The 48,000-nt window shown below is 48.0% G+C and carries 40 protein-coding genes and 2 pseudogenes (1 of these 42 running past the window's edge); 34 read left to right on the top strand and 8 right to left on the bottom strand.

The window, feature by feature from the left end:
- The 3 genes from J7E85_RS28575 to J7E85_RS28580 form a co-directional block, all read left to right on the top strand.
- A protein-coding gene (locus J7E85_RS28575) for a hypothetical protein (RefSeq protein ID WP_251036109.1) crosses the window boundary here: on the top strand, positions 1 to 2,002 show its 3' portion. The gene continues 194 nt to the left of window position 1, outside the view; the window shows 2,002 of its 2,196 coding nt (coding positions 195-2,196); the start codon falls outside the window, past its left edge; the stop codon is at positions 2,000 to 2,002.
- Positions 1,966 to 2,727, top strand: a complete 762-nt coding sequence (locus tag J7E85_RS34350) for a hypothetical protein (RefSeq protein ID WP_251036110.1) — start codon at positions 1,966 to 1,968, stop codon at positions 2,725 to 2,727. The genes J7E85_RS28575 and J7E85_RS34350 overlap by 37 nt, the downstream gene beginning before the upstream one ends.
- 318 nt (positions 2,728 to 3,045) lie before the next feature.
- The gene (locus J7E85_RS28580; RefSeq protein ID WP_215163296.1) at positions 3,046 to 4,263 is read left to right on the top strand and encodes a TraB/GumN family protein; all 1,218 of its coding nucleotides are present in this window, start codon (positions 3,046 to 3,048) and stop codon (positions 4,261 to 4,263) included.
- Between the two features lie 287 nt (positions 4,264 to 4,550).
- On the opposite strand, the gene J7E85_RS28585 is transcribed toward J7E85_RS28580, so the two are convergent.
- Positions 4,551 to 5,438: an O-methyltransferase gene (locus J7E85_RS28585; protein WP_251036111.1), complete on the bottom strand. Its 888-nt coding sequence runs from the start codon at positions 5,436 to 5,438 to the stop codon at positions 4,551 to 4,553.
- Between the two features lie 200 nt (positions 5,439 to 5,638).
- Positions 5,639 to 6,100, bottom strand: a complete 462-nt coding sequence (locus J7E85_RS28590) for a CarD family transcriptional regulator (protein WP_215163297.1) — start codon at positions 6,098 to 6,100, stop codon at positions 5,639 to 5,641.
- A gap of 477 nt (positions 6,101 to 6,577) precedes the next feature.
- Between J7E85_RS28590 and J7E85_RS28595 the strand changes: the two genes are divergently transcribed.
- The 17 genes and pseudogenes from J7E85_RS28595 to cydC all read left to right on the top strand — a co-directional run bounded on the left by J7E85_RS28595 (position 6,578) and on the right by cydC (position 24,721).
- Complete coding sequence (locus tag J7E85_RS28595; RefSeq protein WP_215163298.1) at positions 6,578 to 6,823, top strand: hypothetical protein; 246 nt, start codon at positions 6,578 to 6,580, stop codon at positions 6,821 to 6,823.
- A 90-nt stretch (positions 6,824 to 6,913) separates the two neighbouring features.
- Entirely contained in the window at positions 6,914 to 9,451 is a 2,538-nt protein-coding gene (uvrA, locus tag J7E85_RS28600) for an excinuclease ABC subunit UvrA (protein WP_215163299.1), read from the top strand.
- Between the two features lie 5 nt (positions 9,452 to 9,456).
- Positions 9,457 to 9,774, top strand: a complete 318-nt coding sequence (locus J7E85_RS28605; protein ID WP_215163300.1) for a hypothetical protein — start codon at positions 9,457 to 9,459, stop codon at positions 9,772 to 9,774.
- Between the two features lie 490 nt (positions 9,775 to 10,264).
- The gene (gene recA / locus J7E85_RS28610) at positions 10,265 to 11,311 is read left to right on the top strand and encodes a recombinase RecA (RefSeq protein ID WP_251036117.1); all 1,047 of its coding nucleotides are present in this window, start codon (positions 10,265 to 10,267) and stop codon (positions 11,309 to 11,311) included.
- Positions 11,312 to 11,471: 160 nt separating this feature from the next.
- A complete protein-coding gene (locus J7E85_RS28615) occupies positions 11,472 to 12,386 on the top strand; it encodes a sigma-70 family RNA polymerase sigma factor (protein ID WP_215163302.1) in 915 nt (304 codons plus the stop codon).
- Between the two features lie 31 nt (positions 12,387 to 12,417).
- Positions 12,418 to 12,915 (top strand): CarD family transcriptional regulator, encoded by a 498-nt coding sequence (locus tag J7E85_RS28620; RefSeq protein ID WP_215163303.1) that lies wholly within the window; start codon positions 12,418 to 12,420, stop codon positions 12,913 to 12,915.
- An 83-nt stretch (positions 12,916 to 12,998) separates the two neighbouring features.
- Positions 12,999 to 13,238, top strand: coding sequence for a hypothetical protein (locus J7E85_RS28625; RefSeq protein ID WP_215163304.1), 240 nt, complete (start codon positions 12,999 to 13,001; stop codon positions 13,236 to 13,238).
- A 106-nt stretch (positions 13,239 to 13,344) separates the two neighbouring features.
- Positions 13,345 to 13,541, top strand: a pseudogene (locus tag J7E85_RS28630) (TraB/GumN family protein); the annotation flags it as partial.
- A 76-nt stretch (positions 13,542 to 13,617) separates the two neighbouring features.
- On the top strand, positions 13,618 to 13,908 hold the full coding sequence (locus J7E85_RS28635) for a hypothetical protein (RefSeq protein ID WP_215163305.1): 291 nt from the start codon (positions 13,618 to 13,620) through the stop codon (positions 13,906 to 13,908).
- A 205-nt stretch (positions 13,909 to 14,113) separates the two neighbouring features.
- The gene (locus J7E85_RS28640; RefSeq protein ID WP_076326042.1) at positions 14,114 to 14,971 is read left to right on the top strand and encodes a carbohydrate ABC transporter permease; all 858 of its coding nucleotides are present in this window, start codon (positions 14,114 to 14,116) and stop codon (positions 14,969 to 14,971) included.
- On the top strand, positions 14,968 to 15,852 hold the full coding sequence (locus tag J7E85_RS28645; protein WP_098741848.1) for a carbohydrate ABC transporter permease: 885 nt from the start codon (positions 14,968 to 14,970) through the stop codon (positions 15,850 to 15,852). Before J7E85_RS28640 ends, J7E85_RS28645 begins: the two co-directional genes overlap by 4 nt.
- Positions 15,853 to 15,906: 54 nt before the next feature.
- Positions 15,907 to 17,292 (top strand): ABC transporter substrate-binding protein, encoded by a 1,386-nt coding sequence (locus J7E85_RS28650; RefSeq protein WP_215163306.1) that lies wholly within the window; start codon positions 15,907 to 15,909, stop codon positions 17,290 to 17,292.
- Between the two features lie 132 nt (positions 17,293 to 17,424).
- Positions 17,425 to 18,420 carry a LacI family DNA-binding transcriptional regulator gene (locus tag J7E85_RS28655; RefSeq protein WP_215163307.1) on the top strand — a complete coding sequence of 332 codons (996 nt, stop codon included), beginning with the start codon at positions 17,425 to 17,427 and terminating at the stop codon, positions 18,418 to 18,420.
- 312 nt (positions 18,421 to 18,732) lie between these two features.
- On the top strand, positions 18,733 to 20,097 hold the full coding sequence (locus J7E85_RS28660) for a cytochrome ubiquinol oxidase subunit I (RefSeq protein WP_215163308.1): 1,365 nt from the start codon (positions 18,733 to 18,735) through the stop codon (positions 20,095 to 20,097).
- Entirely contained in the window at positions 20,094 to 21,110 is a 1,017-nt protein-coding gene (locus J7E85_RS28665) for a cytochrome d ubiquinol oxidase subunit II (RefSeq protein WP_215163309.1), read from the top strand. Before J7E85_RS28660 ends, J7E85_RS28665 begins: the two co-directional genes overlap by 4 nt.
- A gap of 69 nt (positions 21,111 to 21,179) precedes the next feature.
- On the top strand, positions 21,180 to 23,000 hold the full coding sequence (gene cydD / locus J7E85_RS28670; RefSeq protein ID WP_215163310.1) for a thiol reductant ABC exporter subunit CydD: 1,821 nt from the start codon (positions 21,180 to 21,182) through the stop codon (positions 22,998 to 23,000).
- On the top strand, positions 22,997 to 24,721 hold the full coding sequence (gene cydC / locus J7E85_RS28675; protein WP_215163311.1) for a thiol reductant ABC exporter subunit CydC: 1,725 nt from the start codon (positions 22,997 to 22,999) through the stop codon (positions 24,719 to 24,721). Before cydD ends, cydC begins: the two co-directional genes overlap by 4 nt.
- 117 nt (positions 24,722 to 24,838) lie before the next feature.
- On the opposite strand, the gene J7E85_RS28680 is transcribed toward cydC, so the two are convergent.
- A complete protein-coding gene (locus J7E85_RS28680; protein WP_215163312.1) occupies positions 24,839 to 25,606 on the bottom strand; it encodes a sulfite exporter TauE/SafE family protein in 768 nt (255 codons plus the stop codon).
- Complete coding sequence (locus J7E85_RS28685; protein WP_215163313.1) at positions 25,606 to 27,081, bottom strand: carboxylesterase/lipase family protein; 1,476 nt, start codon at positions 27,079 to 27,081, stop codon at positions 25,606 to 25,608. The genes J7E85_RS28680 and J7E85_RS28685 overlap by 1 nt, the downstream gene beginning before the upstream one ends.
- A gap of 125 nt (positions 27,082 to 27,206) precedes the next feature.
- On the opposite strand from J7E85_RS28685, the gene J7E85_RS28690 reads away from it, so the two are divergent.
- From J7E85_RS28690 to J7E85_RS28705, 4 genes are all read left to right on the top strand, one after another.
- Positions 27,207 to 28,115: a LysR family transcriptional regulator gene (locus tag J7E85_RS28690; RefSeq protein WP_215163314.1), complete on the top strand. Its 909-nt coding sequence runs from the start codon at positions 27,207 to 27,209 to the stop codon at positions 28,113 to 28,115.
- Between the two features lie 62 nt (positions 28,116 to 28,177).
- On the top strand, positions 28,178 to 29,056 hold the full coding sequence (locus J7E85_RS28695; RefSeq protein WP_215163315.1) for an AraC family transcriptional regulator: 879 nt from the start codon (positions 28,178 to 28,180) through the stop codon (positions 29,054 to 29,056).
- Between the two features lie 78 nt (positions 29,057 to 29,134).
- Entirely contained in the window at positions 29,135 to 29,881 is a 747-nt protein-coding gene (locus tag J7E85_RS28700; RefSeq protein ID WP_215163316.1) for a phytanoyl-CoA dioxygenase family protein, read from the top strand.
- Positions 29,882 to 29,909: 28 nt separating this feature from the next.
- Complete coding sequence (locus tag J7E85_RS28705; RefSeq protein WP_215163317.1) at positions 29,910 to 30,710, top strand: sugar phosphate isomerase/epimerase family protein; 801 nt, start codon at positions 29,910 to 29,912, stop codon at positions 30,708 to 30,710.
- 144 nt (positions 30,711 to 30,854) lie between these two features.
- Here J7E85_RS28705 and J7E85_RS28710 read toward each other — a convergent pair whose 3' ends face one another.
- The 3 genes from J7E85_RS28710 to J7E85_RS28720 are packed head-to-tail and all read right to left on the bottom strand — an operon-like array spanning position 30,855 to position 33,597.
- Positions 30,855 to 31,385: a chromate transporter gene (locus J7E85_RS28710; protein WP_215163319.1), complete on the bottom strand. Its 531-nt coding sequence runs from the start codon at positions 31,383 to 31,385 to the stop codon at positions 30,855 to 30,857.
- 26 nt (positions 31,386 to 31,411) lie between these two features.
- Positions 31,412 to 32,059 carry a chromate transporter gene (locus J7E85_RS28715; RefSeq protein ID WP_215163320.1) on the bottom strand — a complete coding sequence of 216 codons (648 nt, stop codon included), beginning with the start codon at positions 32,057 to 32,059 and terminating at the stop codon, positions 31,412 to 31,414.
- Positions 32,059 to 33,597 (bottom strand): sulfatase family protein, encoded by a 1,539-nt coding sequence (locus tag J7E85_RS28720; RefSeq protein WP_215163321.1) that lies wholly within the window; start codon positions 33,595 to 33,597, stop codon positions 32,059 to 32,061. Before J7E85_RS28720 ends, J7E85_RS28715 begins: the two co-directional genes overlap by 1 nt.
- Positions 33,598 to 33,720: 123 nt before the next feature.
- Here J7E85_RS28720 and J7E85_RS28725 point away from each other — a divergent pair, with 123 nt between their 5' ends.
- The 10 genes from J7E85_RS28725 to J7E85_RS28770 all read left to right on the top strand — a co-directional run bounded on the left by J7E85_RS28725 (position 33,721) and on the right by J7E85_RS28770 (position 47,518).
- The gene (locus tag J7E85_RS28725; protein ID WP_215163322.1) at positions 33,721 to 34,572 is read left to right on the top strand and encodes an AraC family transcriptional regulator; all 852 of its coding nucleotides are present in this window, start codon (positions 33,721 to 33,723) and stop codon (positions 34,570 to 34,572) included.
- 78 nt (positions 34,573 to 34,650) lie between these two features.
- Positions 34,651 to 36,450, top strand: coding sequence for a sensor histidine kinase (locus tag J7E85_RS28730; RefSeq protein WP_215163324.1), 1,800 nt, complete (start codon positions 34,651 to 34,653; stop codon positions 36,448 to 36,450).
- Between the two features lie 4 nt (positions 36,451 to 36,454).
- Positions 36,455 to 38,098, top strand: coding sequence for a response regulator transcription factor (locus J7E85_RS28735; protein WP_215163326.1), 1,644 nt, complete (start codon positions 36,455 to 36,457; stop codon positions 38,096 to 38,098).
- Positions 38,099 to 38,294: 196 nt separating this feature from the next.
- A complete protein-coding gene (locus J7E85_RS28740; protein ID WP_215163328.1) occupies positions 38,295 to 39,866 on the top strand; it encodes an extracellular solute-binding protein in 1,572 nt (523 codons plus the stop codon).
- Positions 39,867 to 39,899: 33 nt separating this feature from the next.
- Positions 39,900 to 40,862, top strand: a complete 963-nt coding sequence (locus J7E85_RS28745) for an ABC transporter permease (protein WP_098741872.1) — start codon at positions 39,900 to 39,902, stop codon at positions 40,860 to 40,862.
- 15 nt (positions 40,863 to 40,877) lie between these two features.
- Positions 40,878 to 41,771, top strand: coding sequence for a carbohydrate ABC transporter permease (locus J7E85_RS28750; RefSeq protein WP_215163330.1), 894 nt, complete (start codon positions 40,878 to 40,880; stop codon positions 41,769 to 41,771).
- Positions 41,772 to 41,824: 53 nt separating this feature from the next.
- Positions 41,825 to 43,840 (top strand): alpha-L-arabinofuranosidase C-terminal domain-containing protein, encoded by a 2,016-nt coding sequence (locus J7E85_RS28755; protein ID WP_215163332.1) that lies wholly within the window; start codon positions 41,825 to 41,827, stop codon positions 43,838 to 43,840.
- A 233-nt stretch (positions 43,841 to 44,073) separates the two neighbouring features.
- A complete protein-coding gene (locus J7E85_RS28760) occupies positions 44,074 to 44,571 on the top strand; it encodes a pyridoxamine 5'-phosphate oxidase family protein (RefSeq protein ID WP_215163334.1) in 498 nt (165 codons plus the stop codon).
- 505 nt (positions 44,572 to 45,076) lie between these two features.
- Positions 45,077 to 46,375 (top strand): hemolysin family protein, encoded by a 1,299-nt coding sequence (locus J7E85_RS28765; protein ID WP_215163336.1) that lies wholly within the window; start codon positions 45,077 to 45,079, stop codon positions 46,373 to 46,375.
- Between the two features lie 75 nt (positions 46,376 to 46,450).
- Positions 46,451 to 47,518: a hemolysin family protein gene (locus tag J7E85_RS28770; protein WP_215163338.1), complete on the top strand. Its 1,068-nt coding sequence runs from the start codon at positions 46,451 to 46,453 to the stop codon at positions 47,516 to 47,518.
- Between the two features lie 199 nt (positions 47,519 to 47,717).
- On the opposite strand, the pseudogene J7E85_RS28775 reads toward J7E85_RS28770, so the two are convergent.
- A pseudogene (locus J7E85_RS28775) lies at positions 47,718 to 48,000 on the bottom strand (transposase); the annotation flags it as partial.

Here is a 48,000-nt window from a genome sequence, read left to right on the forward strand (position 1 = left end):
GGGGATGGATATGATGACTGCGCCTGACGGCAATATTCTGGTGTACACGCTTCATTACAGTAACCGTAGTAACAATAGAATAGATCTGATCGACTATTTCTCCAAGGTTTCCACGCCGAGTGGCGCCATCGTAAAAGGAAAAGCAGTTACGAGTGATGCTGGTAAAAGAACGCTGCATGCAAATAGCAGTCAATCCGTGACGTACTATGTGAATATTGGAAAATCGTCACAGATAAACGGAATTAAGGTTTCCATGTTCGGATGGGATTTTAGCAGCCCCACTTATGATAAAAGACTGGGTGGTTTCACGATTCCTGCCCATTATTCATCTGTAGTTCCTGTAGGCAAGAGCAAGCAGATTAAGATGAATAATTATTCCGTTACGGCCAAGGCAGATACCGCGCAGAGGTATAAAATCAATGGAAAAGTATATATAAAACTGGGGATGAAACTCTCGAATGGAGGAACTACGGTACTTAGCGATCCCGGATATAAAGCATATCTAAAATCGGCCGGCGGCTCGGTATTCGAACTCTTGCCTGATTCAGCCAGCACCAGCTACAAGCTCCAGCCTCAGGAGAGCAGAATCGTCTACTATTGGACAGAGGTTCCTTCCACGATGAAGACGAATGGGATGACATTGCAGCTCGCGCTAGAAGACAAAGAGTTGAACATAAATCTTCCGGTGCAATCGTTCAAACTTCCTGCGGCAGCTTCCGATCATGCTGTTGCTAATGGCAAAAGCGCAAAGGTTATGATGAAACAGCTGCCCGTTACGGTCAAGGCTGAAAGTTTGCAACGAATGAAAGATAATGGAAAAGTGTATATGAAGGTCGGGGTTCATCTCGCAAACGGAGGAAAGAGGGTACTAAGCGATCCTGGATTTAAAGCACAACTGAAGTCAGTCGGCGGCTCGGTGATCGAGCTTGAGCCTGAGGATGATACAGGAGGAAGCTTTAAGATCCAGCCAGGGCAGAAAAGAACGATATACTATCTGGCTGAGGTGCCTTCCAATCTGAAGATGGACCATTTGATGATGCAATTCACCCAGGAAGACGAAGGTTTGAAAATGACGCTCCCGGTAAAAACCTTCAAGCTTCCTGCCGTTAGCGCTGACGTGCCTGCGGCTAATAATGCCGTCAAAAAAATATCCATTAATAACAGTACGATTGAAACGCAATTGAAGAGTGCTTCCGTATTTGCTGAGAATGATACCGGGAAATGGAGCCTTCAATTCCGCGTTAAAAATCTCGGTCAAAAATCAGTGAAGCTGCCAGCTTACGAACTTTCCATCCGAACTGCGGAGGGTTACAGCATACCGATAAATACGAAGGCGTTTGAGAATGTTACGTTGAAGCCGCTGGAGGAGAAACTTATTGATCTCGAGGCAGATGTACCCTTGCACATGAAACAGAATATGCTGCAGCTGCAATTAATGGAGCCTGCTATGGAAGGGAAGATCCGTTTCCCGACGGCCTTTTATAAAATTCCTTATGCTCAAGAAGAGAAGAGCCATCTGGGCTTGGAGAACATCATGGAGAACAGTCATGGAACATTTGGCGTAAAGCTAAGCTTGTATCAACGGCTGCCTTGGGGAGACGGCGATCAAATTGCCGCCCGGATTAGTATTCGCAACACCAAAGACTCGACCGTACAGCTGCCTGAGCTAAAAGCCAAGGTTAAGGCCGATATGCGTGATTTGAGCAGTACGGCTCAAATCGTGGTGCCAACGGATCAAACGACCTTGGCGCCTAATGAAACCGTAGAGATGTATGTGCTTGCCAAGGTGCCATATTCCTATAATTTCAATCAATTACGAATGGAGCTGCAGGAAGTATCAGAAGAGAAGGTCACGAAATTTCTGTCGCTCAATACCAAAGCGCTGAACAATGTAATGAATCAGGTCGCTGCAGGCGAATCATACCGTATTTCTACTCCAGGCAAGAAAGGGAAATCCGTGAACGCATGTCTACGGTTTACCAGGGAAGCAGCTCCAATTTGATGTATACGGAACTGGAGATGACCAGTCAGGAAACACGTTACTCCAGGCAGGCACAGTTGGTGGCGTACTACAAAACACCGGACAACGAGTATTTTGAAGCAGAAATCAATCAATCGACCGACAAGACAAGTCCGAATGGGAAAAATCTGGTTACGGTTTGGAGCAAGCTTCCGCTGAATGTGAATACTTCAGAACTTGTGCTTTATATCGGCGAAGGTGTGGCCGACGGAAAACTGACAGCTTTAGGGGAAGAATCAACAGGATCGATCAATACCATGGGATTAGCCTTAAGGCCTAGAGCTATAGATCCGGGAGCGAGTTTAGGAAATGTGGAATTGTTCCCGTACAGACTGTCCATAACGAGAGGGGAAGCTGAGCTTAGCAAAGGGAAGGATCGGCTTGATACTGTCATTCATTATAACCTCTCCAGAGATGGCGATTACGAGACAGGCGAATATGAACACAAGCTCATCATGGAGATGATTGACCCGACCGGACAATCCACAGAGAAGACGTTGACACTCGGCACCGATTTGACCATCGGCAGCAATAAATCATACGCCATTACATTGAATAACAACTTCGGCAAAAATGTAAGCGGAGGGACTGTTCGCATCAACCTGTATGATGAGTTCCAGGGGCGGAAAATGCTGCTTGGAAGTCAGTCGTATCCCATTATTTATGAAGAGACCCCAAGCGAAGGAACTGACAAGGCGAACGATTAACGAATGAGCGTCACATATACCTGTTAAAACAACCCCGAAATAAAATTCGGGGTTGTTTTTATTAAAGAGGCAGCCAATAGCATGGTTATTTTTGGACCACTAAGGAAAGTTCGTAATGTAAGAAATGCAGCATGCCGCGAACCTTCGGAGGGCGAGTTATTGCATAAAAATAGTAAAAGATATTCACGAGTTTCTTTCTAATTATGATATCATAGAAAGAGTTGTGAGTTGCTGGAGTAAGAAAGCGGAAGACAAAGGGTGTCAAATCGGTATGGCGCAAACTATCAACTCACATTGAAAATAAAGGAGATTACATAAATGAAAAATTGGAAAAGAATGCTATTATCCCTCGCGATTTCGGTTGGTTTGCTCTCTTCGGCAGTACCTGCCATGGCTGCCCCACAACAACAGCCGGCAGTAAAAGTGGATAACCAAGTTGTTCAATATTCACTTGGCACACCGATTATAGATAAGGGCACAACGCTTGTTCCGCTCAGAACAACGCTTCAGGCTCTGGACGTGAAACTGAAGGGTACAGCAGATGACACGATCCATGTCGTTGTGGATGGCAAAACCATTACCCTAAAAGGTAAACTGAAACAAATCAATGGCGTAACCTATGCGCCAATTCGAGTTGTTGGGGACGCTGCCGGTTATAAGGTTAGCTGGGATGCGAAGACTCGCGCCGTTCTGCTGGTTTCCAAGGAAACAGAAACCGCACAAGCTGGCGGCCGCGGCTTCATGTGGGAAGTGGAGAGTAACGGAAACACGGTATATCTGGTAGGCTCCATGCATATTGCAGACGATAGCTTCTACCCGTTGCGTGAGGAGTTTGAAGAAGCTTTTGCGGAAGCAGATTACTTGGGTGTAGAGATCGATATCAGCAAAGCGGCTGACGAGGCACAACAGAAGTTGATTCTGGATCTGGGATCTTACCAGGATGGAACAACGCTGAAGGATCATGTTTCAAGCGAGACGTATACCAAGCTAGGGGATATTCTGAAGAAAAACGGTCTGGAGCCTAATGCGCTGGACGCATTCAAGCCTTGGGTTGCGGAGAGTACACTCGCTAGTCTGAAGTCAGCGACGGCTGGATATGAAGCTTCAGCGGGCGTGGATCTGTATTTCATTCAAAAGGCTATTGAGAGCAAAATCCCGGTTATCGAGTTAGAATCTTACGAGTCTCAACTTGGCATGTTCAACGACTTCTCGAAAGAGCTACAAGAGGAAACTCTAAAAGCGACACTGGATAACTTCGACGTGCTGGATGACAGCGTGAACCAAATGGCTGAGATGTGGAAAACGGGCAGTGATGAACAGTTGCTTGAACTGACAAATAACTTCTCTGATAACGAGGAATACAACAAGGCAATGCTGATTGATCGCAATATCGGTATGGCTGATAAAATTGATGGATACCTGAAGAGCGATGAGAAAGAAGAATACTTTATCGTCGTAGGTGCTGCGCACTACCTTGGCGAGCATGGAATCGTGAAGTTGTTGGAGGATAAAGGATACACAGTAGAACGGAAATGAAGCTCTTATAAGGGTCTCCATATTCAACGATCTGGTATGAGGTGAGAATTTCGGCCTTACTACATTGACTTAATAAAAGCGGAAGCAACGTGAGAAATGGCTGAGATGTAAATCTCGGCCTTTTTGTTTTTACTTAAGCGATTGCTTTTTTAGAGCATTAAGGACGTTTAGTTACGTAAAAATGAATGTCCGATTGAGGGTTAAGAACTGATTATTATTATTACTGCAGTTATTGAGAATAGATTTGGTAAGGGTGGTCTATCAGCATCCTCATTTCAGATCAAATATTAAAGATAGCACAAAATCGATTGTTCTATCCAATACAAAAAGACAGTTGATGGACTGTACTTTTCGTAATTTTTCATTCTACTATACATTTCAATTCCGTCAGAAACATCGTGCCATAAATCCGTAAATACAAAATCATATTCTCCCCGAGACAAATTTACTTCTGCAAACTCAAACGCATCTGATTTTATAATTTTTATTTTATGCCTATTCTTGAATTGTGGAAGTATATATCGACTAAACAATTGAATAACATCTGCATTATTTTCAACAATTGTAATAGTGTCAACCTTACTTTTTTCTGAGACCATATAGGCAAAATATCCAAGTCCCAATCCAAATGTAAGTACTTTACCGAATGCTTTAGCAACAGGTTCTTTCATAGTTTCTATCTCATTTGGTGTTATAGTCATCCAGATTCTCTTATTCTCTAAAATTGCTGGAAATTTAAACTCCGTTTCAAAAAAACCGATTTGTGGGATTTGTCTGCCTTCTTGCGTGGTGATTATGTCATTACAAACAAATCCTTCATAGGGTTTGTATCTTTCATATTTTAGTTCACTATTCCCAATTCTAATAGCGGGTACCTTTATATTTTGAAAATAAGGATTAGTATAATACTCAATTTCATCTAGTTTATGGAATGCCTTAAGGAGATAGTTGTTAAAGAATTCTGAATCATCAGCGTTATCAACAATTTCTAGCCCTAAGGCTGCTGCGATTATTACAGTAAATGCATATTCGCTAGAAACACCATAGTTAACAATCTCATCTACTTCGTCTTTGCTGATGAAGTCAGGTGTAGTATTCAAATAATGACTCAAAAATGAAAATACCTTGATATTGTCTTTTTTTACGTTGTCCTTTATTACTTGGTTATTTTCCATGTTTTCACCGCTGACGTCACACCTTCTTTAAATTTTGAAGATCACTTTTCAATTGTCTATATCAGCTTAACCGAGTTTAACTCAGTTTCTTATCCGTTTTTTTGGAACTTTTTAAATTTTGAAGACTCGTTTCACGAATGAGTGAGTTGAAGTTGCTTTGTTTCCCCCTCAGTCGCAAGTTAATACTTCGTTTCAATTGATTACTTGCTTGGTCGATGGGGATTTTCGCAACATACATAAGTTCGTTTGTTAACCATATTACTCGCTATTTGAAGTGAACTTTTGTCATGGGCAGTAAGCTTAAGCTCATACTTAGATGCGCAAATTAGATCTCGGATTACTTCAGTCAGGTTTAAAAGTTTTCCTGACCTCAATTTCGTATCCAAGAGATTTTTTCTTTCGGATGTCAGAACCGGCAATTTACGAAACTTACTGAAAAAGTGAATATGTGAATGTTCCATTTCTTCTAAGCTAGAGAGAGCACGGACTCCAAGTTGTTTAGCTGATTCCAGAGGAACCAATACGTTCAACGCGAGTTCATTAAAGTAGAGTTTGTAATAATTCTTCGTTTGTCCCTCTAATGAGAGTGCTACTTTTTCTTCTAGTAACCCTACACCGTGCATGGGGTAGAAAAGCAATTCCCCTACCTTTAGCTCATTCATATTGACCCCTCACGTTCAATTAATATCATAAATTTATTATAGCATCCCCCTGTCAACCCCCCCATGTAGAGATGAATTTGTCAATCTGTTTTTAGAGAAAAACGTTGGTGAGCGAAGGGGATTTTAAAAAAAACTTGACTTATGTGCTAACAAAAAGTGTATGCTTACACTATAAAATTTTATGTTAATCGTAAGGTAACGATAGAGTAGATAAGGTAGTTATTCACTTATACCAAGTAAATAGATGGGTTTAATGGTGGTTATGAATTTTACGTTTCTATTGTTATGAAATTTAAAATAGAAAAAGAGTTTGAAAACTCATTCGGATCAAACTAAAGCGGAAGAGCATTATAAAGAAACTGCATATAACAACTATAAATAGAGAATAAAGGAATGATGTTAGTTTACTGTCATATTCCTTAGGCAAATATTTTTTTATATCTGAAGTTAAACAATTAAACAAAGGAGCATGTGTTAATGAATCATTACAAATTTGAAATAAGTACTAATGGATTCCTTTTAAAGGTACATTTTTGTGCAAATGAACAAAGTGGACTTAATTACACTAAAAACTACATTTCAAAATTTCAAAAAGAAGTTGCCAACTTGGAAATCAAAGTGAACATTTATAGAAGAGAACAACAAAATCACCGCTTACAGTACAATCGGAAGCCATATAAGTTCACAAAAACACTAAAAGAGAAGGCAAGAACACTTGTTTAATATTGAGCTATTGAATCTGGATTCAGGATGAGATAAGGAGAATCTTTAAGTTTTGTCTATCCTATTTTGCATTACCAAGGGAGGATTATCATGCAAAAATTTATAAATGTCAGAGGTGCAAGAGAGCATAATTTGAAAAATATTAATGTGGATGTGCCGCGTGATCAAATCGTAGTTTTCACGGGTGTAAGCGGATCAGGGAAATCAAGCCTAGCCTTCGATACTTTGTATGCTGAGGGGCAGAAGAGATACGTCGAGTCTTTGTCAGCCTATGCCCGACAATTTTTAGGACAAGCTACAACTCCTGATGTTGACTCTATTGAAGGACTTTCTCCCGCTGTTGCGATTGAACAGAAAACGACTTCAAGAAATCCGCGCTCCACAGTAGGAACGATGACAGAGATTTATGATTATCTGCGTCTTCTCTGGGCAAGAGCAGGAACACCACATTGTCCGGATTGCAAAGTGGAAATAGGACGTCAATCTGTTGATGAAATCGTCGAGCGGATTTATCAGTTGTCTCAAGGTACTAAATTTGCGGTAATTGCTCCAATCATACGTGGACAAAAAGGAGAACATAGCAACGTATTGGATGAAGCTCGAAAAAATGGTTTTGCACGTGTTCGTATAGACGGAACATTTCACAACTTGTCGGATGAAATACAAATCGATAAAGGAAAAAACCATACAATTGATATCGTTGTAGATAGACTTACTGTCAGAGAAGAGGATACTCAACGTTTGGTAGATTCACTTGAAATCGCACTCTCACTCTCTGGAGATATGGTTATGATCTATGATTATATGAGTATGCAAGAAACATGTTTCTCCCAGAGTTTCAGCTGCTCCATCTGTGGAAAATCACTCCCGGAGTTATCACCACGGTTATTCTCGTTTAATCATCAATTGGGAGCATGCCAGTCATGTCATGGGCTAGGCATTCACCTCCAGACGGGGGATTATGAACATTTATTAAATGTACAGAAAGAAACTGATGACGAGCATTCTGCTCCACCATGTCCAGCCTGTCTGGGGGACCGTTTGTCACCTCAAGCTCTCGCGGTAACAGTTGGTGGACTCAATATCACTGATTTCTGTAAATTATCTGTTAATGATGCTGTTGATATGGTGTCGAACCTGGAACTACCAGGAGCTAAAAAGACAATTGCAATTCCAATTCTCAGCGAAATCCGGGCGAGACTTTTGTTTATGAAAAAGGTGGGATTGACATATCTAACGCTTTCTCGTGTTTCTAGTACACTGTCTGGTGGTGAGAGCCAGCGGATCCGGTTAGCTTCGCAAATTGGTTCAGGATTGACTGGTGTACTTTATGTTCTGGATGAGCCATCTATTGGATTACATCAGCGTGACCATTCTCTCTTGTTAACAGCTCTAAGGGATTTGTGTGATCAGGGAAATTCACTCCTTATTGTGGAACATGACGAAGAAACAATTCGGCAGGCAGATTGGATTATAGACATTGGTCCGGGAGCAGGAAAAAACGGCGGGGAGTTAGTTGCACAAGGCACACTAGAAATGATAATGAACAAACCTGACTCTATAACCGGCCAGTATTTATCCGGCAAAAAACGAATCGAAGTACCTAAAAAAAGGCGACTTGGTAATGGAAACAAATTAGAGATAACTGGAGCAGCAGAAAATAGTTTGAAAGATATTGATGTCTATATACCTTTAGGTACACTTACCTGTGTGACAGGTGTTTCTGGCTCAGGGAAATCAAGTCTAATAAATGACATCTTATACAAGAAATTAGCAGCAGAACTTAACAGAGCTCATACAAAACCAGGAAAGTATAGGGCAATAGAAGGGATAGAGTTTCTTGACAAAGTAATTCATATCGACCAAAGCCCGATTGGGCGTTCCCCGCGATCTAATCCAGCCACTTATACAGGTGTGTTCGATCTGATCCGGTCCCATTTTGTATTAACGACTGAGGCAAAAGTTCGTGGCTACGAAGCGAGAAGATTCTCATTTAATGTCAAAGGGGGGCGGTGTGAAGCCTGTGCTGGAGATGGGGTTATGAGAGTTCAGATGCACTTTCTACCGGATGTGTATGTTCCTTGTGAAGTTTGTAAAGGAAAACGCTATAACCGAGAAACACTAGAAATTTATTATAAGGGCAAAAATATTGCAGATGTATTGGCTATGACAGCAGAAGAAGCCCTAGACTTCTTTGATAACATGCCTAAAATACGGAAAAGAATTGCTGCCATTTGCAAAGTTGGACTAGGTTATGTCGAACTGGGACAAGCGTCTACTACGTTATCCGGTGGTGAAGCCCAGCGGGTCAAACTTGCGACAGAACTCTTGAAGCCAGCCACGGGGAAAACCCTTTATGTGATGGACGAACCAACCACAGGCTTGCATGTAGCGGATGTGCATCAGTTGATAAATATCATGCATGAACTAGTCGATACTGGGAACACAGTTGTGGTCATCGAGCACAGTATGGAAGTGATTAAAAACGCTGATTACATCATTGATTTAGGACCCGATGGTGGGATACATGGAGGAGAGCTTGTTTGCTTTGGTACTCCGGAGGAAGTTTCAAAATGCGAAACAAGTTACACGGGTAAATTTCTAAAAAATGAATTGAAGGGAAACTGAAAGAGATGGATCTGATCAGTCAAAAAGTCGAGCACATTCGTTTCGGTGAAGGGTTTGTTGTTAGCAACACAGACAATCGAATTGATATTGAATTTACAGAACCTATTGGACAAAAAGGGTTTATTTATCCTGATGCTTTCGTACATTACTTGTGGATGCAAGATTCTGACATTCAAGAGTATGTAATCAGTCAGTATTATCAAAACCAAAAGCAGATTGAAGCTGTGAAGCAACGACAAAAAGAGGATCAGGAGTTAGCTGCCGCATCTGCTCGTGAGTTAGTAGCATCGAAGAAAAAGCCCTCCGCTAAAAGAAAGCGATAGAATCTATCATTTTTTATTAGAGTTCCACGAAATGGAGCAATCGAATACATTTAGAACAGTCCATTTAGAAAAGTAATTTACGTTCACAAGTAGCTTGCCGCTGATCAATAAAAGGTGATCAGCGGTTTTATTACCCGTTTTAAGTTATGTGTGAATTAAGGTTCGAAATATGTTCACAATTTACCGATCATATCAGCTTGACATGCATGTGATATAATTAATTGTAACTTGATATTAAACTCTTTGGTTCAGTAGTGAATTGAAAATCTAAAGACCTAGCTATAAATAACTCAAACAACAAATAGATTGTTGGGCTGGTCTGAGATGAAACATCAGGAGATAATACCAAGTGTAAAGATGTGTTTAGTCAATATTAACTATTATTATGACATGTGAAGAGTTAAGAAAGCTTCCCTGTTTGTTAACTAATAAGGAGGAACTTAATTTGGACAGTGAACTAACAGCGACCATAAACCTCGAAAAAAAGAAAATGTTGGAAAAGGCAATGTTGGAGATAGAACGGACCTATGGAAAAGGGGCTATTATGTGTTTAGGAGAACATTCCATTAACAGAACTATCGAAACCATTTCAACAGGTTCCATTGGTCTTGATTTAGCTTTGGGAATAGGTGGTGTTCCGAAAGGCCGAATGATAGAAATATATGGTCCAGAGTCATCGGGTAAAACGACACTAGCTCTTCACGTTATAGCCGAAATTCAAAAAATGGGTGGAACAGGAGCCTATATAGACGCTGAACATGCTTTAGATCCGACGTATGCAAAAGCATTGGGTGTTGACATCGATTCAATGCTTATTTCCCAGCCTGATACAGGAGAGCAAGCCTTAGAAATTACAGAAGCATTAGTAAGATCCGGCTCTGTAGATGTTATTGTCGTGGATTCAGTGGCAGCTCTGGTACCTCGTGCAGAAATTGAAGGTGAGATGGGTGATGTCCATATGGGACTTCAAGCACGTCTTATGAGCCAAGCATTAAGAAAACTGACAGGAACAATCTCTAAAACAAACAGTTTAATCATTTTCATAAACCAGTTGAGAGAGAAAATCGGTGTTATGTTTGGCAGTCCCGAGGTGACTTCAGGGGGGCGAGCATTAAAATTTTTCTCCTCCATACGGCTGGATATTCGCCGAATAGAATCCATAAAAAATGGAACTGAAATTTTAGGAAATCACATACGTGTTAAAGTTGTCAAAAACAAGTTGGCTCCTCCGTTTCGAATAACTGAGTTTGACATTATGTATGGTGAAGGTATTTCAAAGATGGGAGAACTCATCGATCTAGGAATTGAACGCGGAATGGTTCAAAAGTCTGGATCTTGGTTTTTCAGAGGGAAAACAAGACTAGGTCAAGGTAGAGATTCTGCAAAAAAATATTTTATGGAACACCCGGATGAAGCAAGCACATTAGAAAATGAAATTCGAAATTCAGAGCACGGAATTGTTGATGGCAATACAGGGGTAACAATGCAGGAAAATGAAGATTCATTGCGTGATAATGTGACGGATAATTCTGAATGAACAATGAATAACTCAGTACAAGATAGAGAAGCTGTGTGTGAATAATTCTTTTAACAATTTGTTGTCAAACTCAATTCTATGTTTGTCATCATTTTCAAATATATTATTTATCGGGACGGGCTCCTCAGCAAAAAAAGAGTTGTAGGGAGGGAGGAGCCACATGTACAAGACGCCTGTCGAACAGCGTGCAGGAACATCTGAAGAGAAGAGAGCCGTCCATGCACAACAGTTGAAGAAAATAGAGTTTAAAGACTCCATTCGGCAGTACATGGATAATATCGGAACAGTGCCGCTTCTTTCACATGAAGAAGAAAAGAATTTGGCAAGAAAAATCAAGCAAGGGGATGAGGCAGCCAAGATTAAATTTATAGAGGCTAATCTTCGTCTAGTTGTCAATATCGCAAGCAAATATAAGTGGCATGAAATGCCGCTTCTTGACCTGATTCAGGAAGGTAATATAGGTCTTATAAGAGCTGTCGAGAAGTTCGACTCTCAGAAAGGGTTCAAGTTCAGTACTTACGCTACCTGGTGGATCCGTCAAGCAATAGAAAATTCTATCATCCATAAAGGAAGAATTATAAGACTTCCTACACACATGGTGGAGTTGCTAAAGAAGTGGACATGGAGTTCCGAACTTTTTTATGCAGAGTTTGGCCGAGAACCTACTCCGGAGGAACTGGTCCACAAAATGAAAATGCCAATAGATAAAATTCTAAATATAAAAAAAATTGCGGAAAAGCAAGTTATGTCTCTCGATTTGCAGGTTGGGACAGAGAAAGAAATAAGACTAGGGGAATTGCTTGAAGATACTAGTGAGAGTAGGCCGGAGGAACTCGTAGGACAAAAACTTCTAAAGGAAAAGATAGACAATGTTCTTCAGACTTTGAGTAATAGGGAAGAAGCTGTACTTCGGTTACGTTTTGGATTGGACGATGGTGAAGAGCGCACTCTCCAAGAGATCGGAGAATTGTATGGCGTTACTCGGCAACGTATTAACCAGATTTTAATTAAGGCTTTAAGAAAATTGGGTGATTGTTTTTCAGAAGAAAGAATTCAGGATTTTCTTGAAGTATAAGATTCTTTAACCTTAAGGGGGAACGTCATGAATGGAAATTAATAAAGGTGATTTGGTTTTTTATCCATTGCATGGTGTGGGACTTTTGAAGGATAGAGTGACACGTTTGTATGAAGATAAAGAAAAAGTATATTTCAAAGTCTACTTTGAAGAAATTAAAATGGATATCTACATTCCAGAGAATTCTGCAGAACAACAGGGAATACGACCTCTTACTAGCCCTGAGGTGTTAGAAGAATCAAAAAGTCGTTTCTTTGAGAAGTTCTCCAAGTTACCTCTACTTGCATCTGAAAGAAAGAAACTATTAGAGAAAAAACTGAAATCAGGAGATATCTTTAACATAACGGAAATAATTCGAGATTTGGTCTGCGCTCCTCAATATGAACTTAAACTGGGCTCACAAGACAAATCCATTCTTGAAGCAGCATGTAGATTGCTGAAAAACGAATTGAGGTATGCCCTTAACATATCGGATGATAAAGCCTCTGAAAGTTTAAAAAAAAGTATTTTGCTTCTTAAGTACAAGTAGAATAAAAGGTATTAGTTTGAAGAAAAGAGCATGCACCATCTGCCAGTGGATTCGATCTAATTACAATATGAGGAGGAAAACATATGAAACGTGTTCTTTATGCATGTGTTGAGCAAACCATTCATTTTCGGTTGAAAGAGGAAGTTGAGCTTGATGTAGCTGCCAAAGCTGTTCGAGGAGAGTTGGAAGATTTCAAAGCAGGGTTAGAACGAAAACGGAAAAAATACAAAATAATTGAGGAAGTTAATCAGCCAGATGGTTCAATAATTGTAAAGTTAAAAAGACAGTATAATGACTACAATTGCAGCACATATTTAGACTAATAAATACTGGAGTTTAATAAAATTATAGCTAGAGAACGTGTGGATGTGAAGAATATTAGCTTGAAGATGCCAATAAGAAAATGTACCTCGATGGGATAATCGCGTTAGCATGTCGGGTGACGAGGAATATAATAAAGCGATGCTGATCGACCGCAACATCGGCATGGCAGACAAAATCGACGGATATTTGAAAAACGGCAAAAACGAAGAGTATTTCATTGTGGTAGGGTCAGCTCATTATCTGGGTGAGCATGGCATTGTGAAGCTGCTTAAGGATAAGGCTATACTGTCGTTCGGAAGTAAATAGCTACAGGGTTGTGGTCTTCGGGAAACGAAAACCTTCCAATGATCGTTATTTGATCATTGGAAGGTTTTTTAAATGGTTCTTGCAGTTTTTCGCAAATACATTAAAAATAGCATCAGAAGGAAGTATACCCTTGTAACAAATGATAGCAAAGCAAATGCGCCCTTCCATGTATCTTGGATCTTGGAATGGTGGATAATTAATACATCTTCGCTCAGGCTGTTTCCTGGCAGAAATTTCATGATGTTTCAGAGTCTGGATATCGGCTACAAACCGTTCTGTATCAGCCTTTGGCAGACTTCCCGTCAAATGGTTTCAGCAGCGGCAATCAATGCAGCGCTTTCATTTTTCCAAAAAAACAGTTGATAATTGAGAAATCATCCTCTATGATAATGTCATCAGACCGGATATGAAAATTAAAGCACTTTAACTTTTATACATACATCATCCTATGAAACCCTGAAAACAGGGGGAACTTTATATTGAAAGTTAAAGCGTTATAATTTTCAAAATAAAAAGAAAGGTTGGTGTTTCCGTGACCCATCGCGAAAGCCGACGGCAGACGTTATACATGTACCTCTTCATCGCTCCATGGCTTATCGGTTTCCTGGTGTTTGCCTTGTATCCGATTCTGTCATCCCTTTATTACAGTTTCACGGACTATGACATTATCCACCCACCGAAATATGTCGGCCTGGCGAACTACACCGAAATGTTTCAAGATGATCTGTTTTGGAAATCCGTTGTGGTAACGGTGCGGTATACGTTTATAAGCGTACCGATCCAACTGTTGCTGGCACTCGGATTTGCGCTCCTGCTCAATACGAAAATACCGTTCCGCGGATTTTTCCGGACCGCCATGTATTTTCCGAGCATGGTATCCGGCGTGGCGATGTCACTGCTGTGGTACTGGATTTTCAATCCATCGATCGGTCTGTTCAACTACGTTCTGTCCTGGTTCGGCATCAGTGGCCCGTCCTGGCTTATGAGTCCGGATTATGCGCTTTACGCTCTGATGATTATGTCCTTCTGGACAGTAGGTTCAGGCATGATTCTGTTCCTCGCAGGACTCATGAGCGTGCCTGCAAGTCTCGTGGAAGCCGCCAAGCTTGACGGTGCGGGGCGCTTCCGGATTTTTCTGAATGTGACACTCCCCATGATATCACCGGTGCTGTTGTTCCAGCTGATTATGGGTGTCATTGACTCCTTCCAGGTATTTACGCAAGCGTACGTCATGACCCAGGGCGGTCCTAACTACTCGACATGGTTCTATGTTTACAACCTGTACACCAGCGCCTTCAAAGAATACCGGGCTGGATACTCATCCGCTCTCGCGTGGGTTCTGCTGATCGTTGTCATGCTGTTTACAGCACTAATTATGAAATTCTCGAACCGTTATGTTCACTATGAAGGAGGCGGACGCAAATGAGAACCATTCCGACAGCCAGTCCTTCGGCTTCACCTTCTACGAATAAACGCCGGCGCAAAATCGATGTCGTAAGCATTGCCAGCTTTATTGCCTTAGTGGTTACTACCTTTCTCATGCTCCTGCCTTTGTTTTTCATGGTTTCGACCTCGCTGAAATCGAAGAAGGAACTCCTGAAGTTTCCTCCAACCTTTTTACCAGATTCCTGGCAGTGGAGCAACTACAAGGAAATTTTCGAAACGCTAAACTTCGGCCAAATGTACATGAACAGTCTCATTATCGGCACTTTGACCGTGGTCGGCACTCTGTTGTCGTCGGCGCTGGCAGCCTACGGCTTTGCCAGATACCGGGGCAAGGGCAGCAACCTGTGGTTCATGTTGATGCTCAGCACCATGATGCTTCCTTATCCAGCGATTATGATCCCGCAGTTCATTCTTTTTTCCAAGCTGAACTGGATCGATACGTTCTTGCCGCTGATCGTACCTGCATTTTTCGGCTCGGCATACAACATCTTTTTGCTGCGCCAGTTCTTCTCCACGCTGCCGGATGAGTTGTTTGACGCCGGACGCATGGACGGTTGCAGCGAGCTGCGGATGTGGTGGCGGATTGCCTTGCCTCTGTCTGGTCCGGCACTTGCAACCGTTGCCATCTTTGCCTTCATTTACAGCTGGAACGATCTGCTGACACCCGTGCTCTACCTAAGCTCATCGGATAAATTTACGCTTCCGGTCGGTATGTCTTCCTTCACCTCGTCACGGTTTCGCATTCCGCCGTGGCATCTACTCATGGTTGCCTCCGTGCTCGCCATGCTGCCGATTGTCACCTTATTTGCGATAGCCCAGAAACGATTTGTTGAAGGAATTGTACTTACAGGCATCAAGTAAAGACCCCGCCGCAGCGGCGGCAAACAAACTTGAGTATATGGGGGACTGTAGTTCATGAAAAAAAGAAGGATTAAAAAGACCTATGCACTTCTGCTTGCGTTCAGCATGCTCGTCGTATTGGCATTGTCCGGCTGCACCGGTGGCAAATCAGCGGGAGAAGTGGCTCCCGAAGGCAAAGGCGACAGCAGCGGTTCTTCAGGCGAGCAAGTAACCATTACGCATTACACGATGGATTCGGAAGACCGGACTTTTATTGAGAAGCTGGTTCCGGACTTTGAAGCCAAACACCCTAACATCAAGGTCAGAATAGAAAAGGCTCCTTACGAGCAGTTTGATAGCAAGCTGCAAACGCTGATCGCTGGCGGTAAATCGCCTGACGTGACAAGCCACTATGGCTACGGCGGTTTTGCGGAATATTTTAACAAAGATATGCTGCTTGACATGAACGACATTATAGAGGAAGACGGATTTAAAGCATCCGATTACAGCATCCCGGATGACCTCATGGACATCTATACCATCAAAGACCATGTATACGGGATTCCGGTCAATATGTATGTGACCCTCATGCTCTATAACAAAGATATGTTCGATGCTGCCAATGTTCCTTATCCTCCAAGCGATTACGAGGACAAGAGCTGGACGTTTGACAAAATGGTTGAAGAAGCCAAGAAAATGACGCATGTATCCGACGATATCGCTAAAACACAGTATGGCGTCGACTTCACATGGTCCGAACGCGATATGCGCCCGCTGTATTTCGGCGTTGAGCCTTACTCCCAGGATACCTGGACCAACGGCGGCGTGCCTTCGGAGACTCATTTTGATTCTCCTGAAGTGATGGCAACCTACAACAAACTGTTTGACCTGATTTTGAAAGATAAGGTTTCCCCGACGACGGAATGGAGTAAGAGCGTAGCGGGGCAAAATGGCGATGCATTCGTAACCGGCAAGGTTGGCATGACCGTCAGCGGCTCCTGGAGCCTTGCAGGCTCCAATGACTTTCCGTTCGAGGTCGGCGTGGCTGCAGTTCCTGCCGGCGGCAACGACAAGATCCGCAGCGTGCTGTTCGTCGATCCACTCTTTATTCTGAAAGGTTCCAAGCATCCGAAGGAAGCTTTTGAATGGATCAAATATCTGGTCAGCGAAGAAGTTCAGGAAAAATCCATTGACCTGAGCGGCGGCAATCCACCTGTCAATACGAAGGCAGCTGAAGCTTATTACAAGCATTTTGAGGGCATCGATCCGGGAGATGTGAAAAAGGTGTATGAAGGCGCTGTGAAATACGGTTTTGAATCCTATAATCACTTGATCACCAACTACTCGCAAATTAATGATATGTTCATCAATGAAATGCAGCCGATCGATACCGGACACAAAACCGTTGAAGAAGTGATGCCAACGATTCAGAAAAAAGTCATGGAAATTATCAAACGTTAATGCAGACTATGGTACCGCCCCGAAAGGGGCGGTGCATCTGTTAATTTAGCTTCGCGGCCAGGCCTCCGTCCATGTATACTAGTGTTAAGCCAATGTAAACGTACGGAAAATCCGCCGCAAGGAGTATAAACAATGAAGGTTAGTATATTTGACGTAGCAAAAAAATCAGGCCTGTCCGTTGTAACGGTTTCACGTGTCTTAAACGGCGCCGAATCTGTTCGAGAGAAAAACAGACAAAAGGTTCTGGAAGCCATCAAGGAGCTTGATTACCGTCCTAATGCTGCCGCTCGGAGTTTAGCCCGCGGTAAGACAGGGATTGTCGGTTTGATCGTGACCACCCTTCAGGACTCCTTCTTCGACGCTGTGGTCAAGGAGTTGAATGAAGTGCTGGCACTTCACGGTTATTTCCTGGCCATTTCGGTCTCTACGGGCATAGGCTCTGACGAAGCCCATTATCTGATTCAGGAAGACCGCGTGGACGGACTGATTCTGCTCTCGCCAATGGAAGAAGACAACTATATCGTCGAATTGAAACGGCGCAATATCCCTTATGTCCTGATTGACAACCAGAAGCCGGATAATGACGCTTTTTCCGTCACCATAGACAACTACAAAGGCGGTTATACCGCAACGAAGCACCTGCTCGATCTCGGCCATACTTCCATTGCGCATTTAAGCGGGCAGGATATGTTCCGCAGTACGAGGGAACGCCGAAGCGGTTTTCTGCAGGCACTTAAGGAAAAGAGCCTGGCGCCGTTCGAAATGATTACGGGCGATTTCGAAATCGACTTTGGTTATGATATTTGCCGCAAATGGCTGCAGGAAGGGCGACTTCCTTCCGCCGTATTTGCAGGCGATGACAATATCGCGCTCGGGGTCATAAATGCTCTTCTGGAAGAAGGCATCCGGATTCCAGAACAGGTAGCCATTGTCGGCTATGACGATCAGTATATCTCATCCAAGCTGCGCCCCCATTTGACAACGGTCCGGCAGCCTACTGACCGGATTGGGCTTGCCGCAGCGGAAATGCTGCTGAAGCGTATGGATGGTACGATGAAACGCGGGGGCAATGTTCGGATTGACCCTGAACTTATCGTGAGAGAATCTACGGTTATACCTGCAGAATAGTCAGTTGTTTCATTCAAAGAAGAGTGCCTGGTCCCCGTATTTACGGGGACTTTTTCCTTTTATCGAGTGTATGAGTAGATAAGCATGCAGCTTCAAATACCATACATCGGTTAATAGTACAATGACTCGATGGAGTGATTTTTTTGTTTTTCACCGAGTTGTCGGAAAGATACGATTGTTTGTTGAACGAGAGGCTTTCGTGATTCATTTGAGACATTGCTTCGTTATAATAACGTTTAAATATCGGGTATGTACTTATTAGGGTCAATCCCGATCAACGAATGAACAGGGTTTGAAAGGAGGCAGTATCTCGTGGTTATAGATACGGTGCTGTGGAGCAAATGGCTGACAGGGCTAACCTTGGCGTTTCATGTCATTTTTGCCACGGTTGGCGTCGGTGTTCCGTTAATGATTGCCATTGCCGAATTTGTCGGTATACGTAAAAAGGATCCCCATTACATGCTCATGGCCAAAAGATGGACGCGAGGATTCGTTATTTCGGTGGCCGTTGGCGTGGTGACTGGAACGGCGATCTCCTTGCTGCTCGCGCTTGTTTGGCCGAACTTTATGCAAGTGGCGGGGAATGTTATCGCGCTCCCGTTATTTATGGAGGTTTTTGCATTCTTTTTTGAAGCCATTTTCCTGGGGATATATATGTACACGTGGGATCGGTTCCGCAACCCGTATATCCATTGGCTGCTGACGATTCCGATTGTTGCCGGGGCAGGCATGTCCGCTGTTTTTATTACGACGGTGAACGGATTCATGAATCAGCCTGGAGGCTTTGTCATGGAGGCAGGCCACTTTACGGCGGTTAACCCGCTGCAAGCGATGTTGAATACGGCGACGCCTTCAAAAGTATTCCATGTACTAACCTCGGCCTATTTGACGGGAGCTGCCCTGCTGGCGGGAATCGCAGCCTACGTTATTCTGAGAAAAGGGCCCTCGGCATATTACAAGAAAGCATTGAAGCTCATGATGGCGGTTGTTCTGGTGTTCAGCTTGCTGACAACCTTAGCCGGGGATATGTCGGCCAAGTTTTTGGCGGAGCATCAACCGGAGAAGCTGGCCGCTGCAGAATGGCATTTTAAAACGGAAAGCGGTGCGGATTTGATATTACTGGGCTGGCTTAATGCGGAGCAGAAGGTAATGGGAGCCATCCACATTCCGAAAGCACTCAGCTTCCTGGCCTTTGGGGACTTTGATGCCGAGGTAAAGGGGCTGGAGGAGTTTCCGCTTGATGAAAGGCCGCCTCTGCTGGTCCATTATTTGTTTGATTTCATGGCCGGGATCGGTTTTGTTATGTTAGCCGTTGCGGTCCTGTATTTCCTGTTTTTGTTCTGGAAGAGACGCAATGAGCTCAACAAGTGGCTGCTTCGGGCCATTATTTTTAGTGCGCCTCTCGCATTTTTGGGCGTTGAAATGGGCTGGTTCTATGCGGAGCTCGGGCGGCAGCCGTGGATTATCCGCGGATATATGCGCGTAGAGGAGGCGGCTACGACTTCACCGAATGTGAGGATTCTCTTTTTCCTCTTCCTGCTACTGTATATTGTTCTTGGGACCATGTGTGTCTTTGTCCTGAGACGTTTGTTCCGTAACAAACCGGCAGAAGCCGAGCTGGACGAGTTCGTGAAAGAGAAACGCGATCAATCCACGGGAAAGGGTGAGCCGGTATGATCCATTACGAGTTGATAGGCATCTCTGTTCTTTGGCTGTTTTTATACGGCTATTTAATTATAGCTTCCATTGATTACGGCGCCGGTTTTTTTGCCTTCTATGCCCGTCTGACGAAGCAGGACCACCTGATCAATCGATTGATATCCCGTTATTTATCGCCGGTCTGGGAGATTACCAATGTGTTTTTTGTTTTTTTCTTTATCGGCATCGTCGGTTTTTTCCCGGACACAGCCTATTATTATGGCTCTGCGCTGCTTATACCGGGAAGCATCGCCATTATTCTGCTGGCGATCCGCGGCTCCTTTTACGCGTTTGAAAATTACGGCTCCAAAGAAAACATCGTGTATCTGTTTTTATATGGGGCCACAGGTTTGCTCATTCCGGCTTCCTTGTCGGTAGCATTAACGCTTTCCGAAGGCGGTTTTATTGTGGAAAGAGGTGGAGCTGTTTCTCTGGAATATTGGACGCTGATGACGAGCCCGTTGTCGTGGAGCATCGTCGCATTGGCCATCGTATCGGTACTGTTTATAAGCGGGTCGTTCCTGGCCTTCTACGCCTCCCGAGCGGACGATCAGCCGGCGCTAAAGCTGGTGCGGACATATGCCCTGTTCTGGAGTACGCCAACCATTATTGCCGCGCTCACGGCATTTATTTTCCTCAGTCAACATAATGAGCGGCATTTTCAAAACATGATGGATTTATGGTGGCTGCTGGCGCTTTCCGTTGGTTTTTTCATGATAGCCATTTGGCTGCTGTACAAAGGACGCCGCTACGGACTCGCTTTTATTTGTGTCATGCTGCAATTTTTCTGTGCATTTTTTGCATACGGTATCGGGCAATATCCTTATATTCTGGATCCGTACATTACCATTCAAAGCGGAGCCACGCATGAGTCGATGGGTGCTGCGCTTGTGGCGGCCTTTATCGGCGGCCTCTGCCTGCTGATTCCATCCCTTATACTGGTCTTCAGGCTATTCCTGTTTGATGCGGATTATGTAAAAGGCAAAAAATAATAATCGTGCGTGGGTATCACTTCATTTAGGAGTACCTTGCAGTGGTTTGGTATAAAGGAGGGGAGTTACTTGCAGGGGAAAACCAGTCTGCTGTCTCAGCAAATGTCAGCACAAAGGAAACGTATTATTCTCTTGGGGATTATGTCGCTTGCACTCGGTGCAGCCATGACAGGCCAGGCCGCGCTGCTCGCCGAAGCGGTCCAGAGGATTTTTGTGCAGCGGGCTTCCTTTTCGTCGGTTGTTGTCATACTTGGCGCATTGCTGGCTGTGATGGCTGCGCGGACGCTGCTGTCTTATGGAAACGGGATCATTGGCTTGCACATGGCTGCAAGCGCCAAGACGGAGATGCGAGCAGCGGTGCTGCGTAAGCTGGCCCATGCTTCCGTAGCTTCAACGCTTCGTGGACAAACGGGCGGAAAGGTCAGTGTGGCGCTGGATGCGGTGGATGAGGCGGACAGTTATTTCAGCCAGTATATGCCGCGTATGATAGAAGCCGCCATCATTCCCGTCCTGATTCTGGTCATTGTTTTTACTAAGCATATGAATTCCGGCTTGATTATGCTGGTTACCGCCCCCTTTATCCCGATTTTTATGGTGCTTGTGGGGCTGAAAACGAAGAACAAATCGGAGGAGAAATTCGCACAGCTGGCCGAGTTTTCCGGTACGTTTCTCGACTCTCTTCAAGGGCTGGTTTCGCTCAAACTGTTTGGTCGGACGGATCATCAGCAACAGGAAATTGAACGCAGCAGCCTGGGCTATCGGGATGCAACGATGGGCATTTTACGGATTGCGTTTACCAACACCTTCATGCTGGAATCCATCGTTATGCTTAGCATTGGCGTTGTCGCGCTTGAGCTGGCGCTGCAGCTGCTGGTTTTCAAATCGCTTTCCTTCCACACTGCCTTTTTGATCCTGCTGCTGGTGCCCGAGTTTTATAGCCTGCTAAAAAACACGGGAACTGCTTTTCATAGCGGTCGTACCAGCATGGGGGCTGTCCGAAAAGTAGAGGAGATGCTCACGGAAACCAGGGAAGCAGGAGCAGTGACAGATGGGCAAGAGGGCGCCGGGAAAAAGGACAGGACAAACAGGGGTGATCAGATGGATACGGCGGATAAGCCTGAGACAGCCGACTTGGGTTTGATTCGAATGCCGCCATCCATCGAACTGAGGGATGTCCGGTTTCGGTATGCGCCGGATTCGTTCGAGCTTGCAGTCGGCTCCATGTCGTTTGGACCAGGGGAGCAAATCGCCATTGTCGGTAAAAGCGGATCCGGTAAAACCACTTTGCTGCATGTGATTGCCGGGCTGCTTGCGCCGACGTCGGGAGAAGTGCTGGTGAACGGACGTCCGCTTGCGGGGTACGATGAGGCTCACTGGTTTGATCATGTTAGCTACATTACCCAGCATCCGTATATTTTTGCCGGCACGTTTGCCGACAATATTGCGATTGGTGCGGGCAGGGACGCCTCCAGGGGCGAAGTCGTGCAGGCGGCGGAGGCCGCCGGACTAGCTGCGGTTGCAGCCGAGTTGGAACAGGGCTATGACACCTTTGTCGGCGAAGGGGGCCGGGGGTTGTCGGGCGGCGAGAAGCAGAGGCTAGCGCTGGCACGTGCTTTTTTGAAGCGGCCTGCCGTTATTTTGTTTGATGAACCCACCGTCGGATTAGACTTGCACACCGAACGCGTCTTACAGCGGTCCATTGCCGAGCTTGCAAGCAAAGCGACCATGATTACCGTGGCGCACCGCTTGTACACGATACGGCATGCCGACCGGATATTGTTTATGGACAACGGAGTGCTGCTGGACAGTGGGCGCCATGATGAGCTTCTTGCGCGTCTGCCCCAATATGCTGAACTGGTGGATGCCCAGCGGAAAGGGGGACTCGCATGAATGAGCTGGCTATTTTAACCAAGGCGATGATTCAGGAACGGAAGGATATTGCCATCGCCATCATTGGAGGATTCGTTGCCGGCATCGCAGGTGTATGCCTCTTCGCCGCAAGCGGGTATCTGATTTCCCAGACTGTATTTGCCCCGCCGCTCTATACCTTGATTGTGCTGACGTCCCTGGTAAAAATACTTGGTCTGCTGCGGGCGGCAAGCCGCTATGCGGAACGCTTGTATTCCCATCGGGCGACATTCTCTCTGCTCAGCCGTTTGCGTACATCCTTTTTTGCCAAGCTTGTTCCTTTGACGCCAGGGATATTGGGCAAAAAACGGAGCGGAGAACTGCTCGCACGGATCGTCGGGGATGTGGAGAGCTTACAGCATTACTTTCTGCGTGTCGCCTATCCGCCTGTCATTGTTGTCATGGTCTTTCTGGCTACGGTTTTGTTTACTTCCGCCTTTTCATTCTGGATTGCCTGTTTGTTTGTGCTGGGGATGCTGGCAACGGCTTTTGTGGTTCCTGCACTTGTTCTTCTTGGACAGAGAAGGATATATGGCCGCGTTCGCCAAGAGCGAGCGGCGCTTTCCACAGAAGTGACCGAACTGCTTTACGGTTTCCGCGATTTGAAAGTATACGGGCAAATGAACAAGCGCGAGCAGCAGCTGCAGCGTACCTCCGCCGCATTGGCAGCGGAACAGCAAGCGGCAGCCCGGCATTTGCTGCGCGGGCAATCACTGCATGTTTTTGTAACGTATCTGATTTCGTGGGGCGTACTGATTCTTGGCGCCTTTTTGATTATGGACGGCTCGCTTGCCGGCGTGTTTCTCGCCATGCTGGTCATGGCTTCGCTTACGGTGTTTGAAGAAGCTGCGCCAATGGCCACACTGCCCGCTTATAAGCTGGATAGCGAACATGCGGCTAAGCGGCTTGCGGAAACGGTTCTTGCCGCAGATATGCAGCCGCCGCAGCCAAGCGGTGTCCTTTCCGTCGAGAAAGCCGTTTCCATTGAGCTAAGCGGTGTTTCATTTCAATATGAAGATGAATGGCGTCCAGCGCTGAAGGACATTTCCCTCTATCTTCCGCCGGGGTCTAAAACCGCTATTGTTGGTCCGAGTGGATCAGGGAAAACAACCCTCATCGAATTGCTGCTCAAGCTGCGCACACCGACAGACGGCCAGATTCGTTTAAATGATACTTCGATTAAGGAACTGGATGAAGCGAGCATTTGGCAAGCCTCAAGAGTAGTGCTGCAGCACAGTCATTTCTTTCGGGGCACCGTTCGGGACAACCTGCTGTTGAATGAGGAACATCATTCCGATCAGGCGTTGTTGGTTATGCTGGATAAAGTACAGCTGCCGAATAAGTCCCTGGACGATATGGTATATGAAAAAGGGGAGAACTTGTCGGATGGAGAGAAGCAGCGCTTAGCCTTGGCCCGGGCGATGCTCCGAGAAGGACGGTTATGGCTTCTGGACGAACCGACGTCTTCACTGGATTACGTTACGGAGCAGCGTGTTTTTCGGCATCTGTTGGCGCAAGCGGTTAACGACACGCTTCTTCTGATTTGCCATCGTCTGACCGGCTTGGAAGAGATGGACCGGATTCTGGTGATGGACCAAGGCAGAGTCATTGAAGCGGGCACGTATTTAGAGCTGATGGAGCAACAGGGATATTTTTATGAAATGAAACAAATCGAGCTGCAAATGATCGGCGAAGAGGGATAGAACGAGTGTGTTCGACTGGAAATGTTGCGTCAGATGACTGACTGGTATGTTGTGTCGGACGATAAGAACATATTGAATTTGAAAGCCGCATACAATGCGGCTTTATTGTTTTAACCTCTACAGCAATAGAATGGCAGCACCAATCATTGGGGTGAGGACCATGCAGGTTTTCAGCCAGATAACGGGTACCCGCTTCGTAAACTTTGCTCCCACATACGAACCGGACATCGTACCAATCACAACAGCGACGAGCAGTTGAACATCCAGGTACCCGATCGAGAAGTACCCGGCTCCTCCGGCCAGTGCGATTGGTATAATGACCAGCATGGTCGTGCCGGCGGCAAAACGCATCGACATGCCGAGGATCAGCATAAGCCCTAACTGGATGAAAGGGGTGGAGCCGATTCCGAATAGCCCCGATAAGGCGCCAGTGATGAGTCCGATCAGCAGCGCCTGCAGCCAGTATCGGAAGTCATGAATGACGGATGGTACCGAGTCCCCGGAAGCCTTCGACCGACGTGAGACATACAGCATCCTGAACCATAAGGCTAGTCCAGAGGCGAACAGCATACCGGATGTCATGAAGCCCAGCTTATCCTCGGGAATAAGCGAGGACCAGCCCGAGCTGACCCATGCCCCTGCCGCACCGGCCAAGCCGACGACGACCCCCGTCTTCAGTACCATGTTCCCTTCCCGGTAATGGCTGACAGAACCGGAAAGCGACGAGAAGAACATCGCCGCCAGTGCGGTACCCAGTGCCGTATGAATGGGATAACCGAATACGACGGTTAGGATGGATATAATGAAACCTGAGCCGCCTGCACCTACGAAACCGAGAAGGAGTCCGAGCAGCACCATAACGAGGGCAATATCGACCAACTGCATCAGACCATCCTCCAAACCTGATGGGGAACGCCGATCCCAGCCGGAACCGGCAGGTCTTCGCGAACGCAGCAAATCTTGTCCAGAACCATAGTGGCGTGCCCGCTTCCATAGACGGGCCAAGCCGGCAGCGCATGGATATTCGGATCTCCGCTTTGTATAAATGCGACCCACGCTTCCCGCATGGCGCCTGCCAGTGCATAACTCTCAGCTGTTACAGCATATGGATCCTCATTGGTGGGCAATGTGGACATAGGATTGTGGGTTAACGCCGCATGGATGAGACTGCCTTCATAACCGTGTATCGCGCCGAGTGTGCCGCCGCATTGAAGCCGATACATCCACACCGATGTTCCGGACGATGCCACGGCTTCTGCGAGCTGCATCGCTCCAATCGTATATAGGTGCTCGGTTAACGCTTTGTTCCATGCATCACTCGATGACATCGATTGATTATAAAGACCATAAGCATCCCACACGACAGCGGCATTCGCTCCGAAGAATCGTTCGAGTGTCTCGAAGTCCGGTGATTGAAGCACGAGATCATCATGAATGAAGATGGCCGCTTCATCCTCGTTCGTGCCGATCAGCAGCGGCGGCAGACCGATGCTGCCAGTTAGGCTCGCCAGGGGATCTACGGGGATAACATGGCCATCGGATACCGGACCGAACATGTGCAGGCTGTGCGAGGTATCGGAACCGATCGTTGACTGCGCTTCGATGATTTTCTCCGCAGGAAGTTCAAGCAGCTGGTGCGCCTGGGCTTGAGATAATCCCAGCTCTTCTAGCAGCCGGAGAGTCGTGACATTAGCGGTTTGACAATCTCGTATCGACTGCGTCGCGCCGCTCTGGGCAATAGCCCGGTGGAAAAGGCCTCGTATCGTCTTCATCACATAAAGTGCGGCCGTGCATTTGGCCCCGGCAGAATTGCCGATGACGGTTACTCGTGACGGGTCGCCGCCGAAAGCGGTAATATTAAACTGAACCCATTGCAGCGCAGCTGCGATATCGAGCATTCCATTATTGCCCGAGGTTTCATAATCTTTACCCAGCAGTCCTCCCAAATACAAGAAACCTAAAGCACCAAGCCGATAGTTGATCGATACGTAGACGATTCCATTCTCTGCTGCATATCGAGATCCATCGCACTCCGCCCCCATACCCGACACGAACCCGCCGCCATGAATATAGACCATGACAGGCTTCAATTTTTCACTTGCGCCTGATGTCCACACATTTAAGTTTAAGCAATCTTCGGACTGCACAAGCTCCGGCATGCAGCCTTGCGGATTATGCTTCTGCGGTGCGATAGGTCCGAACTGATTGCACTGCCTCACGCCCAGCCAGGAGAGCGGAGGGGCCGGAGGCTTGAATCTTCGCTTACCGATTGGCGGGGCTGCATAAGGGATGCCCCGGAATACATACGTACCTTTTAATTTTACGCCTGCAACTTTTCCTGAAAATGTCTGTACGATCAAGTTGATCGTCTCCTATCCTTACGATTTGAGACTATTATATCTTGTATATTTTATGAACCCTAATATATATTGATTTATATTAATTATAACTTCTAGGTTATGTATGGTAGAAAGTGGGGATCGAAATGGAACTGTTGCAATTAAAGTATTTTCAGACTGCCGCCCGAATGCAGCACATGACGAAAGCAGCCCATAGCCTACATATCTCTCAGCCGGCACTAAGCAAAATGATCGCGTCGCTTGAAGCTGAGCTTGGAACCAAGCTGTTCGAACGGGAGCGTAAAACGATACAGCTGAACGAGCACGGCAAGCTGTTTCTCCATCAAGTGGATATCGCGCTGCAAGCGCTGGAGGATGGAAAGCTGCAGCTGCAGGATGCTAGCGGCAGCGCCCTCGCCGCCATCACGCTTGATGTTCGCGTCTCCTCGCATTTACTGCCGGATCTATTGGCCGATTTCCGCAAAGAATGGCCGAATGCAGAGTTTCAATTGCAGCAGCATGTTTCGTCATTCGAAGGTATGCCGAGCTTCGATCTGTGCCTATCCGATGTCGCAACACCACCAAAAGGAACAGCGTCGGTCTGCTTGCTCGAAGAGGATATCGTGGTTGCCGTTCCCGCCGAGCACCCGCTTGCGGGTCGGAACCATGTCAGCTTGCAGGAGCTCAAGGAAGAGAGCTTCATTACCCTGCCTCCGGGTAAATCGCTGCGTGAAACAACCGATGCTTTTTGCCGCCTTGCCGGATTTACCCCCCGTATCCGATTTGAGAGCGACGATCCCGCCACCGTCCGAGGATTAATTCGAGCCGGTCAGGGAGTTGCCTTTCTGCCAGCCGTTACGTGGGGCGGATCAACCGGACCTGATGTCGTCCAACTGCGGCTCGAAGAAAGCTGGTGCAAACGCTCAATCTCCTTGTCTTGGCCCGAGGACCGATACCTCATGCATACTGCGGTACTGTTCCGGGATTTCATCATTCGATACTTCGAAAGGCTGGCCGAATCGCACCGGCAGGACATCGCTCGAAGAGGATTCTAGCCTGTTCGCCCTTATCCGTGTTGGAATTATTGTGAAATCAAAAGTGAAAAGGAGCGTCTTAAGTGGAAACCAAGCAGCCTCCCAGGCTAACCAATGAAGATTACCAATTGCAGCCCCACGCGCCTGTTCAGGTATTTCACGGCATTCATCCGGGGACGATTCCGCTGCATTGGCATGAATTTTACGAGCTGAGTTATGTGGTTTCCGGAAAAGGGGAGCACAGACTCAACGGTTCCTCGTATCCACTGTCTTCCGGTACCATCTTCTTGCTGACGCCAGCCGATTTTCATGAGCTGGTTTCCGTGGAAGAGGGGCCTCTTGAAATTTATAATGTCATTTTCACCGAGGCTATGATGGATGATAACGTCTACCATTGGTTATTCGGCGGGAAACGTCTGCTGCAAGCACAGCTTGAGGAGAAGCAGCTCCCGGGGGTATTCGCCGACTATGAACGGATGAGGGAGGAAAACGGAGCCTGGCGGGAAGGCAGCGAGATCGTGATCCGGGCTACGCTTCAGCGGCTGTTGGTGGATCTGTATCGTGGCAGCGCCGCAAATCGCATCCAGCCCACGAACGGGACGAGAGATCGGCAGCTCAATTTAAACCTGCAAAAGGCTCTGATCTACATTCATCATCATTTCCGTGAGGATTTGAGATTGGAGGATGCAGCGGGCCAGGCCCAATATTCGGCTACTTATTTCAGCGAGTGTTTCTCGAAATCTGTGGGGCAATCTTTTCAACGTTATCTGCAAAATGTCAGAATGCAATTCGCCGAATCGCTGCTTCAGGCATCCTCGCTGCCTGTTACCGAAATTTGTTACGTCTCCGGCTATAATACATTGGGGCATTTTGAAAGGGTGTTTCGTCAGCGAAAAGGAATGTCCCCCCGACAGTACCGCAACAAGGCAGAGAAAACCGAAGATATGCAGCATTTATCCTAACGAATGCGCAGTATGGCTCTGACCGTCCGGGATATAATGACCACAGTTAACGAAATCCCTACTTGACTGGAGGTTACGATGATGACAACGCAAGCCCTTTCGAAGCAAGAAGTTGAGTTTTATAAGGAAAATGGGTACTACTTGTACAAGAAACCGCTCTTTAGTGCCGAAAAAATGCAGGTTCTGACATCGATCTTTGAAGAGCAGCTGGAGGAGAAGGGCAGTAAATTATCCGACGAGCTGGATACGCCGCATTTCCGTGACGAAAGGCTGCTCGATTTTCTGTTATCCGATGAGGTACTGGATCTGGTTGAACCGATCATTGGTCCGAATATCGGGTTGTGGTCCAGCCACTTTATCTGTAAAGATCCGCATGTCGGACGTGCTACGCCATGGCATGAGGATTCGGCCTACTGGAATGGCAGATTAAGCAGCTTCGACAAGATTATCACCGTATGGCTGGCGATCGACCGCAGCTGGAAGGAAAACGGATGCATGCGGGTCATTCCGGGTACGCATCGTAACGGTTTCTCGGATTATGAGGAAGTAGATCGGGCGAGCAATTTGTTCGACACCCAAATCAAGAGCGGTTCCGTCGATGAGTCTCAAGCGGTTTACTTCGAGTTGGAAGCGGGAGAATGCTCGCTTCACGATTCGCGGATTATTCATGGCGCGGAGCCGAATACTAGCCCATACCGTCGCTGCGGCTACACCATGCGGTATTTCTCGACGGAAGCGTTGGTCTATCCGGATAAGAACCCGGGCTTTAAAGTGTGGCTGGCCCGCGGAAAGAATATAGCCGGAACGAAATTCGTCAACGAATAACCTGAAGGGGAAAAGGAGAATTCGCGAATTGAATATTCAGCTGTATAAAGCCCTATGGGGCATGGAAGGAAGCTACAGGGACCAATTGACGCGGGCTGCACAGGCCGGTTACGCGGGGATTGAAACCCCGCTGCCTCCTCGGGATCTGGAACGCGAATTCAAAGACCTGCTTGCCGAACTGCAGCTTCACTATATTGCCCAGGTGGTCACTTCCGTTCCCCATCAAGAAACCTTCGCTGAGCAGGTCCGCCGGGCAACCGATTTCGATCCGAAATTGATCGTGTCCCATAGTGCCCGGGATGGCATGAAGATAGAGGACCAGTTGCGTTTTTTCGAAGCTGCGCTAAAGATCGAGCAAGAGGTCGGCATTACCATTGGCCATGAAACCCATCGATCGCGGGCGATGTTCACGCCATGGACAACGCGCCGCTTGCTGGAGGAATTCCCTGAGCTGAGCATTACGGCTGATTTCAGCCATTGGTGCTGTGTGACGGAGACCATGCTGGAGGATTATGCGGAAGACATGGAGGTCGCTATTCGCCGTGCCGTCCATATACACGCGCGCGTAGGTTACGCTCAGGGGCCGCAGGTTCCCCATCCCGAAGCGCCCGAATATAGCCGGGAACTGGCCGCATTTGAAACGTGGTGGAAACGAATTATCCAATACCGGAGCGAGCAAGGGTTCAGCTATACCAGCATGACGCCTGAATTCGGGCCTGCCAATTCCGGTTACATGCATACGCTGCCCTTCACAGGAACTCCTGTCACTGATCTATGGGAAGTAAACGAGTGGATGGCCAAGAGGATTTCGGAACGGATCATGAAATAGAAGAAAAATAAGAACAAGCCGATTTTATTCCGGCTTGTTCTTTGTGCGTCAGAAGGGTATCCTTTTCCGATCGTTCACGCACCCAAGAGGCCCATATCAGTATGCTTATGAGCCGTCTGACGGATTGCGCCTCTCTAGTACAAATTAGAATAAAACAATACCGGCAGCGCCGGCCATGAGGAGAATCAACAACGGGTGAAGTTTGTACTTCAGCAAGAGAAATAAACAGGCCCCGCAAATCAGCAGCGTAGGAATGAGGCCCTGAATGAGCCCTTCACCCTCATCGGGATACCCCAAATGAATAGCTGCATATACAATGAGTCCTGTCGTTACGGGACGCAGGCCATATAAAGAAGATTGTACATATGGATTGCCTCGCATGCGATAGAAGAGGGCGGACAGCAGCACGATGACAACCAGCGACGGCAGGATGATGCCCGCAGTTGCGACGGTTGCTCCGATATAGCCAGCGGACTGATAGCCAATCAGCGTAGCGGTATTGGTGGCGATCGAACCGGGCGCCATACCGGCTAGCGCCACGGTCTGCTGGAATTCCGCTGCAGTCAGCAGCCCTTTTTCCGTTACCTCCTTCTGAATGACCGGAATTACCGCATAACCGCCGCCAAAGGACACGAGGCCTACACTTATGAACATCATGAACAAGTCCCAATACATGTTTCAATCGCCCCGATTCGTTTCGCTCAAATGTAATATTCCAGTTCTGGGCAGCTGTTGATCGCAGCCTTCTTCTCTGTATTCGCTTGAAGGCCCAGCCGTTTTTTGATCTGAATGACGGCCATTCCGCATAGTAAGCTTAGCGCAATAAGATAGAGGGGGTGCACGCCTGTAAACAGCATCACGGATACGGTGGCAAGGGCGGATATCGTTGTCGTTGCATCAAAGACGGCATGTTTGGCCATCCGGTAAGCCGCGACAGCGATCAACGCAATAACGGCGCCATGCATCCCCTTTAAAGCAGCTTCCACCTTGGGTTGATCCCGAAAAAAAACGGCACCTAAGCTAATCAGGATCACGATCAAAAACGTGGGACATGTCACGCCAAGCACAGCCGAAACAGCCCCGGCAATACCGGCTTGCCGGTGGCCGATCATCGCGGCCGCATTCACCCCGACTCCGCCGGGAGCGGAACCAGCAAGCGAGATAAGTTCACCGATTTCCTCCTCGTTTACCCACTTTTTCTTGCTCACCACTTCATGCTCAATTATGGGCAGCATCGCATATCCGCCTCCGAAGGTGGAAGGCCCGATGCGAAAGAAGGTCCAAAATAGCCGGGCCAGCAGCGTTAACCGTTCTTTCAGCCTGCTAAAGTATGCGTTTTTCCTTTCCATTAGGCGTGATGAATTCTCGGCATCGGCATCGGCTCCTTGCCAAGCTCGGCCCAGATATATTTGAGCAGAAGCTCTGCCTTCAGCTGCTCGTACCCCGGTTCGTCCCATAAATTGCGCAGTTCGCCGGGATCTGCATCTAAGTCAAAAAGCTCGCCGTAGGTTTGATTGTAATAAACGGTGATCTTATAGCGCTGCTCGATGTACGTTTTTTGATGAATTGTCGAAGGCTCGTGCCGGAATTCGCAGATAGCGTGCTGCCGCGCGGCGTCCGCGTGACCGAGCCACACTTCCTTTTGGTCGATGCCCGTCATCGCTGGCGGGATCGGTATATTGCAGAAGGAGAGGAAGGTAGGGGCCAGGTCGACCAGGGACTGCATTGCAGTTGTCCTTTTTCCGGTAGGCACCCGTCCTGGATATCGTGCAATGAATGGAAGCTTGATCAAATCCTCGTAATGGAACCCGCCCTTGGCTTGAAGGCCATGCTGGCCGAAGAAATGTCCATGATCAGTGGTGAAGACAACGATTGTATCCTCGGACAGTCCCAGTTCATCCAGTTTATCGAGAATTTTGCCGATATACTTATCCATCATGCTGATCATGCCGTAATACACAGCGATCAGCTTCTTCTTGTCGTACTCCGTTAACCTGGATTTCGAGCCGTATTCGTAATAATGATGGGAACGGTAGCCATGAATGCCGAACCCGGTTTCAGCGAGATGCGAAAAATCCGGATCTTCTTCCTGCGTCAAGCGGAAGTGCGGCGGATTGCGGTCATGCTCACCGGGCGTCAGGGATGGGATCGTGAGTTTTTCCGGATCATACATCGAATCCCATGGTTCCGGCACCAGATATTCCGGGTGCGGGTCGAAGAAACTCGCCCACATAAAGAAGGGGTCATCCGCTTTCTTATATTCTTCCAAAAGAGAGTTGGTTCGATCAGCGATCCAGGTGTTGTAGTGGTATTTTTCCGGGATGGGCCAGGTGTACGTTTGGGAAGGATCCATGGTTCCCGTAGGCGGTAGGAAGTACTCCCGCCAATTGACGCATCCTTGCTCCTCGAGCCATAAAGCATAATGTTGTCCGACATGGGCCTCATTTGTATGGTTGCGGGCCAGCTCGATGTGATCGAATCCGTAAAAAGGGCCGTTAAAATTCCTCCAATACTCCAAATTCTGAAGAATCGGGTAGGCCTCTACGGATGGGTAATCTTCCGTTGATTTCAACGGCTGAAAATGCGCCTTTCCCACCAGCGCGGTCCGGTAGCCTGCGTCTTGGAAGCTTTCTCCCACGGTATGGCGGTCTTCCAGCAGCTTTGTCCCCAAGGTCCATGCTCCATGCTGGCTCGGGTACTGCCCCGTAATGATGGAAGCTCGACTCGGCGTGCAGGTGGGATTGGGGCAATACGCCCGATCGAACGTCGTCCCTTGACGCGCAAGGCGGTCCAGGTTGGGCGTAGAGATTTCAGGCTGAAAGGCTCCGATTGTATTCCAATGCTGCTGATCGCTTGTGATTAGCAAAATGTTAGGTCTTCTCGACAAGTGTAATCCCCTCCTAGTATGATGATATTGAAAATAACGGGTTATAAAAATAGCGAGGTGTTATATTTTTGTTGTCATTTTGTTATTCTTGATGGAAAAATGAAGGAAGAGGAGGGAGCCATGATGCAGGAATACGAATATGAATATGCGGAATTCATCTATTATACGCCGGGATATTTGGATAAAGAGGAACAGATCTGGCCTGTCCGGGCTGGGCGAAGCATTGCCAAGCCCAATTACAGAGTCGGACCGAAGCGAATCGAGTGTTATAGCCTGCATTTTGTACATGAAGGCATGGTACGGCTAGAGTTCGATGACAAGCGAGTGGATCTGCAGAAGAATGATCTGTTCTGCCTGTTCCCGGGCCGGACCTATTATTATCACATGCTTCCCGCGGATTCACCGCTTCAGATGAGCTGGTTGGCAGTGGACGGGAACAGGGTCAAGCCGTTGTTGGAGCTGGCTGGTTTATTTCCGGAAAGCCCGTTCGGCAAACAAATGATATCCTCTAGAGTCAAAGAATCCTCCGAACGCGTGATTGATGCCCTGGCCGGTATCGAGCGCTGGAAACCGGCGGTATCGCTGGAGCTGCACGGCTTGATTTATGGACTGCTCGCCGGCATGGTCCCGGATATGGCTTCCGCACAGCCGACGGAGCTAGCGGGATGGATTCACGAGTGTTTGGATTATATGGAGCTGCATGCTACCGAGGGAATTTCCGTACAACAGGTTGCCGAATTCGCGGGGGTGCATCGGTCGTACTTCTCCAACATGTTCACCCATCAGGTAGGATTGCCGCCGTTAAAATACCTTCAGCGCATACGAATGGAAAAGGCGAAACGGTTGTTACAAGAAACGGACGCAACGATTACCGAGATTGCCTTGTCTCTCGGCTATCCGAATTTGTATTCGTTCACCAGGGCTTTCAAGATTTATTATAAGGTGCCTCCCATAACCATGCGCGGAGCTCAATGATGACCGTACGGAAGGCAATGTGTTTTTGTAAACGTTTACTATCGATTGCTTCTGATCTGGAAAAAGGAGACACGCGCCATGAAACTCTCTACGATTCAAAGGTGGATATCACCCAGACGAAGTATTCAGGGGAAAATCTTCATTGCGTTCAGTGCGGTTACGCTCGTGTCCATCGTCTCCATTACGGTCATCGTGTATATGAGCATGCGCGAGACGATCATGCAAAATGCGATCACCTCGGTTTCGGACAGCATCAGGCAGGCGGATGAATCACTGAATATGATGCTGGAAGAGATCGACCGGCTGAACACCGTCGTGGTGACCAACAAAAACACGGTGATCGACACCTTACTGAGCCCTCATGAAGAAATTAGCTATGAATGGTTTCAAGAGCAGAAACGGATCGATGAGTTTCTATCCGTGCTGATTGATTACAAGCCTTATATTTCACGAATTGCCGTGGTCGGTTTGAACGGCAAGGTATTTTTCTCGGGTGGTCCGTGGCTGGACAAGACGGTCTTGGGGACCGGAATGATGGAGTACATGCTCCAGAATGGATCGCGTCATGCGTATTTCAAGCAGATCGGGGTGTCGGATGCCATCACGATCGGGCGGGAGATCCGATATAACCGGGAACCGATCGGGGTTGTCATGGTGGATTTGAATTATGATTTCATCCAAAAAACATATGGCGTGAAGCCGACCACCGATAGCATGGTCTATGTGCTGGACAAGCAGGGCGGGTTTGTCTATGAGGCCGAATCGGCGCCGTCCTTCGCCCCGTCGTTCGAGAAGATCCTCAGCATCCACGGAGAACTCGCAGGGAATGGGGATGCCATCAAGCAAGCCATTGACGGCAGAGACTACATCGTTGTCAGCCGCCAATCCGGTTATACGGGATGGACTACCCTGGCTTTGATACCGATGGATTCGCTGCTTAGCGAATCGACAAGGCTCCGTAAACTGTTGGCGGAGGTATCGGTTATCGTCTTCATCGTTGTCTTGATCGGTTCGCTGCAGGTATCTTCCCGAATCACCCTTAATATCCGGAGGTTGAAGTCCTTAATGATGTTTGTGAAGGAAGGGAATCTGACGTTTCCGAGAAAAGAGATAACAAGCGAAGACGAGACCGGGCAGCTGTACCGCGTCTTTATCAGCATGGTGGAGGAATTGAAGAGACTGCTGGAAGGGATCCGGGTCAGTGAGAAAGAGAAGCGGGAGGCTGAGTTAACGGCGCTTCAGGCGCAAATTCATCCCCATTTTTTATACAACTCGCTGAACACGATCAAGTATTTGGCCAAGATGAATGGCGTGCCGAATATCGAAGAGGTGTCCGGATCGCTGATTGAGCTTATGCGCGGCGTTCTGGGCAATTCCAGTGAATTTCTGACGGTGAGGGAGGAGCTGGATTATGTTGAACGCTATATCTCGATCGTGAAGTACAGGTATATGGAGCCGATCCGGATGGTTACCCAGATCGAGGACGACGTTTTGCTGGAATGCCGGATGCTGAAGCTGATGCTGCAGCCCCTTGTGGAGAATGCCATCATTCATGGAATCGGAGCGATGGAGCAGGAAGGGCTCGTGCTGATACGCGTATGCGATGAGGGCAGCGATCTGAGGATTGAAGTGATCGACAATGGCAAGGGCATAACGGAAGGGCAAAGGGCGCACCTGCTGGGTGGGACGGGCACGAAGGGGGAAACCTCCCGTTTTAGCGGTATGGGCGTACGCAATGTGCATGAGCGGATCGTTCACATGTACGGCGATTCATACGGCGTCAAGCTGTACAGTGAGCCGGGATTATATACAAAGGCCGAGATCCGGCTGCCGAAAAAAATGGAGAGTTCGGACAAATCCCGACAAGAGGTGATATAAAGCCATGTTTCAAGTGCTGCTCGTTGATGATGAGCCGCTCGTGCGGCATGATCTGAGAACGTTATTGGACTGGAATGAGCATGGATTCGAATTATGCGGCCAAGCGCATAACGGATTGATGGCCTTGGCCATGATTGAGCAGTCTCCCCCGCATATTGCGATCATTGACGTGAATATGCCCGAAATGAACGGCGTAGAGCTCAACCGGGCGATCAAAGAACGGTTTCCGTTCATTCAGACGATTATGCTCAGCAGCTATGATGATTATGACTACGTGCGGGAGTGCCTGAAGAACGGCTCCATTGATTATTTGTTGAAGCATCGGCTGGACGGTGCAGCGCTGGTCACCCTGTTAAATAAAGCGGTCATGGAATTGCGGCAGGAGGACCGGTTGCTGGAAGAACGCATGGCTAACGAGGCCGTGGCCGAAAGGCCGAGTCCCGTGTTGCTCCGTGATTATATCGTGTATCTCGTTAGCGGGAGGAAGGATGCAACCACGGAGGTGGAGGCTTTTTTACAAAAAAACCGCCTGTACACCCACGCGTTAAGTTATGCGGCAGCGGCTGTGCAGATTGTTCCGTTCCTGCTGCTGACGGAGTCATACAGCGACGTGCAAACGAACCGGCTGGTTCAGCAGGTGGTCGATATGATGCAGCAGAGCTTGGGTGATATTCAGGAGCGGACGGCGGCTTATGTGGAGGATGGAAGGTTTATTATTGTGTTTGCGTTCAAGGAGCGGAGCGAGCATGCCATCAAGAACGAAATAGCCGGACGGATGAGGAAGCTTCAGCATGCGCTTGAGCTGTTCCTTAATTTAAAATGCGTCGTCTCCGTCGGACATGTATGCACCAGCTTGTCACAACTCGGCTCAAGTTATAGCTCCGCTGAGCGGGTGCTCGACGCTTCCACTGCGGAACCGTCGGGAAGCAGTGCGGCTCCAAGGATACCGGGCCGGGCCGGGGGACTTGCGGGCGGAAACCAGCAGCGCGTATCGTTGACGATCGAGGAACACAAACAGCTTCTGCTTTCGATTGAAAGGCTGGACATCGAAGACGTGCACGGGTTAATCTCCTCCATCTTTGCTTCGATCTGCCATCTGCCTATCCATTCGCATACGGTCCAAATGATAGTCAGCGAGCTCATGCAAACCGGGGATAAGGCATGGAAGACATGGATGCCATCTGCGGAAGCCGTGAAGGAGAAGCTTCCTTCAAGAAGCGAGCTCGGAAGAATCGGCAGTGTCGGGGAGTTGGTGCAATGGCTGCAATCATACTATGCGGGCTTGCTTAGCCTGCTGAAGCAGCACCGTGCAGGAGGGCCTTATTCCCGGCATGTCACGCAGGCCGTTCATTTTATTCTGGAGAGGTATCCGGGTTATGTCACGCTGGAGCTTGCCGCCGGCGCAATCGGCCTGAACTCTTCTTATTTAAGCAGAATATTCAAGGAAGAGACGCAGCGGACGTTCTCGGAGTATCTGAATCGGGTTCGAATTGACGCAGGGCGGAAGCTGCTGGAAAGCGGCAAATACTCGATCAAGGAAATCAGCAATCAAGTGGGTTTCACGACCCATAACTATTTTTTTAAAGTATTCAAGGAAATAACGGGGGTAACCCCGCAGGAGTATTTGAACCGCTTGGGAAGAGGATAGGCCAAAAACCAAGTATTCAGATCGGCAGAAGAACCGTGCGGGGAGGCCGCCGCTTCCAAACCGTAAAATATGTGGAGTAAATGGTCATATTTTTGTAATGGGCCGTCTTGAAGGGTGAATTATAATAATCACACACCAATAGTAAACGCTTACAAATGGCGCTTGGTGAATGAAGGGATATGGGGGTCGTTTATTTATGCGTAAACGCTGGGGAAGAAACGCGGTCATCACGATGATCGCTTCCAGCTTGATGCTGGCCGGATGCAGTTCCGATGGAGGTTCGAAGAAAGAAGCAACACCCGAAAGTACAGAGAATGTGGTTCATGCTACAGGGTTTCCGATTGTAGAGCAGCCCGTGGACCTCAAGATGTTCACCCGGATTGCACCCGTGAACGGTCCGTTCAAAGAGATGCCGGTATTTCAGGATTACGAGAAATTGAGCAATGTGAAGGTAGAATTCATTGAAGCGCCGACGGATGGTTTCCAGGAGAAGAAAAATCTGTTGTTCGCCTCCAACGAGCTGCCTGATGCCTTGTTCCGTTCCGGCCTATCACCGCTCGAGGCCGTTCGCTACGGATCGGCAGGGCAATTGATTCCGCTGGAAGGCCTTATCGATGAATATGCTCCGAATCTGAAAAAATTGATGGAGCAATATCCCGAAATTCGCTCGGGCATCACAACGCCGGAGGGGCATATCTATGCGATTCCGGGCATTGTAACACTGGGCGCGGCACGGACGGATAAGAAATGGATCAACCAGATGTGGCTGGAGAAGCTGAATCTGGAGGTGCCGGAGACGACGGACGAATTGTATGACGTGCTGCTGGCCTTCCGTGACGGGGACCCGAACGGCAACGGTAAACAGGACGAAATCCCGATGACGGCTCGGCTCGGATTGCCGGTTGTGGCCGCAATGAGCGGATCATTCGGACTGGATTCCCAGCTCGGCTATAACGTCAATATCGAGAATGACAAAGTTAGCATCTGGATGGGCAGCGACAAGAATAAAGAGATGCTCATGTACTTAAACAAGCTTTACAAGGAGAAGCTTCTGGATCCCGAGATTTTCTCACACACCGAAGCGCAATATTTGGCCAAGCAGGGGTCGGGCAATGCGGGATTCTTCTTTGACCAGACCAACAATAATTTCTTGTCAATCCAGGACCAGTATACCGGAATCGCGCCTCCGGCTGGCCCGAACGGAGATCGGATGCAAAGCCAGGCCTTGCCGATTGCGCGGGATTTTGGAGCCTTTGCCATCACATCCATTAATAAATACCCGGAAGTAACGATGCGCTGGATCGACTATTTCTATAGTGACGAAGGATCGACGCTTCTGAGATTCGGCAGGGAAGGGGAGCATTATGAACTTAAGGACGGGATTCCGTTCTATACCGAAGATTTCCTGAAGGATATTACCAATCAGGCCAAAATCACGCCTTACGCCGGCGGAGGGGCACCTCATCTCATCAGCGAGCAGGTTGCATCTTTCATCAATCCGCCGCAGGTGAAGGAAGCGCAGCAGAAACTGGATCCGTTCATGCCGGAGGTCCGTTATGCGGCTCCGATGTTTGATGAACAAACCGCACAGCAGGTCAACATTCTGCGCAACGATATCGACAAATATTACGAAGAGCAAAGCACGAAATTCATTGTTGGCGCCCTTAGCTTCGACAAGTGGGGAGAATTCCAATCCACGCTCAAGAAGATGAAAGTAGGCGAGCTGGAGCAATTGTATCAGGATGCCTATGACAAGATGCAGAAATAATGCTGCTACATCATGGATAAGGAGTGGATGCCCATGAAGCGTGTCAAAGCCGATACATCGATGGCTCTGCCTCGAAGCGATTCGAGGCGGGGTCCCCGCCTTTTAAGGCAAATGGCCAAGCGATATGACCTGTATCTCATGCTGCTTCTGCCGGTCGTCTGGTATCTGGTCTTTCATTATGGTCCGTTGTACGGGCTGCAGATCGCGTTTAAAAATTTCAATCCGGCAAAAGGAATCCTCGGCAGCAGCTGGGAGGGCTTCGGGCATTTCGAACGCTTCTTTGATTCGTATTATTTTTGGCGGCTGTTGTGGAATACACTGTCCATCAATTTGTTTTCCTTGTTGATCGCCTTCCCGATTCCGATCTTGCTGGCGCTGATCATCAATGAAATACGCAACAAGACCTTCAGCAAATGGCTACAAAACATTACGTACATTCCACATTTTATTTCGGTGGTTGTGATCGTTGGCATTCTGAACGTGTTCCTCTCGCCCAATAGCGGTCCGATCAATCTGTTGATTGAGGCCGTCGGCGGTACGCCGATCCGTTTTCTTGAGGAAGCTAGCTGGTTCAAGACCATCTTTATAGGATCTAACATCTGGCAGAACATGGGGTGGCAGTCCATCATCTATATTGCGGCTCTGAGCGGGGTGAACCCGCAGCTCTACGAGGCGGCCAAGATGGACGGGGCGTCGAGGCTGCGGCGTATTTGGCACATCTCTTTGCCGGGAATCGCGCCTGTCGTTATCATTTTGCTTATTTTGGATATCGGCCATTTCATGAACATTGGTTTTGAGAAAATATTGTTGATGCAGAACAACTTGAATCTGGAATCGAGCGACGTCATTTCCACGTTTGTCTACACGACAGGTATTTTAAAGGGAGAATACAGTTACACGGCAGCGATCGGGCTGTTTAATTCGGTCATCAATCTGATCCTGCTGCTGTTCGTAAACCGGATTGCGCGTAAGACGTCAGAGACAAGCTTATGGTAAAGGAGGGGACGCGCCATGCCCAAGCCGTCGATAGTAAAAGAAGCCGCGAATGAGCGGGTATTCGATGTCATCCTATACGTGATCGCCGCGATCATTATCGTCATTGTGCTGTACCCGTTGATTTTTATTGTCAGCGCTTCGTTCAGTGATCCGACAAGGGTATTGAACGGCGAAGTTTGGCTGCTGCCGAAAAGCGTCACGCTGGATGCCTATGCGAATATTTTGCAAAACGAAAAGATATGGATAGGATATCGCAACACGATCTTCTATACGATTGTCGGTACAGTGATCAATATTATCATGACGATTTTGGCGGCTTACCCGCTATCGAGGCCGGATCTTCCGGGGCGCAATGCCATCATGGTGTTTATTACGCTGACCATGTTCTTCAGCGGAGGGTTGATTCCAACGTATCTGCTGGTCAAGGATTTGGGAATGGTCGATACGATGTGGGCGCTGATTGTTCCCGGCGCCATCGCCACTTACAATCTGATTGTGATGAGGACCTATTTCCAATCGAGCATTCCCTGGGAGCTGCAGGAGGCCGCCCATATCGACGGCTGCTCCAACTGGAGGCTGCTTTTCAGTATCATTCTGCCTCTGTCCAAGCCGATCCTGGCAGTCATGGTTTTGTTTTATGCGGTAGGTCACTGGAATTCATTCTTTAATGCGCTCATCTATATTCGTAACGAGAATTTGCACCCGCTTCAGCTGGTGCTGCGCGAAATTCTGCTGATCAGCCAATCCGCTTCCGTGGACGGCAGCGTTGGACTGGAGGATAAAATTTTACTTGCCGAGAGTATTAAATACGCGGTAATTATCGTCTCAAGTTTACCTGTACTGCTGATGTATCCGTTCGTGCAACGGCATTTCGTTAAAGGCGTCATGATTGGATCGATTAAAGGTTGATTTCCGATACCGATCGCACGGGCCAGCCTAAAATTCCTTTGGGAGGTTTTATGTTGAATACGAACGCAACGATTACCATTGATTGCAGCCAAAAGAGCGAGCATACGATCAATCCTTATCTGTTCGGGCACTTTGTGGAGGATATTCGGGACCATATGGAGGCGATGCTCGCGTTTCCGTTAAAGGACATGGATTTTGAAAGCGAGGCGGAGACCAAGACGCCGGTATCGGGAAGCTGGCGCGCCTATACCAACGGGCGTAACACCAGGTACGCCATGGAAGCGCCGGCACCCCGGCATTCGGGACGCGCCCAGCGCATCCGGATCCTGAGCGATGATGAAGCCTATGCTGGCATCGCGCAAAAAGCGGCATTAAAGGGTCCGATGAAGTATACGGTCCGGCTTGTTGCCCGTGCTTCCATTGAGCTTCAATACGTGAGGGTCGAAGCCGTGGATCGGCGCACGAAAGAGACGCTTGGTCAGCTTCGCGTGGAGCTGTGCAGCCACAACTGGCAGGAATACGAGGGAGAGCTGTCCATAACACGCGCTTGCAGCGATGCCGAGATCCGGGTGTATGTTCCGGCCGAGCATCCAAGGTGGATCGATCACGTATCCACCGGCATGCTCTGGATCGATCACGTGTCCCTGCTGCCGATCGATAGCATTGCGATGGTGAAGCGTGAAGTGATCGAGATGACGAGAGGACTGAATGCGGGCATGATGAGGCTCGCGGGCAATTACATCAGCGCCTACCATTGGGAGCATGGCATCGGACCGGTCCTGGAGAGACCGGTTATGTACAACGAGGCTTGGGGAGGATGGACCAGCAAATATTTCGGAACGGACGAATTCATCCGCTTTTGCCGCGAGCTGCAGGTGGAGCCTTTGATATGCGTGAACGATGGATCGGGTACCCCTGAAGAAGCTGCGCAGTGGATCCAATACTGCAATGGGAGCGTTGATACGCCGATGGGAGCTCTGCGAGCCCGAAACGGTTTCCCTGAACCATATAACGTCAAGTATTGGGAGATCGGCAACGAAGTATGGGGCCAATGGCAGGTCGGCACTTGTACGGCAGACCGGTTTGCGGAGCGGACGATCTCGTTTGCCAGGGCCATGAAGGAGGCGGACGATTCCATCGTGCTGCTGGCCTGTGGACATTACGAGCAGGAATGGAACCGAACCGTGCTGGATCTGGCAGGCGAGTATATGGATTATTTGACGCTGCATTTGTATCACGGCTACGGACCCTTCGGCATGAACCGGGATACGCCGGCAGAGGAACGATATAAAGCGATTGCCTCTTATCCCGAGTGGACCCGGCACCATATCCGGCAGACAACGGAGCTGATCCGATCCCAGTCGAAGCATAGCCACGTGAAGCTGGCGATCACCGAGTACAACACAATGTACTATCCGAATACGGTGCGAAAAGGGCTGCCGAACGAACATACGCTGGGAGCCGCGGTGGCCAATGCCGCCAACCTGAACGAAATGATTCGCTGCAGCGACATGGTGCATATCGGCAGCTTCTCCGATCTTGTGAATGGCTGGCTTGGAGGATGCATCCGGGTCGGGGACTACTATGCGGATCAGTATTGCGGCAAGGAGCCTGGATGGAGCGGGCTTCCGCTCACGATATACGGGACGCCGACTTATGAAGTGTTAAAGCTTTACGCGAATCGGGACGTCCGGCGTATTCTCCCCGTTCAAGCGGAATGTGGAACTTTCTCCGTGGCATCAAGCAAGAAGACGCCTGTGGAGCTAGACGCGCTTCCGGACCTGGACATTGTGGCCGGGACGAATGACGACGGCAACAATGTCACCGTATTTATCGTTAATCGCAGCTTGGAGGAGGTAACAGCCGTGCTGGATCTGCAGGCCTTCGAGGCTTCCGGTGAAACGATCCTTTATGAAATCACCGGCAATTCTTACGATGATATTAACTCCGTATTCCAGCCGGATCATATTGTGTGCAAAGAAAGCAAGGTGCCGGTAGAAGCATGGCAGCGGGGGCATCGGTTACGACCTTCATCTGTTTACGCACTTGAATTCAAAGCGCGTGTATAGTGGCGCGCAAGGTACAAAGAAATAAAGTAAGCTTCATCATAACGAATTGTTCACAAAAAGTCGGACTGCGCTGGCAGTTTCCGGCTTTTTTTGGTGCAGGCGGATGGTTTAGGCTCTGCCTGGATCATGATAGATTGACTCAGCAAAGGAAAACGGAATTATAAAGGATTCATCGTTTAACTCAATTATGGGAAGTGTAAATACAGACTAAATACAAGGATGGGGTGATTCAGATGTCAAACGGAACTGTAGTGAACCAAGAAGCGGTCGAGACCGTGAAGGATATTATTAAGGATATCGAAACGGCGATGTTCTCCACGATATCGGAGGGCGGGATCAATTCCAGACCGATGCAAACGCAGGATATCGAATTCGACGGCGATTTGTGGTTTTTAACGAAAAGGGACACCAGCAAATATCAAGAAATTACGGCCAATCCCAACGTCAATGTCGCTTATGTCGGCAACTCCTATGTATCGATTCGGGGAACGGCCCGAGTCGTGGATGACCTTGGGCGGAAAAAGGCGCTCTGGAATGCGGCATATGAGAAGTTTCTGCAAACGTCCTACGACGATCCCAACATTATTCTGATCAAGGTGGATACAGATACCGCGGAGTATTGGGAAACCGGAAACAAAACTAAAACGGTGAAAGCCTTCTTCAAAAAAATGGTGGGCCAACAGCCGAAGGGTGACTCGGATATTAACAAAACCGTCGATCTCCATGGATAACGAAATACGTAACAACATGATGGAAAAACCGCAGGATCCAGCCACGATCCTGCGGTTTTTTCCTGTAAGTTGAACCAGCCTGCACGGATCCCTCCAGACGAATGCCATTATGGTTATGAATGGATGAGCAATAGATGAAACGTACATTTTAATACATAACAGGGCATATTTAGTACCACGAAGGAATATACCTCATCAAACAAGTGAGAATTATGTGAATTCGTGCTGGAACCCGCCCTCAAACCATAACGTGCAACTGGATGGTTTGAGGGCTGTCATGATATAATTTTTTCGTAAATATGAAAAATAGATTCCTGGAGAGGAGGTAGTACATTGGGAAGGCGTTATTGCAAATGGATCAAATTGCGGAATTAGGCTGTAATATTCTCATCTGCGAACTACCTCTTTTTCATGGAAATATCGTATATAGACATGACCTGTTCTGATGCACAACATAGGGCCTTTATTTCAATCTGGAGGTGAATCCCTCTGAAGAGGGAAATCATTGGATATTATTACCATCACTAATTTAATCATGCTTGCCATATTGATTGCGTTGACCGCTTTTTTCGTGGCGTCCGAGTTCGCCGTCGTTAAAATCCGCATGTCGCGGATCGATCAATTGATAACGGAAGGAAACAAGAAGGCGGTTGTTGCCAAAAAGGTAGCCGGGGATCTCGATTACTATCTCTCGGCCTGCCAGCTCGGCATTACGGTTACGGCGCTGGGGCTCGGGGCCATCGGCAAGCCGGCCGTTGAACGCATCATGTACCCTCTATTCGATTGGTTTGACGTATCGGCTTCAACGGCCTCGATTGCCTCTTACGCCATTGCGTTTATTCTCGTGACATTTTTGCATGTCGTGGTTGGGGAGATGGCGCCCAAGACCTTGGCTATTCAATTCTCGGAAAAGACGACGCTGCTCCTTGCAGCTCCGCTGTATGGGTTTGGAAAGTTGATGTATCCGTTCATTTGGGCGTTAAATGGAGCCTCGCGCGTGCTGCTTCGTTTGTTCGGCGTGAAACCTACGCCCCATGAGCAGGCCTATTCGGAAGAGGAACTGCGCATCGTCATGGCGCAGAGCTTTCAGGGTGGCGAGATCAATGAGACCAAGCTGGCTTACATGGAAAACGTGTTTTCGTTTGATGAGCGAGTGGCCAAAGACATTATGGTACCGAGAACGGATCTGATCACACTGGATAAAGGCATGAAACACCCGGACATCGTCCGCATCCTGGATGAGCACAACTATACGCGGTACCCTGTCATCGAGGACGGCAGCAAGGATCGGGTGGTTGGCGTCGTCAACGTCAAAAAGATGCTGCCCCACATCGTGGCCGGACGAGACCGCAAGCTGGAAGAATTCGTTCGGGATCTCCCGGTCGTCCTTGAATTTACGCCGATCCAGGATGCCATGCTGAAGATGCAGCAGGAGCAGATGCATATGGCTTTGGTGATTGATGAATACGGCGGTACGGCGGGGATTCTGACCCTGGAGGATATCTTGGAAGAGATCGTAGGGGAAATTCGCGACGAATTCGATGAAGATGAAGTGGCGGATATCCGCAAGATCGGTGAACGGGAATACCTGATAAGCGGACGGGTTCTCTTGGAGGAGCTTGAGAAGCGCTTCGGCTTGGTATTCGAGGATAACGAGGAGATGGATACGATCGGCGGCTGGATACAGTATCAGAAAGGCACGACGGCTCAAGACGGCGATGAGATCCAGCATGGTGAGCATGTATGGGCCGTAGCCGAAACGGATAATTTCCAGATCAAACACGTCATTCTCAGACACGGGTGATCAAGGGCATAGTGATCCCGTGTACATTCAGACCATAACTTTTTTGGAGGTGAATCCCTCGCAAGAGGGAAATCATTGGACGGAATAATCGTGTTAAATTTATTTTTGGTAGCTGTGTTTATAGGACTGACTGCATTTTTCGTGGGCGCCGAATTCGCCATATTGAAGGTGCGGCTGTCCCAGATCGATCAATTGATTGCAGAGGGGAATAAACGGGCAGTCACGGCCAAGAAGGTAGCCCATGAGCTGGATTACTACTTGTCCGCTTGCCAGCTTGGAATCACCATTACGGCCCTCGTGCTTGGCGCTCTGGGCGAACCGACCGTCGAAAGGATGCTGCATCCGCTGTTTGAACGATTCGACGTGCCGGCGGCGGTTGCAACGATACTCTCTTATGCCATTGCCCTTGGGATCATTACGTTCCTGCACGTCGTCATCGGGGAACTGGCACCTAAAACATTAGCGATTCAATTTGCCGAGAAAATGACGTTACTGCTGGCATCTCCCTTGTATTGGTTCGGGAAGATCATGTATCCGTTTATCTATGCACTGAATGGAGCTTCGCGTCTTCTGCTTCGATTATTCGGCGTAAAGCCGGCAGGGCATGAAACGGTCCATTCCGAAGAGGAATTGAAGTGGATCGTGGATCAGAGTTACGAGAGCGGCGAAATTAACCAAACCGAGATGGGTTATTTGACCAATATATTTGCTTTTGAGGAGCGCACCTTGCGTGAAATCATGGTCCCAAAAGATCGCATCGTAACAGTAGAACGAGGGTGGCCCCTTGCCAATATCCTGGAAGTTCTCGGCGAGTACGACTATACCCGTTACCCGGTGACGGAAGCGGGACGCGCGGAGGATTTCATCGGGTTTATCCATACGAAGGAGATGCTGACGGGCATAGCGGCCGGAAGAAACTGCAGCGTGAATGACTTTATTCATGACATGCCGCGTTTTCCGGAATCATCTTCGATCAAGGACGTCCTGATCAAGATGCAGCAAATCCGCGTTCATATGGCCGTCGTCGCGAACGAATCCGGCACGGCAATTGGGCTGGTGACGATGGAGGATATCCTGGAGGAAATCGTGGGCGACATTCGGGACGAATCGGATCGTCACGAGCTGCAGGGTGCACAGGCCTAAGCGATGGCGAATTAGCATCGGGCACGATCTAAGAATATGAAAATGCCATTTGCACCGTTCGGTGGTGAGAGGGCATGATCTTGAATCATGGAAAGGAGCTGTCCCATAAGTAGGTTTGCTCACTTGATGGACGGTTCGTCCGATTAAAAAATGTTTCAAATGAAGAAATGGCGGTGATCAGGATGTCACCGCCATTTCTTGCTTTTCGGTCTGTTGCCTCTTGCTTGAGCAGATTATGGGCAAGCGAAAGCCATCCGACCTCTAGGCTCACTTTCGTCAGTCCTCGAAGCAGAAATCGCCGGAATCCCCGGTTATTCTTCAACTGCCCAAACACACTCTCCGGTTCGACCATTCGCCGCACCGACAACGCATAGCCTTCCTCACTTCGAAGTTTCTCTCTCACTTGCTGCTTGTAACGAAGATACCTGAGACTTACGCTGATTTCCCGGTTCCCTTGGGCTTTCGTGCAAGCTGCTTTGAAT

The organism is Paenibacillus sp. ISL-20 (genome assembly GCF_018613005.1).
GTDB lineage: Bacteria > Bacillota > Bacilli > Paenibacillales > Paenibacillaceae > Paenibacillus_AQ.

Coding starts and splice junctions, on each gene's coding strand:
- J7E85_RS34350 (WP_251036110.1), top strand. CDS start 1,966: ATGTCTACGGTTTACCAGGGAAGCAGCTCCAATTTGATGTATACGGAA.
- J7E85_RS28580 (WP_215163296.1), top strand. CDS start 3,046: ATGAAAAATTGGAAAAGAATGCTATTATCCCTCGCGATTTCGGTTGGT.
- J7E85_RS28585 (WP_251036111.1), bottom strand. CDS start 5,438: ATGGAAAATAACCAAGTAATAAAGGACAACGTAAAAAAAGACAATATC.
- J7E85_RS28590 (WP_215163297.1), bottom strand. CDS start 6,100: ATGAATGAGCTAAAGGTAGGGGAATTGCTTTTCTACCCCATGCACGGT.
- J7E85_RS28595 (WP_215163298.1), top strand. CDS start 6,578: ATGAATCATTACAAATTTGAAATAAGTACTAATGGATTCCTTTTAAAG.
- uvrA (WP_215163299.1), top strand. CDS start 6,914: ATGCAAAAATTTATAAATGTCAGAGGTGCAAGAGAGCATAATTTGAAA.
- J7E85_RS28605 (WP_215163300.1), top strand. CDS start 9,457: ATGGATCTGATCAGTCAAAAAGTCGAGCACATTCGTTTCGGTGAAGGG.
- recA (WP_251036117.1), top strand. CDS start 10,265: ATGTTGGAAAAGGCAATGTTGGAGATAGAACGGACCTATGGAAAAGGG.
- J7E85_RS28615 (WP_215163302.1), top strand. CDS start 11,472: ATGTACAAGACGCCTGTCGAACAGCGTGCAGGAACATCTGAAGAGAAG.
- J7E85_RS28620 (WP_215163303.1), top strand. CDS start 12,418: ATGGAAATTAATAAAGGTGATTTGGTTTTTTATCCATTGCATGGTGTG.
- J7E85_RS28625 (WP_215163304.1), top strand. CDS start 12,999: ATGAAACGTGTTCTTTATGCATGTGTTGAGCAAACCATTCATTTTCGG.
- J7E85_RS28635 (WP_215163305.1), top strand. CDS start 13,618: ATGGTTCTTGCAGTTTTTCGCAAATACATTAAAAATAGCATCAGAAGG.
- J7E85_RS28640 (WP_076326042.1), top strand. CDS start 14,114: ATGTACCTCTTCATCGCTCCATGGCTTATCGGTTTCCTGGTGTTTGCC.
- J7E85_RS28645 (WP_098741848.1), top strand. CDS start 14,968: ATGAGAACCATTCCGACAGCCAGTCCTTCGGCTTCACCTTCTACGAAT.
- J7E85_RS28650 (WP_215163306.1), top strand. CDS start 15,907: ATGAAAAAAAGAAGGATTAAAAAGACCTATGCACTTCTGCTTGCGTTC.
- J7E85_RS28655 (WP_215163307.1), top strand. CDS start 17,425: ATGAAGGTTAGTATATTTGACGTAGCAAAAAAATCAGGCCTGTCCGTT.
- J7E85_RS28665 (WP_215163309.1), top strand. CDS start 20,094: ATGATCCATTACGAGTTGATAGGCATCTCTGTTCTTTGGCTGTTTTTA.
- cydC (WP_215163311.1), top strand. CDS start 22,997: ATGAATGAGCTGGCTATTTTAACCAAGGCGATGATTCAGGAACGGAAG.
- J7E85_RS28680 (WP_215163312.1), bottom strand. CDS start 25,606: ATGCAGTTGGTCGATATTGCCCTCGTTATGGTGCTGCTCGGACTCCTT.
- J7E85_RS28690 (WP_215163314.1), top strand. CDS start 27,207: ATGGAACTGTTGCAATTAAAGTATTTTCAGACTGCCGCCCGAATGCAG.
- J7E85_RS28700 (WP_215163316.1), top strand. CDS start 29,135: ATGATGACAACGCAAGCCCTTTCGAAGCAAGAAGTTGAGTTTTATAAG.
- J7E85_RS28710 (WP_215163319.1), bottom strand. CDS start 31,385: ATGTATTGGGACTTGTTCATGATGTTCATAAGTGTAGGCCTCGTGTCC.
- J7E85_RS28715 (WP_215163320.1), bottom strand. CDS start 32,059: ATGGAAAGGAAAAACGCATACTTTAGCAGGCTGAAAGAACGGTTAACG.
- J7E85_RS28725 (WP_215163322.1), top strand. CDS start 33,721: ATGCAGGAATACGAATATGAATATGCGGAATTCATCTATTATACGCCG.
- J7E85_RS28730 (WP_215163324.1), top strand. CDS start 34,651: ATGAAACTCTCTACGATTCAAAGGTGGATATCACCCAGACGAAGTATT.
- J7E85_RS28735 (WP_215163326.1), top strand. CDS start 36,455: ATGTTTCAAGTGCTGCTCGTTGATGATGAGCCGCTCGTGCGGCATGAT.
- J7E85_RS28740 (WP_215163328.1), top strand. CDS start 38,295: ATGCGTAAACGCTGGGGAAGAAACGCGGTCATCACGATGATCGCTTCC.
- J7E85_RS28745 (WP_098741872.1), top strand. CDS start 39,900: ATGAAGCGTGTCAAAGCCGATACATCGATGGCTCTGCCTCGAAGCGAT.
- J7E85_RS28750 (WP_215163330.1), top strand. CDS start 40,878: ATGCCCAAGCCGTCGATAGTAAAAGAAGCCGCGAATGAGCGGGTATTC.
- J7E85_RS28760 (WP_215163334.1), top strand. CDS start 44,074: ATGTCAAACGGAACTGTAGTGAACCAAGAAGCGGTCGAGACCGTGAAG.